The sequence below is a fragment of the Arthrobacter sp. ASL1 genome, from assembly GCF_056680475.1.
Map to the genome: position 1 here is coordinate 57,481 of NZ_JBWXQH010000002.1, position 46,987 is coordinate 104,467.

Here is a 46,987-nt window from a genome sequence, read left to right on the forward strand (position 1 = left end):
GCAGGAAATGCCCGCTGCCCAAGGCTTGAGAGGTCAAAACTGGGTTGACACATACCGGCAAGAGACACATAGGACTGAAGATCTGACCATGCACGACCAGAGAGAAGGAGCACGATCATGATGAACGGCGGCGGTATGGGTGGTATGGGATTGATGTGGGTCTTCGGGCTGCTGGTGCTCGCCGGGGTAATCGTGCTGGTGGTCGTGCTGGTAACGACCCTCTCCGGCAGATCCTCGAACACCGGCGCACCCGATCACGGTCGTGCCCCCGGCGCGGATCCTGGCCGGGGGCGGGAGATCCTCCAGGAGCGCTACGCCCGCGGCGAGTTGAGCGCCGAGGAGTACCGCGAACGGTTGCAGACCCTCGAAGATGACGGCCGGTGAGCCCGCTGACCCGCCGGCAGCTGCTGGCGCTTGGCGCGGCAGGGGCCGGTGCCACCGTCGTCGGCGGGACCGGGCTGTGGTGGACCGCCACCGGCGGCCGCGGGTACACCGGTGGTGAGGACCTGATCGAACCGCAGGTGCTGGCCAGCCGCGAAGGCGTGCTGGAACTGGACCTGACCGCCGCCCAGACACGCATCCAGGTCGGCGGACGGCAGGCATCCGTGAAGGCTTTCAACGGCTCCCTTCCCGGCCCGACTCTGCGCGTGGCACCCGGAGATACAGTGCGGGTTGCGATGACCAACCGTCTGGAGGCGCCGACGAACCTGCACGTGCACGGGATGCACGTTTCCCCGGAAGGCAACGGCGATAACCCGTTCGTGAGTATCGCACCCGGTGGGTCCTTCAACTATGAGTTCGCCTTGCCCGCCGACCATCCGCCGGGCACCTACTGGTACCACCCGCACCGCCACGGCCACGTGGCCGATCAGGTCGCCGCTGGACTCTACGGGGCCATCATCGTTGAGGACACCGAGCCGGTCCCGGTCACCCGGGAGCGGGTCATGGTGGTCTCGGATCTGACCCTGGATGCTTCGGGCAACCTCGCCGAGGTGAGTCAGATGCAACAGATGATGGGCCGGGAAGGTGAGGTCGTGCTGGTCAACGGAGCGGTCCGCCCGCAACTGAACGCCGCGCCCGGGGAGCGGGAACGGTGGCGAATCGTGAACGCCTGCCCCTCCCGGTACCTCCGACTGCGGTTGGAGGGCCAGCAGGTGCGGGTGCTCAGCCGCGACCTCGGCCGCCTGCCGACCCCCGAGGACATCACCGAAGTGGTGCTGGCCCCCGGCAACCGCATCGAGATGCTCGTGGAAACGACCGAGGGCTCCTCCACGCTGGTCGCCGCACCGGTGGACCGCGGCGGCATGGACGCCATGATGGGCGGGACCATGATGGGTGACAACGAGACCGGTAGCGGCGAGCCGGTCGAGCTGCTCACTCTGACAGTGTCCGGAGCACCCGTCCAAAAACCTCCACCTGTGCCTGAAGGACCGGGCCTGCGAGATCTGCGCGGGGAGCCGATCACCGCCCGCCGCACCCTGGACTTCGCCATGGGCATGGGCGGCGGGGCCATGATGGGCAGTGGGGGCGGTGAGGGGGACACCACGATGATGGCCTTCACCATCAACGGCCAGGAGTTCGGCCCCGACCGGGTCGACACCCCCGTGGCGGCCGGGACCGTGGAGGAGTGGACCCTGAAAAACTCCAGTCCCATGGACCACCCCATCCACCTGCACGTATGGCCCATGCAGATCGTCCAGGACGGAAACCGCGACCTCTCCGAACCGAGGTGGCAGGACGTAGTGAACGTCCCGGCCCGCAGCCAGGTAAAAGTCCTCATCGCCTTCGAGGACTTTCCCGGGAAGACCGTCTACCACTGCCACATCCTCGACCACGAGGACCAGGGCATGATGGGCACCGTAGAAGCCCGCTGACCGCGACGTGCGGTGACGACCGTGGCGACACAGTGCTCCGTGCCCTGCGCCGCCAGGCGAAAAAATGAGGGAAGCGCCGAAGAACAAGATCAGCAGGGTCGTCGATCAGAGCGCGGCCTCCAGCAGATAGTGCAGCCGACTTCGGACATTCCGTGCAGCCGACTTCTGAAAATGACAGAATTTGCCGAGATTCCGCGACCGCCGGATTCCCGTAAGACCCGCCCGCAAAACTGCCCGGTGAAGGTGGCTCAAACGCTACAGTCGAAACCATGCCCGGACTGAACATCGGATACGCCCGCGTCTCGACCAGCGAACAGGACCTCACCGCCCAGAAGAACTCCCTAAGCGCCCTCGGCGTCGCGGAAGAGCACATGTACGTCGACCATGGGTTCACCGGTACCAACCGGAGCCGCCCCGGCCTGCGAGAGGCCCTGGCCGCCTGTCGTGCCGGCGACACCCTGGTGGTCAGCAAGCTCGACCGCCTCGCCCGATCGCTGCCCGACGCGCGCGACATCGTCGAGGAGCTCACCGAACGCGAAGTGAAGCTGAGCATCGGCGGCTCCGTTCACGACCCGAATGATCCGGTGGGCCGGCTCCTGTTCAACGTGCTGGCGATGGTCGCCGAATTCGAATCCGACCTCATCAGGGCACGCACGAGGGAAGGCATGGCCGTTGCGAAGGCCAAGGGCCGGCTCCGCGGCAAGAAGCCCAAGCTCTCCCCCACCCAGGAAAAACACCTGGTCTCCGTACACAAGGCGGGGACGCATACGACAGGTGAAATTGCCGAACTGTTCCGGGTCTCCCGTTCCACGGTGTACCGCGCGCTACAACGAGCAGGCGAACCACCTAACACCATCCTCCATTCCAAGGCCCCCCGCCCTCAGACTTGATCACCTGCCGTCGGCTGAGCGAACAATCGACATCACGTTCACCGCGACGGCAGGGCAAGATGCTATACATGGGCAATCTTCAAGCAGCAGGGGCCACGAGTTCTCACATGGATCGGATTGGTAGCTAAGTGAGTGAACAGAAATTCCGTTTATCAATCGACCAGCTGGCCGGCCCACGCCCCGATCTCGTGTACCACTACACCGACGCCGCCGGGTTGCTTGGTATTGTGCATAGCCACCAGCTTTGGGCCTCTTCTGCGCCCGTGTTGAACGATAAGGAAGAACTTCGGTACGGCATTCACGTCATTCAATTGGCGATTGATGAGCTAGAAACCGAACAGGCAATACCACTGAGTAGCTGCCAGCGGTGGAGGGAAATCACCGAATCAGATCTATTCACGAGCGTGGTAGAGGACAGCTTCATTCTGTCCACTAGCAGTGACGACGATCTTCTATCGCAGTGGCGCGGTTACGCTGGTGGTACCGGATTCTCACTAGGGTTGAACAATAGGAATCTATTTCCTCTGCGCAATGAAAATGGTCATCGGAAAACTTCCTTCCCTTCCCTCACGACGCCGGGTTGGCTGCCCGTTGTTTATGAGCCGAGCAAGCAAATCGAGATAGCTAAGAGTGTGCTCAAGCGCTCGAGCAAGACCGATATGGAAGTCCTGTGGGACACCACCGTCAATCAGGTTCCCGCCCTATCTGCAGGCCCCGAGTTCACCGAACACCTTGAACGGGGCATGGACATAATGAGGCTCCAACGCCTCACTGCCTGCCTTAAGCACCCCGCCTTCCAAGACGAACGGGAGGTCAGGTTCGTAATCGTGCGCACGGACTCCCCACAGGTGAGATTCCGCCATTCAGACAATCGAATAATTCCCTATGCCCTCCTCCACGGCGGTCTTGCAGAAGACACCCACGAAAAGTCCGGAACTTTACCCATTGTCAGCGTGAAATGTGGCCCAGGTGTCAGGCCGGAAACTCCGCAAGTTGTTGCAGAGATGCTGAAGAACAACGGATACGATGGCGTGTCCATCTCCTCGTCAAACATCCCCGTGCAGGACTGATGGTAAAACCCTTGATGCACCAGCTGCGACTAGCTTTAGCCAATCCGCGCGAGGAAGTGACATACGGTGCTGGCATTTCCCGGGCACGACTTCTCCTCCCACACAAATGGGTCAAAAAGAAGTGCGCCACAATCGGTCGTTAACGGACATCCCCTTCCTGCGAGCCATGCGACTAGCCGAGAATAAGGAACACAGGGGGCACGGCTCCCAATCGTTGAACGCTTCGCCGACGCCCAGCGCTGCGAAGCGACACCACTCAGGGGGACCGATTGAAAAGTAATTACAGACGCTATGACTTCACGGAAAGCTTCGGCCGGATCCGAGAGATTCTCAACCAGTCCGATCTGAAATATGAGGAGGAGGACAACTTACCAAACCGGGACAGGTTGACCTATGAGAACGGCTTCTACGCAAATTGCGCCTCACTCTTCATAGACATCCGCGGCTCGTCCAAGCTGCCCCAAAAACTCAAGCGTCCGACTCTCGCACGGTTGTACCGCGCATATGTAAGCGAGGTAGTTGCGCTCTTGAACAGTGACGTCGGTTGCCGCGAAGTGAATATCGTGGGCGATGGTGCTTGGGCCGTATATAACACGCCCCTAAAAACTGACCTAGACGACGTCTTCAGTATCGCGGCTCGCTTGAATTCGATGGTTGAGGTTCTGAACTACGAGCTCGGGCGACGGGATATTGATCCCATCCGTGTTGGGATCGGCATGGCTTGGGGGCGGGCATTGATGATCAAGGCCGGATTCAAGGGAAGCGGTCTCGATGAAGTTGTCTACATGGGTGACGTGGTGAATCGAGCCGCGAAATTGGCGGCCTTCGGAAATGACACCTACAACGATCATCCTGTAATGGTCGACGACGTCTTTCAGTCCAACCTGAATGAACACAACAAGGGCCTTGTCACCTGGAACAGTCGTCGTAGTTGTTGGCATGCAAACGTCGTCAACCTAGAGATGGACGCGTGGCTCAAGGAGAGCCGAAAGTGACCGACGAAGTTGCGGAACGCAGCAGGGCCATTCTGTTGGAAACAAGGGAGGAATTGGAACGCGCAGACAATAAAGCTTCCATCCTGCTCGCCGCGACCGGCGTAGTCTTAGGTGCCCTCGTGGCAGCGACGTTGGCTGGCGATTGGTCTCCTCCCGCGAGCCCTGAAGGCGTCCGGTGGCTCTATTGGGCCGGTATCTGGCTGGTCTGCGCAGCAATTTTTCTTTTGGGTTCCGCCGTCTATCCTCGAATACAAGCCAAGGGTTGGCGACCTAATGCCATCTCGTACTACGGCGACGTTGTCGCGGCCGGGGCAAAAAACAAAGTTGAGGAATTGCTCCGTGCACCCTCGGATAACCCGAACAAGCGCGTTATTGACCAATTGATGCAAGTATCAACGATCGTCCAGAAAAAGTACGTCGCCATCCGGCGCGCCATGTTCTGCCTCGGTCTGGGAGCGGCGGCGTGGATTATTTCTGGAATCGTAGCTGTCTCTTCTGGCGCATGCTGCTGTTGATCATCGTCTGGGCGCCCTCACCACCAGATCTCAAAGGGTCGTTTTAGCCAGTCCGCTCACGTACGGCGCTTCTTCTGCAAAGATGTACCACCAAAAGCTGATTGGCAAGTTGGAAAGAACCCTCGCAAAGACAGGGGCACCGCAGTTCTTCCCCGCGAACCGAATCACATCTGCCGAGATCTTCATGTTCGTGTTCCCTGGCTTTGCCGTGCCCGGCAGACGGGGCGTGGGAGAACATTTGCCTAGCGGCTGGTGATGGATCCAATGGCCGCGCGGGCTTTCGAGGCCAGTGCGTCCGGCATGGGTGCGCTGCCGACGGAATCGGCTGCGAGCAGCTGCCCTTCTTCGCTGACTGCATATCCCCCGAAGGCCTTGACCAGTTCCACGGTTTGCGCGTCTGCGTAGGTGGTGCAGTAGATCTGGTAGGAAACCAGCACCAGAGGGTACGCGCCGGCCGCGGTGGTGGTCCGATCCAGTTCGAGGGCCAGATCGGATTCTCCGGCACCGGCCACCGGCTTTGCGGTCTCGACGGCTACCGCCGCCGCCTTGGGGCCTACTTCAACAAACTGGTCGCCGACCTTCAGGCGCGCCTTCCCCGTATCTTCCCCAGTGACCGAATCGTCGACATAGCCGATGGACCCCTCGGTGCGGGTGATGGTGCTCATGACACCCGAGTTGCCTTTCGCGTTTTCCCCACCCACTCCGGAGGGCCACGACCCGTCCGCCTCATCCGGCCAGATCCCGGGTGCCGTCGCGTGGAGGTAGTCGGTGAAGTTCTCCGTGGTGCCCGAGTCGTCCGAGCGGTGGACCGGCGTTATCGCGGTTTCTGGCAGGTCCACGTCCTTGTTCAGGGCGGCGATACGTGGATCGGACCAGGTGGCGATCTTGCCGCGGAAGACCAGTGCCGCCGTTTCGGGGTCAAGATCGATCTGCTTGACGCCGGGAAGGTTGAAGGCCATGGCGATGGGTGAAATGTATGCGGGGATGTTCATGGCCCCTTCCGGCCCGCATGCCTGTCGGGAGGCCTGATTTTCCTCCCGGTCCAGATAGGCATCGGAGCCGGCGAAGTCGAGGCCTCCGGCGAGGAACGCCGTACGTCCTGCCCCGGAGCCTGCCGGGGAGTACTGGACCTGGACCTCGGGGTTCTCCGACATGAAGCTGGACATCCATGTCGCCATGGCCGCGCTTTGGGCCGATGACCCGACCCCGGTGATGGTCCCGGAAAGGTCCGAGGTGTTTTCCTCGGCGGCCCGGCGCTGCTCTTCCCCCAGGGGGTAGTCGGAGCCGCAGGAGGTGAGCAGGAAGGCTGTAGCGGCGCAGATCGCCAGGCCCTTGGTTTTCCTTGCGTGCTTCACGGCGTGTGCCTTTCATGGGCGTCGTCTCGATGATGCGAATCGGCGGGAGTGCTCTGGTTGGCCGGACCGGCGGTCGTCCGGCGGACGGTCAGCTCCTGGGCAGGATCTCGGTGAGCAGGTCTTCGACCCGGTCTCGGATGTCGTCGCGGACCAGGCGCATCCGTTCCATCCCCTCGATCCCGCGTGTGGAGGGTTCGTCAGTTTCCCAGGTCCTCATTTTCGCTCCCGGCACCGGTTCCACGACGGCTTCCGTGCCGAGTGTGATGACCATGTCGACGTCGGCGAGCATGTCCTCGGTGACGGGCTTCGGGTGCTCGTCGCCGATCTCTATGCCCAGCTCCGCCAGGGACTGCACGGACTGGGCGTTGAGCTTGTCCCCGGGGCGGGTGCCTGCGGTATGGACGGTGACCGCGTCCCCTGCGAGGTGGCGCATGAGGGCCCCTGCCATCTGGGACTTGCCCCCGTTCTTCACGCAGACGAACAAGATGCCTGGTTTGTGGGCCATCGTCGGGTTCCTTCTTTCACTCGTGGGCGCGGAGGCGGTGGTGGGCCTCGTGGGAGGGGATGCCTAGAACGGGTAGGTGCTGGGTGGCCAACAGCCGGTGCATCAGGGAACCGGTGGCGAGTTCGTTGACCTTGGCCAACAATCCCAGTCGGCGCGTGCCGATGACGATGCTCGACGCCCCGACGGCGGTGGCGAGGCGGCCCAGGGCCAGTGCCGGGTCCCCGCCGATGACCCGCAGGGACCAGGCCACCCCGTGCCCGGAGGCGGCGGGACCGAACGCGTCCCGAATCCCGGCCGCGGCAAGGGCGGCCTCGTCATCCGGTTCGAGGACCGGATCCAGGGAGGTCGGGGCCACCTCGTTGCCGGCCTTCCATTCGATCAGGTAGCTGGCCGGGTCCACGTAGGCGGCAACCAGGGGCGCGGCCAGGGCTTCGGCCAGCTCCACGGCACGCGCCCAGACCGCTGGGTTCTGGCCGGGGATGGTCCCGACGATGATCGGGGACCGCGCAAACGCCGGGGCCTGTTCGTTCACGTCGTCACCGGCCCGGATCGCCGCAGGCCGATGGCCGGCCGGGGAGCGGGGTTGGCGGGGCGTCCGGTCTTGGTTTTCATGGTGCTAGTCCGCGTTGGAGGAGCGGCCGTGTGCGAGGCCGGTGGGGGTGCCGATGAGCACCGGTTCCGGTGCGGCGCAGCACGATTCCGCAGCCTCGTCCCGGTCGGTGTTTTCGGCCGGGGCGTCGCAGCTGCCGCCGAGGTCGGTGGAGCAGACCCCGGTTTCGGGCAGTTCGAGGTGCACCTGCTCTGCGGCAGTCGTGTCCCCGGCCAGTGCTGCGGTGATGGAGCGGACCTGTTCGTATCCGGTGGCGAGCAGGAAGGTCGGCGCGCGGCCGTAGGACTTCATGCCGGCGATGTAGAAGTCTTTTTCCGGGTGGGCCAGCACCTTGGCCCCGTGGGCCGGGACGGTTCCGCAGGAATGGAACTCCGGGTCGATCAACGGCCCCAGCGCCCGGGGTGCCTCCACGGCGGGGTCCAGTTCCAGGCGGATTTCGCGCAGGATGTCCAGGTCCGGGCGGAATCCGGTGGCAGGGATCAGCAGGTCCACGTCCAGCTTCACCCGCCCATCCGGTGTATCGCCGGTCACCGACAACGCTTCGCGGCCAGCGGCGGCAGCAATGTCGAAGGAGGTGGTGGTGAAGGAGGTGTGCAGGCCGATGTGCCCGTCTTCGACGAGCTTGCGCAGCCGGGTGCCGAGTTGGCCGCGGGCGGGAAGCCCGTCGAGGTCGCCGCCGCCGTAGAGGCGGGTGGCGTCGGGGGTGCGTACGGCCCAGCTGATCCGGGTACCCGGTTCGTTCTTGGCCAGCTGGCCCAGGGAGATCAGGGTGTTCGCCGCCGAGTGCCCGGCCCCGATCACCAGGATGTGCTTGCCCGCGAACCGGTCGCGGTCCCGGCCGGTGACATCGGGCAATGGCCCGGTGATCAGTGCCCGCGCGATGGCCTCGGCCTCGCCCGGGGCCGGAAGCCCGGCCTGGCCGAGCGGGTTGGGTTGCGCCCAGGTCCCGGACGTGTCGATCACCGCACGGACCCGGTGGTCGACCACGGTTCCGTCGGCCGCCCGTACGCGGACCAGGAACGGGCGTCCGTCGCGGTCCCGGGAGTGGGTCTTGTCCATGCCGACCCGGCTGACGGCCGTGACCGTCGTGGAGGTGTGCAGGGCGTTGGAGATGGCCGGGAGCGCGGCGAGGGGTTCGAGGTACTGCTCGATGAGTTCGGCGCCGTAGGGCAGGGCGGACAGTCGGGGTTCGGTCCAGCTGGTGGCCTCGAGCAGCCGCCGGGAGGCGGGGTCGATGTTGTGCCGCCAGGGGGAGAACAGGCGGATGTGTCCCCACTCGCGGATGGCCGCACCGGCTTGTTCCCCTGATTCAAGGATCAGGGGGGTGAGCCCGCGTTCGATGAGGTTGGCCGCTGCGGCCAGGCCCACGGGACCGGCCCCGATGACGGCAACGGGGAGTTTTTCGTTTGTGTCGGTCATGTCCTTGGTGCTCCTTTGCTTGTCCTGCCCGGGGCGCAGTCCCGGGGTTTGTGCGTGTGCGGTGCTCAGGCGTGGGTGGGTTCGGCGACCAGGGCGGTGGCGATGCTGCCGGCGTCCTCGCGGGCGGCGAGGAATCGTTCGGCGTCCAGGGCGGCGGCGCAGCCGGTTCCGGCGGCGGTGATGGCCTGGCGGTAGCGGTGGTCCACGGCGTCCCCGCAGGCGAAGACGCCTGGGATGTTGGTCAGCGTGGTGGGCGCCTGGACGCGGATGTATCCCTCGTCGTCCACCTCGATCTGTCCGGCGACGAGTTCGGTGCGGGGCAGGTGGCCGATGGCCACGAAGATGCCGGTGGCCTCGATGTCCCGGGTGGTACCGGTGGTGGTGTCTTCCACGGTGAGGCCGGTGACCTTGGATTCGCCGTGGATGGCGGTGATCGCGGTGTTGTAGGCGAAGTTGATCTTCGGGTTGTCGTGGGCTCGTTGGGCCATGATCCTGGAGGCACGCAGCTCGCCGCGGCGGACCAGGACCGTGACGGTCTTGGCGAACCGGGTCAGGAACGTTGCCTCCTCCATGGCGGAGTCCCCGCCGCCGACCACGATGATGTCCTGGTCTCGGAAGAAGAACCCGTCGCACGTCGCGCACCAGGAGAGACCGTGCCCGGAGAACTTCTTCTCCTCCGGCAGGCCGAGCTCCTTGTAGGCGGAGCCGGTGGCGAGGATGACGGCCGGGGCCTGGTGGGTCTGGCCCGACCCTGTGGTGACGGTTTTCAGCTCGCCTGACAGGGCGGCGTCGGTGACGTCGTCGAAGATGACCCGGGCGCCGAACTTCTCGGCTTGCTGTTGCAGGCCGTCCATGAGTTCCGGGCCCTGGATGCCGGCGGGGAAGCCGGGGAAGTTCTCGACTTCGGTGGTGTTCATCAGCGCGCCGCCGTTGGTGACGGATCCGGCGATGACCAGTGGGGCCAGGCCGGCCCGTGCGGCATAGATCGCCGCGGTGTAGCCGGCGGGTCCGGATCCGATGATGATGAGTTGCTCGGCCATGATGATGTTCCTTCGCTAGCGGGTGGGCAGCAGTTCTGCGATGAGACCCTGAATGCGGGTCTTGATCTCGTCCCGGATGGGCCGGACGGCCTCGATGCCCTGTCCTGCCGGGTCATCGAGTTCCCAGTCCTCGTAGCGTTTGCCGGGGAAGATGGGGCAGGTGTCACCGCAACCCATGGTGATCACGACATCGGACTCCCGCACGGCGTCCACGGTGAGGACCTTGGGCGTTTCGGCGGACATGTCGATGCCCTCCTCGGCCATGGCCCCCACGGCGGCCGGATTGACCGAGTCCGCCGGCTCGGACCCGGCGGAACGGACCTCGATGGCGCCTGCGGACAGCGCGGTGAGGTAGGCGGCGGCCATCTGGGAGCGTCCGGCGTTGTGGACGCAGACGAACAGGACGGACGGCTTCGTGGTGGTCTCGGTGGTGCTCACTTTTCGTGCTCCTCGGACTAGGACTGCGGGTCGGCGGTTGCGGCGTTGATCAGTGGGTGAAATGGCGTTTGCGCGCCCATAGGGCCACGTAGACCAGCGCCACCAGGACAGGGACCTCGATCAGCGGGCCCACGACCCCGGCCAGGGCCTGCCCCGAGGTGACGCCGAACGTCCCGATGGCCACCGCGATGGCAAGTTCGAAGTTGTTCCCCGACGCGGTGAAGGCCAGCGTGGTGGTCTTCGCGTAGCCCAGGCCCAGAGCGCGGCCGATGAGCATTCCGGCGCCGAAGACGACCACGAAATACACCAGCAGCGGCAACGCGATGCGCACCACGTCGAGCGGCCGGGACGTGATGGTGTTCCCCTGCAGCGCGAACAGCAGCACGATGGTGAACAGCAGGCCATAGAGCGCCCAGGGCCCCAGTTTCGGCAGGAACTTCCCCTCGTACCAGTCCCGGCCCCTGGCCTTCTCCCCCAGTGTGCGGGTGAGGAAGCCGGCCAGCAGCGGGATGCCCAGGAACACGAGCACGGAGACGGTGATCGACCAGAACGAGAAGTCCGCCGCCGTGGTCGGCAGGCCCAGCCAGCCGGGCAGGACCTGGAGGTAGAACCAGCCCAGGGCGCCGAAGGCGATGACCTGGAAGACGGAGTTGATGAAGACCAGCACGGCGGCGGCCTCCCGGTCACCGCACGCCAGGTCGTTCCAGATCATGACCATGGCGATGCAGCGGGCGAGCCCGACGATGATCAGCCCGGTGCGGTATTCGGGCAGGTCGGGGACGAAGATCCAGGCCAGGGCGAACATGAACGCCGGGGCCAGCAGCCAGTTCATCACCAGGGAGGTGATCAGCAGCTTGCGGTCCGCGACCACGCGGCCGGTTTCGTTGTAGCGGACCTTCGCCAGGACCGGATACATCATCACCAGCAGGCCGATGGCGATCGGCAGGGACACCGAGCCGATCTTCACCGTATCCAGGGCGGTATCCAGCCCGGGGATGAACCTGCCCAGCAGCAGGCCTGCGGCCATCGCCGCGATGATCCAAACGGGCAGGAACCGATCCAGGGTGGAGAGCTTGCCGGCGACGGCGGCCTCCCCCGTAGCGGCAGGTGTGGTGGTCTCGGTGTTCACGAGGCTCCTTGAAGATCCAGCATCAAATTGACGATTGTCGATGCAAGAAGTATCCACGCCTATATCGACAAATGTCAATCCATGGCACAATGGGGCCATGGAAACCCTGCTGGCACCCGAAACAAGCACCGGTGCACCGTGTTGCGAGCCAGCCGGTGGCCTGGCACTCAATGCCATAGAGGCCCAAGCCACGGCGCGCATCCTGAAGGCGCTCTCGGATCCAAACCGCCTGCGATTGCTCTCCATCGTCAAGTCAGGCGAGGGCGGCGAGGCGTGCGTCTGCGACCTCACCGAACCACTGGACCTGGGCCAGCCCACGGTCTCCCACCACCTGAAGATCCTGGTCGACGCCGGGTTGCTGAACCGCGAGAAGCGCGGCACCTGGTCCTACTACTCCCTGGTTCCCGGGGCCCTGGAAGCCGCGTCGCAAAGCATCCTCGCCCTGTAGGTGGAACCTCCCGCCAAACCCCAGTCCGCTCGGATCGGCCGGCGGACAACACGGACACCCGTATCCGGTCCGGACTACGGCCCACCTGCGCGGCGGGGCGTCGTCATCGCTGGCCTCGGCCTCGCGCAGATCCTGTCATGGGGCTCAACGTTCTACCTGCTCGCCCCCCTGGCCGCCCCAATAGCCGCCGACACCGGCTGGCCTCACCCCTGGATCGTCGGCGGTGTTTCCGTGGCACTGCTCGTCGCCGCCCTGGGCTCCCCCGCCATCGGTTCCCTGGTATCGCGCAACCATGGCCGAGAGGTCCTGGCGGCAAGCGCCCTGCTGTTGGCCGGCGGCCTCACCACCCTCTCCCTGGCACCCAACCAATGGCTCTACCTCGGCGCGTGGGTCGTCCTCGGAGCCGGCATGAGCGGCGGCCTCTACAGCGGGGCATTCGCGGTCCTGGGCCATGCCTACGGGGCCACGGCCCGCTCCTCCATCACCGCCCTGACGCTTTTCGGCGGCTTCGCCAGCACCGCCTGCTGGCCGTTGACCACCCTGCTGTCCAACGAATTCGGTTGGCGGTGGACCTGCGCGGCATACGCCGCGGCCCATCTGCTGGTCACCTTCCCGCTGTATGTGCTCCTCGCCCCGCACGGCAAAGCCAGCCCCGAACCAGCAGCAGAACACCACCAGGGCCCGCCGGGCGGTTCCCCGCAGCCTGGCCCCCTATGGCTGCCCGTGGCGCTCATTGCCCTCATCACGACGCTTGGCACCTCCGTATCGGCGGTCATGTCGGTGCACGTCTTCACGCTGCTGGCGCCACTGGGAGCCAGCGGCGCCGTCGCCGTTGGCCTGGCCGCCACCATCGGCCCCTCGCAAGTGGGCGCCCGGCTCGTTGAATTCACCCTCGCCCGGCGACGCCATCCGTTGTGGACCATGCTCACGGCGGTCATGGCCATCACGACCGCCCTCGCGCTCCTGGCTACCGGGCTCGGACCACTACTCCTGCCGATGGTCGTGTATGGGGCGGGAATCGGCTTGAACTCCATCGCCAACGGCACCGTTCCCCTGGCCCTCGTCGGGCAGGAAAGCTACGCCCGGATCATGGGACGGATCGCCCTTCCATCGCTGCTGGCCCAAGCCGCAGCCCCCGTCTGGGGTACCTCGTTGATCAGCGGCTGGGGGGAGAAGCCGACGCTCCTGGTCTTGGCTGCGATGGCACTGGCAGCAGTGATCCTGACGCTCTGGCTCATGCTGCTTCACCGAGGCGGCGGCCGGGGCCGCCCAGAAGGCAGGAGTCCGGCCTAACCCCGGGAGCCGGCCCTTGGGCTACGCCTCTCCGGCAGTGCGGCTGTCTATTCGGACGGTTCTTGCCTGGACGGGCAGCGGACCGTGCCATAGGAGCAGAACACACAGCAGTCACCGGCCAGGGGCTGCAGACGCTCGCCGCATTCCGGACAATTCCAGAAGTACTGGCAGGAGTCCACCGACATTTGCGCGGAGGTCTCCCGGCCGCACAACGGGCAGGTCACTACTGATGTCAGCTCAATTCCCATGCCTTCATTCTCCGCCACCGGTCGGCCTGAGGTTCACGGATCTGGGTTTGCATGGGGAGGTTGCATCCAATTCGATAATGCCCACTTCCCTGGCCATCACGTAGCGTCCGCACATGCCGAAAGTCTCCCACGACCCCACACCACCCAACAGGCCCGGCGCCCGATCACCGGCGGGGCCGGGCTGCGGGCTTCACCATTGGATTTCGGAGATGTCGTCCAGCGGTCGGCGCTCCCCCACATCCCGTTCAGTCGTGGTTGGTTCCTCCGCAGTGTGCAGTTCCGTCGGGAAGCGCAGGCCGGTGCGTTCCTCCAGCTCGGCCAGGGCCACCTGGTAGACCCGGAATTCGTCCAGGGCCATCAGCACCCGCAGCTGGTCCAGGTCCTGGGTGAGCAGGAAGGCCCGGACCTTGGGGACCCCATCCTGGCTGTAGGCGAGGACCTTCCAATATTCGCGTGGCAGGCCCACGCCCCGGTACACCTGGTCGTCGTCGCGGAACACGGGTCCTGCCATCACGGAGGCCTTCAGGTCATCGACGTCGACATCCTCGTAGAGCGCGTTCTCCAGCCGGCCCCAAAGCCCTTGCTGGCTCGACTGGTTGAAGTCATCCATCTGCGGGGTGATGTTCGTGTAGTGGAAGGAATCCTCATTGGCCTGCTGTGCTTCCCCGGCCTCGCCCCACACCAGATCCGCTCGACGCGCGAGATGGCCGCGGTCCAGCCGGTTCCCCTCGTACAACTCGTTCCCGGTTTGGGCATCGGCAGGGATTCGGGGGTCGAGGATGAAATCCAGTCCCGACCTGCTGTTCATGCGCAGGGCGGACCCGTCGATGTTCCAGGCAACCCAATAGGCGAACCTGCGGGACACGCTCATGGCGAGGGAGAAGTGCGTGTAGGGCAGGATTGTTCCGCCCTCCCAGACCAGTACATCGCCGCTGATCGCCTCTCCGGCCTCGGGAGTGCCGATCGTAAAGGCCAGAAAGCCTGGGTCGTAGCCTAGGTCCCCGGAGTCATTTGGATTCTTGGCCATGGGATTGGCTCCTCGTTGGGCGTGGAAGGATCGCGTGCTTCTGAGCGTAAGACCGTCGTGGCGCATCGTCGAGACCGGAACGGCGAATCGTTCCGGGTAGCGATCCTGCTGGCAACGAGCGGTGCCGCCTTCCTGCCGTCCCCCCGGCATCGCTGGGCCGGTGAACGAACGCCGATAACAACCCATCCGTCACCCCGCCCCGGGGATGAACCAATCCAACGGGGCTGGTTCTGCCATAGCGTGGTGCCACGCGAAGACGCTCCCGGCATCTCGTGACGGGAGCGTCCCAGGGGCGCTTGAAGGCACCAGCAGTCCCACGACTTGGGGGTGTGCGGGACTGCGTGATCGGACCACGTTCAGGGGTGTGCCCCGATCAGGAAAAAGCCTACCGGAGCTGGCCGTCGCCCCTACCAGCCCAATGAGGTCGGAAGCTGGTTCGCCCAGACGGTACGGAAGGCAGGAGAATGGGCCCATGCCCCGCACCGATGTCGTTCTTCCCGATGGCTACGCGTCAACGCTCGACGCCCTGAAAAGCCGCGTGCGTGATGCCCGCGTCCAAGCCCAGCGAACGGTCAACACGCAGCTGATCGAACTGTACTGGCACATCGGCAGCGAAATCCTCACCCAACAAGATCGACAAGGATGGGGAACCGGAGTCATCCGGCACCTTGCCGAGGACCTGCGGGCCGCGTTCCCGGACATGACGGGGTTCTCCTACCGCAACCTGCAGTACATGCGCTCCTTCGCGGATCGCTGGAACGACGGCCCAATTGTGCAGCAGGCTGCTGCACAATTGCCCTGGGGCCACATCATGGTCCTGATCGACAAGCTCGACACCGCCGACGACCTCACCTGGTACGCCGCGGCGGCAGTGGAACACGGGTGGTCGCGCAACGTGTTGATGAACATGATCATGAACCAGACCCGCGAACGCACCGGGGCCGCACCCTCGAACTTCACCAGGCAACTGGCGGCCCCTGAATCCGAGCTGGCCCAGCAGATGGCCAAGGACCCCTACTCACTCGAATTCCTGGGGCTCACCGGAGAAATCGCCGAACGGGACCTGGAGCAGGCGCTGATGGACCGCATCGTGGAGACCCTGCGTGAGCTCGGCCCCGGCTTCGCCTTCGTGGGCCGGCAGGTCCACTTCGACGTCGGCGGCGATGACTTCTACCTGGACCTACTCTTTTTCCATGTCGAGCAGCTGCGCTACGTCGTCGTGGAGCTGAAGACCGGGAAGTTCCAGCCAGAATATGCGGGGAAGCTGCAGTTCTACGTTGCCCTGGTCGATGACAAGCTGCGCCGCCCGGCGCACTCCCCCACCGTGGGGATCCTGATCTGCGGCAGCCGCAACGAGCACACGGTGAGGTATGCGCTGAACCAGTCCAACGCCGCCATGGCCGTGTCCACCTACACCTACGACGCCCTCCCTGCCGAGGAACAGCAGGCCCTACCTGATGAGGAGGACCTGGCAGCGGCCCTGGATTGGGCGGAGCCGGCCCCCGGGGACCGGGACGCCCCGGCCTGACACCACCCGGACGCACACGAGGCCGGCACAGCCGTGCTGGCCCGTTCGGGGCCCGGCCGGGAAGTTCGCATACTCCCACCCGGCCAGGGGCCAGCTCGCCGGCCTACGCTGGAGGAGCACCCCATGAAGGGGCAAGGGATGACCAGGGCTCCAACCACACGGGTTGGGGCCCTACCCGCCAGGCCAGCCGCCGCGGGGCCTGCCGACCGTGAGGGCCGCGCGCGGCCGCCAAGTCCTATTTCCCGGTCTTCTTTGCCGGCTGGGTGTTCTTGGTATCCCAGTACTTCTCGGCCTGTTCCTCCAGGACAGCGAGCCGCCCCCGGGCTTCGGCCAGGGTTTCGCGGGCTCCACGGGCGTCGGCCCGTTGGGCATCGAGGGCTTCATTCGTTGCCTGTTGGTACTTCTCATGCTTGGCCATCTGCTCGGCCAGCTGCTGTTCGAGCAGGCCGATCCGCTCCTCGGCACTGTTGGCGCGTTCGGCTTCCGCGTCGGCACGCTCGGCCTCGGCGTCCACGAGCTGCCCGGCCTCCACGGCTTCGGCCTGTGCTGCCTCCACGAGTTCGGCGGCGGCCGCCCGGTCCGCCTCGTAGCGCGCGGCGGCGTCCGCGGTCGCTGCCGCCCAAGCGGTGGCGAAAGCGCGTTGGACCACATCGGGGATGGGCACCTCGGGCGGACGGGAATCGTGGCGCCACTGCTCCACACCTTGGCGGGCGGCTTCCATGGAGACGCCGGCGCGCGTGCGGACCGCCGAGACGGTGACCTTCTCCCCCGCGGCGTCCATCTGCGCTGCCGCGTCGGCGGCGCGCTGCACCGGGGTGCCCTGGGTGCCTGGGGCCGGGGTGGAGTCCTGTGGCATGAATTGCTCCTCGATAACCAGTAGTAGTGTGATTACTACTATTATTACTGTTCCGGATACGGATGTCCACACCCTCTGGGCCGCCCCGGCCCGGGGTGGGGTAGGTTGCTGCCATGACCCGTGACCCGGCTCGGCGCGCCGAGTGGCTGCTGATGTACAGACAGGGCCTCGACGCCGGGGACATCGCACGGATCTGCCACACCCTCCCCCATCTCGTCCAGGAGTACCTGCGCGAGCAGGTGCAACGCGATCCGTCGATCTTCGACATGCGGTTGGGCCGTTGCCTGGAACCGTCCCTGCCGGTATACCGGGACGAGGACGCCACCAGGGGGTGGGAGGGCAACAGGCTTTCGCTGGCCCGGTTCATCGACTCCCGCGGGCGGTTTCCCCGCCGTTCGGCCGACACCTCGACCCCGGCGGGGGCTCTGGAGGTCTTCCTGTACCGCTGGGCGCGCGCGCAGCGCGCCGCCTCGGCGGCCGGCGGGTTGACGTCGCGGCAGGAACGCCAGTTGGAGGCCGTGCCCCGCTGGACCGTGCTGGGCCGCGACAAGCTCAACGCCAGGCATTGGGACGATCGGCTGGAGGCGTGTTCGGATTTCATCACCGCACATGGGCGGCTGCCGCGCTACCGGGGCGGCAAGACCGGGCGGGAACGCTCATTGGGTGCCTGGCTGGGACGACAGCACGCTCGAATGCGACGTGGCGCCCTCCCCGCCTCCAGGGCGGAAGATCTGGGGAACCTCCTGTCCTCCGCCACGCTCCGGGCCTAAGGGTGGTGCGGTGCGGCCAGGATGCGGCGCAGTGTTTGGGCGTTCTGCCAGTAGGCGACCGCTGCCGTCGACGACCAGGATTCGGAGCGGCCGTCCATTTCACTGCCCGGGCCGCCGCCCTGGAGGAACTCGGCGTGCTGCGCAGTTCAGCAAATGCCCGAGCGGCACTTAAGCACGGCCGGGCGATCGAAGTAGTCGGAGCAACTCAAGGCAGCCCTGGCCGCAGCCGGCGCCAAACCCGCGGCGTAGCCGGGCCCGGGTCAGAGGTAGCTGCAGATCCGGTCCGGATCGCAGCATGCAGGATCGGCGGCCTCGGCAGCGGCATGGTACCCGGCAACTGTTTCGCGAAGGGCGGTAATTTCCGCGATCTGCCGGTCCAGCTCCATCAGCTGGCGTGCCAGCACGTCACGGACGTGGGTGCACGGGGTAGCGCCGGAATCGCGGATCCGCAGAATGTCCTGGATCTGGGCCAGGGTCAGGCCGGCCACCTGGCTGCGGCGGATGAATTCAAGCCTGCTGACCGTGTCCTGGGCATACTCCCGGTACCCGTTGGCAGAGCGTTCAGCCTGGGGAAGAAGGCCCCGGTCCTCATAGAACCTGATCGTCTTCGTGGTCATTCCGACCGCCGCAGCGGCTTCACCGATTCGCATCGCGCATCCTTCACGTCCTAGCCAAACCCCTTACAACTATCCAGTGTACTGGAATGTTGTGGAGTCGGGATTCTTCCCGGCACCCGCACCCGGTCCGCCCGCGAACCTTGGTGGGGGTCACGAGCCCAGGAATTTGACCTTCCCCCCTAGTGGAAGGTCGAAGATGGGTGACAGGATCTCGCGGTCCGGGTTTTTCCTGGTGAGTCCGCCAGGGCCGGGCGGGAGCGGGACAAGGAAGGAATGATCATGTCAACGAACACGAAGGGCCGCGAACGCCCCGGAACGGTGTTCACGCTCGGTGTTCTGCTGTCCACGCTCGGTGTTGCGGCGGTCGGCCTGCTCTGCTGCGGTGTGCCGTTTCTGGTGGTAGCAGGCGGTGCCCTCGGAGCGGCCGGGACAGTGACGGGCAGCCCATGGATGATCGCCGCTGCCGCGGCGGTTGTCGCGGGTGTTTTGATCATCCGGGCTTCGCGCCGGCGCAGCGCCCGGAGCGCCAAGCCGGGACGTGATTGCTGCGGCCCGGCGGAAGCTGACCGTGAATCGTTCAGGATGCACCAGGAAGGCCCGGACAGGGTGCCCAGTGCTCCGGAACAACAACATGTCACCCCCGGCATTGTTCTGGCCGGCCGCGACGTGCGGTGCTGCCCATGACCGGGGCGTTGGGTCTGGCCTTTTTGACCGGGATGCTCGCCACCGTGAATCCGTGCGGGTTCGCGATGCTGCCCACCTACCTGGCCTACTTCATCGGGTCCGGACCCGGGGGCGGACGGAAACGGCCGCTGCTGGCCGGGCTGCGTGCCGGTGTGGCCTTGAGCGCCGGATTCGCCGCGGTCTTTGTCACAGCGGGGCTCCTGTTCGCCGTGGGGCTGCGGTCCCTGGCCTCGGCACTGCCCTGGGCCGCTGCGGTGATCGGAGCGGTGATTGTGATCGCCGGCCTTGGAATGCTGGCCGGCTGGCAACTGCCGGGCACCGCTCTGAAGCTGAACCGGTTTGTGCGGAAGGGCGGCGGGAACGGGACGGGGTTGAAGGCGGTCTTTGGCTACGGCGCGGCATATGCGGTGGCAGCGCTCTCCTGCAGCCTGGCCCTTTTGCTCGCCGTCGTCGCCCAGGCCGTGTCCACGGGAAGCCTGGGCGGGCTGCTGGCAGTCTTTGGCGCCTACGCCCTGGGCTCATCCGTGGTGCTGATCCTTCTCTCCCTTGGCGCAGCGGTCGCCCGCGACGCCCTGGTGCACCATGTCCGCCGACTGTTGCCCTATGTCAACCGCCTGGGCGGGGCGGCGCTTGCCCTGGCCGGGATTTACCTGCTGCTCTACTGGGTGCCGGCCCTGACCGGCGGCCAGGCCGGCGGCATCCTGGGCTCGGGAATAACCGAGGCGAGCGTGGCAGTATCCGCCTTCGTCACGGAAGCCTGGCCCCTGCTCACGGCCGCGGCCGTGGTGGCCGCACTCACCGCCGTCGCTGTTTCCCTCCGGCGCCGCAGCCAGGCGAAAACGCTCGACCGCGCCGCACCCAAGGACCCGGCGGAAACAGGGAACGGCACCGAGGCATGCTGCAGTCCCGGCCCTGGGATCTCCGAACCGACGCCCGACCGACAGCAGCAAGGAAAGCCATGACAACGACAAAAAACCGCAGGCGCATCTTCACCATCACCGCAATCATCGCGGCCGTGGCCCTCGTCCTGATCCTCGCCTCCACGGCACTGACCCGCGGCGGTGAAGCCGACTCTTCAGCCGGTGCGGTCAGCGGAAACAATGTGGCCACGATAGAGGTCACCTCGGTGGACGGTGAAGCGGTCACCGTGCCCTCGAAGCGTCCAACGGTGCTGTATTTCATGGCGAGCTGGTGCTACACGTGCATCCCGCAGGCAAAAGCGATGAAAGAACTCGAACAGGAATATGCCGGAAAGGCCGATTTCGTTGCCGTCGACGTGACCCCGGAAAACACCAAAATCGAAGTGGATGAGTTCCGTAAACGGGCTGACAATCCCGGCCACCCGTACGTGGTCGACACAACCGGCCAGCTCACCAAAAAGTACGGCATCACCGCCCTGGATACCACCGTGGTCGTAGCGTCCGACGGTAAAGTCCTTGACCGCGCCAATGCGATGCCAATGAAAGCCGAAGTCCTCAGGGCATTTCTTGACAAAACACTCCCATAACCACGGCGTGCCGGGCCACCCTGCCGTCCCACAGCACCAGGAAGACTTTCATGGCACCCCACCGCCCCTTGGCCGCCCTCCTTCAGGCAGCGGCGGGCAGAGAACGACAAGTAACTCCACCGTCACCGCCGGCAGGCAGCGGCCTTCATGATGCCGCCGGCCAGTCCAGCACTGAAGCCGCAGCCCACGATTCCGGGATGGACGAGGGGCGCGCACTGCCCGCCTCCGGCGGGACGGGAACTGCCTGCCCGAATGTCCGGCAGGACTGGGGCAAGCATGTCTGGATGGTTTTCGTCACCGTCGTCATCCTCTCAGCCCTGGCGTTCTTCGTCCTTGACCGGGTGTCCGGCGCTCCGGTAACCGTGTCCGACTCCGGTCCGGATGCAGGCTTCGCCCGGGACATGCAGGCACACCACGCCCAGGCCGTGGAGATGGCCCTGCTGATCCGGGACACGTCCGCGAACCCGGAGCTCCGGGCCATCGCCTATGACATCATCACGACCCAGCAGCACCAGAACGGCCAGATGTTCGCCTGGCTGCAGAACTGGGGATTGTCGATCTGATGATCCGCCACCACCAGGGCGGCGTCGCCATGGCAACAGCCGCCGCAAAACTGGCCGAGACCTCCCTGGTCCGTGATTTCGCGGCCAGGGTCGTGGATGCCCAGACCGCGGAAATCACCGCCCTCCAAGAGCTGCGCGGCAGACTCTGACCATCCCACCACAGAAAGCGAGACCCCCTATGCCGTCACCCCGGAAAAGCCCCGAGGAACGGAAGGCTATCGTGCAGGCCGTCCAGGCAAAACAGCGCGCCGCCGACAAACGCAAGGCCTGGATGATCTATGGCACCGGCGGCGCTGTCATCGCCTCGATCATCGCTGCCATGTCGTTCGTCCTCGTCGGTGAGGTACAGCAGCGCGAGCGGGCCACGGCTGAAGCGGCCCGTCCCGTGGAGGGCGAGAAGGACTTCCCCGGCCAGTCCCAAAACCACACCCGCGAACCCGTCAGCTACCCGCTGAACCCGCCCACCGGGGGTGACCACGCGCCGGTGTGGACGAACTGCGGAACGTACACCACCCCGGTGGAACCGACCCAGGCTGTGCACTCCCTCGAACACGGCGCCGTCTGGCTCACCTACCGCACGGACCTCCCCAAGGACCGGCTCGCCGAACTGACCTCACTGGCCGGCAGTCAGGACTACCTCCTGCTCAGCCCCGTCACCGACCAGGCCTCGCCCGTCACAATCACTGCCTGGGGCAAACAGCTCAGCGTGGACAACAGCAACGACAAACGCCTGGCCCAGTTCATCAACAAGTACAGCCAAGGCCCCCAGACCCCCGAACCCGGAGCCCCCTGCACCGGCGGCGTCCCAGGCTAAGCCCGCCACACCACACCAACACGGGCTGGCATTGCCCTCAGTTCCGTTATCTCCGGCGGGCGCGGGGCTTATCCCCAGCCGGACCCCGCGCGTCCGGTCAAGGAGCCCGAATACCAGGGCCGGGGCATCCACGCGCGGCAGGCAGAAGAATTCCACCGGCCCCCTCCGGCCCGGTCAGGGCCGCGGACCTGGTCCCCGATGGGGCCAGTTCCGCAATAGGAGGGAAACGCTCCCCGACGTTCCTGACCCGAGAGGGCCCCATCCTGCCCCGGCGGCGCAGCAGCACATACAAGGGCGACCAGCTCACGCGAGCCCATAATGCATGAACATCGAGGCCTGCTCCAGGGCATTTCCCTCTCCAGGACGATTCCGGCCGCGCCGAAGATTTTCTTCGCCGCCGGCTCCTACGGGGGCCCCTGCCGGGCCGCGTTTTCCCGGGCCCGGTACTGTTCGGATTCCAGTTCGTAAAGTTTCATGCTGACCGGTTCCATGGCTTTGGTCCCGCCAGCGCCGGCGACCCAGGCGATGGCCAGGTCTTCGAGTGCTTCAGTGACTTTCATGATGGTCCCTCCCGCAGCTGCACTCGCCTGGTCCGCACGCCCTGGGACAGCAGCGCGCCGGGGCTCCGGCGGCAGTCAGATGTCGAGTTTGTCCAGGGCCGCCAGGTACGCCTCGTTGTACGTCGGGTATTGGGCGACCTGGTCCCGGAGCGTGTCGATGGGGATCTGTGCCCGGATGGCCAGGGAGGCCTGGTGGATCCATTCCCCGGCCATTGGGGCCACCGCCCAGGCACCGATCAGGACCTTGCGGTCGGTATCGGCCAGCAGGCCCAGATGCCCGCGCGGATCCCGTTCGTAGGTCCACGGGCGCGTAATGGCCGCGGCGACATCAAGCTCCGCCGCTGCGGTGCTCAGGCCCTGCCGTTCAGCCTGATCCCGGGTGAGGCCCGCGGCGGCAATTTCCGGGTCGGCGAACACGACCCGCGGAATACCCTCGTAGAAGGCCTTCCGGCGGTTGCCCAGGATCGCGTCGGCCGCGATCCTGCCCTGGTATTTCGCGACATGAGTGAAGGGCATGATCCCGGTAACGTCCCCGATGGCCCACACGTTTTCGCCGGCCCGGCAGTGTTCATCAACCTGCACCTGTCCGCTGTCGCCCAGGACCACACCTGCCTGTTCGAACCCCAGGTCCCGGGTCCGCGGGGCACGGCCGGTGGCGAAAACGACGACGTCGGCGGCCACCTCGGTGCCGTCATCTAGTTCAAGGACGCTCTGGCCGCCTTCCCTGCGGCCCCGGCGGGCGTTCACTCCCAGCCGGATCTCGATCCCGGATTCGGGCAAGTACTCATATGCGAGTTCCCCGGTCCGGGGTTCTTCCCGTCCCAGGAGCCTGTCTCCGCGGTGGATGAGGGTGACCTTGACTCCGAAGCGGGCCAGGAACGTGGCCGTCTCAATCCCGACGGCGCTGCCACCAATGACCACGGCGCGCCCGGGCAGGGTTGTGGCCGTATAGGTTTCCCGGTTTGTCCACGCAGTGATCTGATCCAAGCCCTCCAAGGGCGGAAGGACCGGGTCGGATCCGGTGGCAATGATGACGTGTTCGGCAGTCAGTTCGCGGTCTCCGGCACGGATCCGTCCCGGGCCGGCGATCCGGGCCTCCTCTTTAACCACGACGGCCCCGTGGCGTGTGTATCCGTCGATCTGGTCCTTGTCATCCAGATGCCTGATCATGTAGTCGCGGTAGTCACTGGCTTCCGCCCAGTCCAGCTCAGCCCTTCCAACCCCGGCTGCCCTCTGCACTTCCGTGCGCGCCTCCGGTGGCCTGAGCACGGTTTTGGACGGCACGCACGCCCAGTAGGCACATTCCCCGCCAATCAGTTCCCGCTCGATGACCGCGACCTTCTTCCCGGCCTTCAGCAGCCGACCGGCCGCGACTTCTCCGCCTGGCCCCATGCCCAGTACCGCAACATCGAAATGATTATCCATTCGCTTTACCCTTCAGTCGTCATCGGTCTTTCAGGCCTTATTCAAGCTTCCGATCGTGTGGGCACGCGTTCCAGTCCTACCGCGCTCAACCGGCGCAAACGCCACGTTCCCGGGCAGCCGGTCAGCGCCTGCTCCATCAGGGCAGCGGCGGTCAGAGGACGTCCATGGGAGTGTCATACGCGGGCGGAAGACCTCTTGCAAAGGCTGCGCAGGGGGCCATGAACAGGGTAGGGGCGCACCGGAGCGGGCCGGTGGTGGAGTCAGCAACTGCAGCTTTGTGCCCCGTTGCCTGGCTCCTCCCGGTTCTGCGTGGTGATCCCGGCGAGCATTTTTTCTGCCATTGAGGAGGCGAGCCGGTATGCCTCCTGCACGGGGACGACCGTGCCGTCCGGGTGGTTTTCGAGCCAAGTCCCGGCTTCTTCGGGTGAGGCAAAGAAGTGGACCTGGTTGCAGAAGGAGGACCGCACAGAGCTCATGTCCTCAGGATTGACCAGTGAAACCACCGCCGTTGCCGGTTCAACGCTGGTGACACCGGAGCTGTCAACGCGCACCCGAACCGGTGTCCCTGTTGATTTGTACGCGGATTCGATCCGTGCGGGGGCGCCCAGGAGGGTGGGGAAAATCAGGGTGTCAAGGGCGCACCAGGTGTAGAGCTGTTCGCCGTCGACTTCGAAGCGGTGCTGGGTGGGACGCTGGGTCAGTCCCTGCCCGACGATGCGCCCTGAACCGTCGTATTCCGTGTCGGCCATGACCTCCAGCGCGGCGCGGATTTCCTCAGCGGGGCGGCCGGTCGCGGCGCCGAGGTCAGCGATGTCGACAGGGTCGCCCTGGGCGAGGAGTTTCATCAGTGGCAGCCACAGCCAGGGCTGCATGCCGGTCTCGGCTGTGGCGAGGCGTTCAGTAACCTGGCTAACGTCGTTCGTCATGGTTGTTCCTTCGGTTGGTGAGGCTTGAGGGCAGGGGTCAGGAGGCGCAGCAGGAGAGCTTGGAGACGTCTGTTTTGAAGGACTGGGCGGCGATTTTGATGCCTTCGGCCATGGTCAGGTAAGGGCTCCACAGGTTCGCGACCTGGTCCACGGTCATGCCGGCCTCAAGGATGTACACCCCGGCCGCTGCCAGGTCCCCGGCTTCCTTGCCGACCGCCGTGATGCCCACGATCCGGCCGGTGCTGTTGTCGGCGACGATCTTGATGAAGCCGCGGGTGTCCCGGTTCACGAGGGCGCGGGGCACGTATTCCAAGGGCAGGACCCGGCATTCGCACCGAATGCCCGACTCGTTGGCTTCCTTGTCGGTCATCCCGACGGCGGCCAGGGCCGGGCTGGTGAACGTCACCCGGGGCAGGTGCCGGTAGTCGACCTCGCGGCCAGCGTTATTGAAGGCGTTCTCCACCGCCAGGGTTCCGTGGGCGGACGCGACGTAGACGAATTCCCGGTGCCCGGTCACATCCCCGGCGGCCCAGATCCTGGGATTGGAGCTGGAAAGTGTGTTCTGCACCAGGATCTCACCCCGATCACCGGTTTTGACCCCGACCGCGTCCAAGTTAAGCCCGTCCGTGACGGCACGGCGCCCGGTCGCGACCAGCAGCTTCGATGCACGGAATTCCTCCTTGCCTCCTGCAACGGTGGCTGTCACGACAGTCTCCGACGTCTCCGAATCTGTTTGCACCGAGTTCACGGTCACGCGCCGGACCACGCGGATACCCTCGTCGGCGAAGACGCTCATCAGGGCACGGGACGCTTCGGGTTCCTCAGCAGAGGCCAAGCGGGAACGGACGAGCACTGTCACTTTTGAACCCAGGCGGGCGAAGAGCTGCGCCTGCTCCAGGGCCACGTAACCACCGCCAAAAACAAGCATGGATTCCGGCACTTCGTCCAGTTCCATCGCCGAAGTCGAGGTCAGATAACCCGCCTCCTGCAAGCCCTCTACCGGCGGCGCCCAGGGCGCGGAACCGGTGGCGACCAGATAGTGCTCGGCGCGCACTTCACTGCGGGCACCGTCCGGGCCAGTGACTTCCAGGACCGGTTCCTGCGGTGTGCCGGCGAACATGGCATTGCCCTGGCGCAGATCCCATCCATAGTCAGCGGCCAGATCCACGTACTTATCCGAGCGCATCGTCTCCACCAGGGACCGTTTTCCGTTGACCAACGCAGGCATATCAACAGGAGCGGCGGAGGTGCTGATGCCGGGGAACCGGCCGGACGCATCCAGAGCCACATGCCTGGCTTCGGCCGCCGCCAGCAGTGCCTTCGACGGCACACATCCGGTGTTTACACAGGTCCCGCCAACGGTAGAGCGTTCAATCATCACAACACGCTTACCCAGGTTGGTGGCCCGGATGGCTGCGGCGAACGCGCCGCCGCCGGAGCCGATGACGGCCAGATCATAATCAAAACCTGCTGCTTCAGTCATGGGACCTTCCAAAAAAATCGTACAAAAACGTGGCCAGTAAGAGCACTGCGTGCCGCAAGGGTGAAGAGGCGCTGCCCCTGACCCGGTCATTCCCCATTCTGCACCTTGACCTATGGGGGAAGGTCAAGAGGGTGGCTTGGTGGCCGAGGCGGCCGGTCGGATGCATCCCAAGCCAGGTCAGCTACGGCTGGCAATGCCCGCCTCGGGTGAGCCCAGATCCCGCACGGCGTCCGCTCGCGCCGGAAGCCTGTCCTCACCCGGCTCGGGCCGACGCGGACGGAAACCGTTTCACTGCAGCGATCGATCTTTTCGGCCATGATCCCCGGCCAGCTCTCCAGTTCCTCAACCACGGCGTCAACCGCGCAGCAGCCTCCGCCAACAGGTGCGGCATTACGCAGGCCGGGCAGGGCTATGAGAACCGTCCCCACAGAAGGATCCGGTGCTGCAAGCGCCGGACCGGGTGAAGAAGGACTAGCGGACATGATTTCAAGGGACATCGGTACCTGCAGGAATTGGGCTGGGAAGAATGCGACGCGCCGGCCCCTCGCCGGGACACCGGCGTTATCCACAAATGCAGGCTGCTCTATCCCAATTCTCGATCTTTCCCTGGACTGGGATGTTAAGTGGTTGTGTTGTGCCCCGACCATCCGCTCCGGCAGGAAGCAAACGGTGCGTCTCAGTGAGGCCGCAGCGGCGACGGGCATGACGACCAAGACCTTGCGGTTCTACGGCACATGGCAAAGCCTTAGCGTCGGATATTTCACTTTTTCACAGGCCGCCCCAGGTTCGCCTCGGCGGCAGCCCCCGCTCGGCACTGGTGACCTGGGAGCTGGTACACGAACCCTCCACAGGCCGCTGGAGCGCCCGGGACGGCACCTTGGGCCAGGCATCGGCCTAGAATCCCCCGTCGGGCCTTCATGGAGTCCGGACCAATTGAGCGAGCCAGAAAGAAAGTTTTCTTTCTTTCTTCCTTTGCCTTCCATTTCATGACCAGTCAGAGTCGACGTCAGGAAAGCCAGACCAACACGCTACCGCGGTCTCCAATGAATTCAATGTTGCCAACAGCACGAGATCCCTACCAGAGGACAATAACCTCTAGGTGTAGTTTGCAGACCCAGAAAGAAAGAATGAAAGCTTTCTTTCTTCTACTCGCGGGTAGAACCCCAGTGGGCTTTGACGGCCTGCTCAACGGCCTCGTAAATCTTGATTCCGTGAGTAGAGCGTGCCTGATGGAGCATCTCGATAACTCGTGGGTCCAACCTGGCATTGAAGGGCTCTCGAACTATCTTTGGTGGTGCGGCAGGCGCCACAGCATCAGTCGCGACGGGCCTCGGCGAATCGATGGGGTCTATGTTCTCATCGGGTGCTGCCTTTGGCCGGCGACGGCCTCTTTCCGGACGGTCGGGGAGTTCCTGGCTCATTTGATGACCTGCTTCGCTATCTCGGTGTACGCATCGACTACGGGGGTTCCCTTGCGAAAATTTCCATACCAATCACCGGATAGCCTGACATCCTGGACGATGGTGCGTTCGGGTATGAGTGGGGTAAGAAGAAGCCCTGTTTCCCGGAGTTCGTCGATGGCGGAAACTACTGCTCTGGGCATGACTGTGTCCTTAACGCCACCAACGACAATTCCTGCTTCGTGGAGTTGAGCGGGGGCACCTAATCTTTTGCGGTTTTCTAGGAACTTATGGACCGTCATCTGCGCCCCTTCGAATCCATCTATGCCGTCAATGCTGGCCTTTGCCGCATAAACAACGGTGTCGGATGCGTTCAGTGCCGATTGGGTGAGGGGGCCACCTTGTCTATTCGGGCAATCGATCACGACTACGTCTGCAGTGCAGCCGATCAGGGATGTACGAAGGCGAACTTCGAGGTGATCCGCATTGTCCTTTTCCCTATTGGACACAGACCGGGCCGACGGAAGTATTCGTAGGGATGTGTGCCAACTACTTTGCACTGCGAGGTCCTCGGCCCAGCCTTCTGGATCGGAATCGGCCAGAATGGCGCCCACGTGGAGACCTTCGCCGGACGGTTCAGCGCCTGTCCATTTTGTGGCGGCCGCGCGGGGATCTAAGTCGATCAAAAGAGCCGACAAGCCCTGGCTGGCCGCGAGCATCGCGAGGGATACCGCGGTCGTCGTCTTCGAGACTCCGCCGGATTCGCTATAGACCATGATGGTTTGCATGTGTTCATCCTATACCTAAAAGAAAGATTGAAAGAAAGAAAGATAGGCCAGTAGCGTTAATCAGCTACCGTTTCCATCCGGTCCAAGGATCGTCCTGATCGACTGCAATGCACGAAGTTTCGCGGGCGAATCCTGTCCGATTCGCATCGCCCGGTTTTCGAGTGCCCTCTTGGCCTCTTGCGCGGCTTTGGCTGCTGCTGCGCGTCGTTCGGCGGCTTTGTTGGATTGTTGTTGGTCGCGGGACCGTAGTGGCTCGCCGGTGGTGGTGCGCCAGGCGTTGAGTCGGTAGCGGAGCCAGCCGCGGAGTCGTGCGGCGTTGGCCTCGGCGGGTACTCCGGTGTGGGGCCAGGGATGGCCGTTGGGTTGGTGGTCCAGTGCGTGGTGGAGGTCTGCGACTGTCCAACCGCAGACCAGGAAATCCCTGATGGTAGCGCGGATGTCTTTGTTACTCATGGGGCGGAGGAGGAATACGCGTCGGCGCAGTTCCGAGGCGGCGGCGAGGCGTTGTTTCTTCGATGCTGTCGTCTTGTGGGCCGGCCAGAGTAGTTCTGGACGATATGGCGTTGGGGGAGTGGGGGCGGCGTAGCCGTCAGAAGTTTGTTTAGGCGGCGTAGCCGCACCGACAAGGTTTTTTTCGTGCGCGCGTGTATGGGTTTTCTTTAAGTTCTTAAGGTGAGAACCGCCTAGGGCGGGAGGGGTGCCATTTTCATCCACACCGGACGTGGTGGGCGTTGGGATAAGGGTGAGGGGTGAGGGGGTGCAGAGGACGTAGACGGCGGCTTCGTTTGTGCGTTCGCCGTCTTCGTTCAGGGAGGCGTAGGCGGCGGTGCGGCCGCTGGCGACGATGCCGATCAAGCCCCAGGTTCTGAGGGTGGCCAGGGCACGGGCGATGGTGCGCCGGCTTCTGCCGGTTTCCTGGCAGAGGTGGTCCCAGCCGGGGCGCGTGGTCATGGACTGGTAGTCGGCGCGGTTGATCAGGACGACGAGCACTGTGCGGAGGGTGTGTTGGCGGGCTGCGTAGCAGCGGGCATACTCGGGGTGCGCGAGGAGTGCGTGTTGTACATGGGTGCCGTGGGCGGCGCGTACGGCACCGTGGGGAACGGCTTTGAGCACGACGTCGCGGTCGGTCTCGCGGAGACGGGAGACACGCCGATGGTGGGGTGCTGGATCTAGTGGTTGGGCAGAAAAAGAGTGTAAGCTGGCAAGCACAAGCAGCCTTCAGGGTGTGTTTGTGGGAGCTATCCACTTCCATCCCGCCAAGAATGTTCAGTGGATAGCTTGGAAACTTGATTGAAGGCCCGCCTAGTGCGGGCCTTCTTCAGTTAATTGTTATGAGGCGTGCTTCAGCGGCAGCTCCTCTTGGTATTTGATGGCTCCAAGGTCAATGGTGGTCAGGTGCTCGTGCAGAAGGTCAGCAACGTACTGACTCACGCTGACACCGAGTGCATCTGTGACTTCGTCTAGCTTGACCGCGTCGTCGATCGGTAATCGCGCACCAATCAGGTGACGTTCACCTTTACTTTTGCGTTGCCTTACCGGCTTACCTGGAAGTGCCATGCCCTTAGTCTCACTTAACTGTTACAGCAGATACGGGAAGCTTTAGGCGTGTCGTGCGTCATTCCCCGTTTAAGTACTTCGCATAATTTTCCAACGCGCGGTCCCGCTCCTGCTTGTTGAGCTGGTACACCACGCGTTGCCCGTGTCGATTGTCGGCACCGTCCGACTCGACCAGGCCTTGGTCCTCGAGGTCTCTCAGATGCCTGAAAATCGTCTGGTATGTCGCATCCAAGTCTCTGGCTATTTGCCCTGACGTAGCTCCGCTGGTGCTTCGTGCCAGATATCTGATGATTTCAGCGCGCACCCTATTCATTCCGAAGGCCTTCATGGCATCGTCGGCCCATTCGGCGGGGCTGGCGGAGGTTTTCGCATCGCGGGGCATCCCTTCATTTTGCCGCATCCGAGAAAGTGCATGTCCAGAGACTAACACTTAATGTTAGTCTTGTCCTATCGAGATCCACGCTCACTGACGTCAGACACGCCTGTCAAATTTTGACAACACAAGATCTGCTGGTTTCCGAAACAATGGACTGGTTTGCCAACGAATGTATTTATGTCTGCTGCGGCTGGTAACTCATAGATCAATATCAAGGAGAGGATGAGTGGAAATTTCAAAGACCGGAAGCCTGGCCGTTGCTGCAGCAGTACTCTTCCTAGCCCCTGTACTGATTGTGGTTCTCCTATTCCTCGGCGCGGACGACGCTGCTTCGGATACAGGTAGCTGCGCTGCAGATGCCGACAAACCAACGACCGTCCCGGCCAGAACCAAGCAGGTTGCCGGGTTCTCCGTGGATCAGCTGGAAAACGCCGCGCAGATCATGGGTGCCGCCTCGGACCTGAAACTGCCCATCGCCGCGCAGATCCTCGGCGTACAGACAGCCATCGGAGAATCAGCGCTGAAGATCGTCGACCACGGCGACACCGCCGGGCCTGACTCCCGGGGGTTGTTCCAGCAGCGGTCTAACGGCGTCTGGGGCTCCTACCAGGACCGCATGGACCCGCACACCAGCGCCACCAACTTCTTCAAGGCCCTGCAGCGCATTAACGGCTGGCAGGACCTGGAACCGACCGAGGCGATCCACCGGGTGCAGGGCAACGCGGACCCCAACCACTACACCCCGTTCCGTTCCCCTGCAGCGGCAATCGTGAAGGCCCTGACATCCGGGGATCTGGGGGACATCGACGCCAACGGGACATGCCCCGACACCGCTGCGGCGGTCATCGGGGAGCTGGGATCCGGAGAGTGGACCAGCCCGCTGCCCGGGGCCACGATCGCCAGCGGCTTCGGCGGGCGAGCATGCCCGGCCGGAGCCTCCTGCAACGTGAACACCACCAACCACAGGGGCGTGGACCTCGCCGGGGGGCCCGGCACCGACGTGCTGGCCCCCACGGACATGTTGATCACCGTGGCCGAGCAAGGCCAGGGCTGGAAGGCCGACTACGGCACCTACGTAATCGCCAAGCAGACCGACAAGCCCGGCCTGGTCTTCGAGTTCCACCACATGGTCCACGGCTCGCTGAAGGTCAAAGCCGGGGACACCGTGGCCGCCGGGACCCCGCTGGGGACCGTGGGCACCACGGGCAACTCCACCGGCGTGCACCTGCACTTCCAAGTCGCAAGCCCCGGCACCCCGGCGGACAAGCCGACTTTCAAGCACGTCATCGACCCCACCCCGATCCTCAAAGCCAAGGGAGTCCTCTAATGCCCACCAACCACCAGGCCAGCGTGGTCCTGCGAACCGTCGGGGCCACCGCCTGCGTCCTCGTCCTGTCGGGGTGCTCGCTGTTCGGCGCCAAGGATGAGGCCGCCGCACCGTCCCCAGTCACCGTGGCATCCACCCCGGCATCCGGCAGCCCGGCAGCCAACGAAGAACCGCAGGTCGTCGCGGTCAAAGCCATGGCCTTGTTCGCCCGCCCCGAGGTCCCCGAGAGGCGTTGGTTCACGGACCTGCTGCCGTACCTGACCGACGAGTACGCGGACGAGGCCCAATACACCGACCCCGCCCGGGTCCCATTCGATGACATCGGCTCGGCCCCCACGGCCAGCCAAGACGAACACAACCCCCAGGTGGTGACCGTGCGGTTCAAGACCAACGACGGGCCATGGCAGGTCGTCGTGGTCCAGGACAAGGCCGGCGCACCGTGGCTGGTCCAGGCCATCGAGCCCGCCGGCCCGGCCCCTGGATACACCCCATGACCGAACCCCGAACCGATCCCGACACGATGAAAGAGAGTCCCCTGATGGCCATTGACCAGTCCCTGATCCAAACCAAACCGGTTCTCAGCGCGATCATCAACACCGACAACACCGGCGTGCTGACCATCGACGGGCAGGAGGAGAACTTCACCGCCGCCGAGCCCGGGCAGCTGCGCACCCAGCTGATGACCCGGCTGTTCGAGGTCGCCGGGGAACACGGCCGGCCCGTGCGCGTGTCCACGATGGACGGGAACGGGCTGACCGGACTGCTCATCTCACCCGATCGCCAAGTCGAACCCGAAGCCGAAGCCGGGGACAGCACACCGGCACCCACCCGCCAGCCGGAACCGGCTCCGGAGCCGGTGATCGAGGCCGTTCCCGCAGCAGTGCAGACCGCCCAACCCGCTGCGGCGGGCGACGCAGCACAAGCGCCGGTTGAGGCAGGGCCGGCGACCCGGCGGGCGTTGCGTGATGCCGAATCTTTCCTGAGCACCCAGGCCGCCGTGCAGCCGGCCACCACCGGTTTCCGCGGCTGGCTGGCATCGGTGGGGATCCGGGTGGCCCCCTCGGCCGCCGAGATCTCCGAACGCGCCGACATAGCCGCCGTGTCCCAGCACTGGGCCGGAACACGGACGATCATGGTCGCCAACCGCAAAGGCGGGGCGAACAAGACACCGACCGTGAAGAACATTGCCGCCACGTTCGCCCGCCACGGCGGTGGGGGAGTGCTCGCCTACGACGGCAACCCCGAGGTCGGAACCTTGGGCTGGCGCACCGAACAAGGCGGCCACGGATCCACCGTGCTCGACGTGCTCGAGAACGCGGAGACGCTGCTTTCCACCGAGGCCGTTTCCGGGCACATGGCCCGCTACGTCCACCACCAGCCGGCCGACAAGTTCGACGTCCTGCGCTCGGACGACAGCCTGGTTGGAACCCACGTGATGACCGGCGAGGACGTCGAGGTCATCCACCGGGTGGCCGCGAAGTACTACCGGCTGGTCGTCATGGACTCGGGCAACGTTGACCGTGGCTCGGACTGGTCCGCGATGATCGGGCTGACCAACCAGCTCGTGGTTCCCACCACCACCATGGAAGACCGTGCAGAGGCAGCCCTGCTGCTGCTCAAGGCCCTGCACGAGCGCGACGAACACGCCGCCCAGCTGGCCGAAAACGCGGTGGTCATCGTCTCAGAATGGCAGCCCGGAGAGGCCGCGGTGGCCGAGCGCATTGCCGAGGGCTTCCGCCCCTATGTCCGCGAGGTCGTCACCGTGCCGTTCGACCCTGCCTTGAAGTCTGGGCGCATCGTCCACGACGCCCTCACCAAGGCCTCCCGTCGGGCGTGGCTGCGGGCCACGGCAGCGGTGGCGCGGGGACTGTGAACACCATGAACCAGAACCGCGAAACCAGCCAGGACGCCGAAGTGCGTCCTGCCCAGCCGGTGAACGCGTGGCTGGAAGCAGCACGCTCCATCCCCACACTGGCACCAGTCGCAACCACCCCGGACACCACGACGGAAAACCAGGAGAGCACCGCAACAGGGCGGGACCGCCCGGTGTTCGTCGGCGCACACGGTGGGGCCGGGGCAACCGCCTGGGCGGGCATCCTCGGCGGCACTGACGCCGGACACATCAACGCCTGGCACACCGACCGGGAGACCGGCGCAGCGGTGCTGGTCCTGCGGGCCAGCCTCGACGGGGTGACTGCGGCGAAGAACGCCCTGGCCACCCATGGTGCCGAGACGTTCACCGCCGCCCTCGTCGTCGCCGCCGGCCCGGGCCGGTCGCCTCGTCGGATCAACGACGAACTCAAGATCCTCGCCGGCGCACTGCCGGTGGCCCGTACCCCTTGGGTGCCGGAGCTGCTACTCAAACGCGCAGTGAACACCGCGCCCACTGATCTTCCTGCGAAGGAACTAACCAAACTCACCACGACGCTGGCCAACCACGGCGTCCACACCGAAAGGGAAACCAAATGAACAACATCACCACCCATGCAGCCCACGCCGCGAACATCATGGCCGAACCCAAGCCGTTGCCCCCCGAGGTGACCAACTCCATCGACACGGTCGTGTTCTGGGTCCAGGGCATCGGTGGCGGCATCGCCGTCATCGGCCTGCTGTTCGTGGCCATCGGCGGCTTCTTCTCCCACCGCCACGGCCAGGGTGCCGAGTTCATCGGCAAGGTCGGCTGGTGGATCGCCGGTGCCGTGCTCTTCGGCCTGGCCGGAGTGATCGCCCCGATCTTCCTCGGACTCTAGGCAAAGGCAGGTAACCGCCATGACGGCAAACATGAACGAGCAGGGCACCTCCCCGCGCAGGAAAACGATCACCTTGTGGGCCTCGATCATCATCCTGGTCCTCATTGTCGGCATGGCTGTTCTGATCTTCGCCAACCCGGCCAAGGATGATCCCAAGGCACCGGCTGCCGGGGGATCTTCCCCGGCAGCGACCCCGGCGGCCAAGGAGGGATGCGATGTCCCGGAAGGGGATACCTCCGCAACCCCGGACATGCCCAAGGACCTGCGCTGGGAAGCCCGCGACGGGTGGACCTGGCCGGTATCGGACACCTACGGCCCCACCCAGAAAAAGGACGGATACGGGGTCTGCTTCGCCCGCTCACCCCTCGGCGCCGCACTGATGGGGTTCACACTAATGGCAGAAGGAAATACCCAAGACGCAACGCAGGCCGTCGAACTGTATGTCGTGGACTCGCCCGGAAAGGAGGTCCAGCTAAAAGCAGTCAGGGAGGATGAATCCTCCTCGGATCCGCAATCCTTTTCGGGATTCATTGTTGATTCCTACACGCAGGATGAAGCCCAGATCACTCTGGTGGTAGCTAACCCCAAAAGCCCTACAGGGTATGTAGGTGTTCCAGAGACATTCCACTGGGTCGATGGCGACTGGAAACTCAAGCCGCTCGACAACGGTGAGTTATACGTGGGACAACCCGTAACGCCAGCCAAGGGCGACTTCGTTCCATGGGGTGATAAGAGTGCCTGAAGCAGACACCTGTGATAACCCGATGAAGGCAGCTCTGTGCATCGGGGACAACATACTCAATGGAGCCGTGGGCGCAGTCTCGGATTCGGCCTTGGGCAACCTGGCAGAAGCCATGTTGGGCGGCTGGGACAGCCTCACCAAGGGCTTTCTGACCTCCTGGCTCGATGTAGGCCTGCTGGTGGATCTGGATGCCGGATCGGTTTCCTGGCTCACCGCCCAACTGCAGGTCATCAGCATCCTGCTGGCAACCGTCGGCCTCATGGTCGCCGCGATCTGGACCATGATCCACCACCGGGGCGAGAAGGCCGCGAAGGTCATAAAATCCATGTTCACCGTCGTGCTGGTTTCAACTGCCGGCGTAGGACTGATGCAAGTGATCCTGGTCGGCGGCGACGCGTTCTCCACATGGATCCTCGACAGTGCAGGGGTCACAGTCGATGGGCGCGGGTCGCTGCCCGTGGCGGCCCTGGTGGCCTCATCACCGGGACTGGCAATTCTTGCCGGGATCTTCGGCATCATTGCGACCATCATCCAGTGGGGCATCATGCTGGTCCGCTCGGCCCTGCTGCCACTGCTCGTGGGAGTGTGGCCGGTTGCGGCCGCTGCCTCGATGATCGGCGGGGCCGAACAGGCGTTCTCCAAGATCACGACCTGGATCATCGCCTTCACCATCTACAAGCCCGTGGCCGCGATCGTCTACGCCTACGCATGGAAAACAAAGTCCGGTGAGGACGGCATCGGCGGGGTCATCAACGGCCTGATTCTCATCGTCTTGGCTGTGGTCGCCCTGCCAGCGATCATGCGCCTGGTGTCCCCGGGAACGTCCGCCATGGGCGGTTCCGGTGGCGGGGGCATGGCCCTGGCTGGCGGTGCCGCACTCGTCGGGGCCGGTGTCGCGGCCGGCACCGCCATTCTCTCCGGTGGAGGCAGTGCCGCCGCAGGTGGGGCGGCGAAAACCGCCGGAACGGCCAAGTCCACCCAGGCCGCCTCGACAACCGGAACTTCCACCGCCAAGGGCACCGGGAACTCCGGGCCACCCTCCACGGGTAATTCCGGCACGGGCGACTCCGGGGGAGGATCCCCGGCTGGTGGCAGCGGCTCCGGTGGAACAGGTTCCGGGACCGTAGGCGGCGAGTCCACTGCCGGGGGAACCGGCGCGGAAACCACTAGTGCCGATGGGGCCGGTGCTGCCGGTTCCACCGGATCCGGCACAGTTGGTGGCGATGCTGCTGCCGGGGGTACCGGCTCGGAGACCGTGGGTGCCGATGGCGGGGCAAGTGGTGCTGGGGGCACCGCTGCCGGGACCGTGGAGGCCGACAGCTCCGCCCCGGGCACCAGCGTAGGTTCCAGCGGGTCAACCAGTGCCGATTCCGGAACCCCGGAATCGGCTGGCCCGTCCGGTACTGCCGGCGGGACCAGCGCACCGGAAGCCACCCCCGCCCAACCGAATACCAACAAGTCACCGTCCAAGGCCAAGGAAGCCGGTAGTGCGGCCGCCCGGTCGATGGGACAGGCGATAGCCGACGGGACCAAGGATGCTGATGGAAAGGACGTGATCGGCGAATGAGCAACAACACCGCACATGAGAGGGTCGCGCAAGACAAGTTCGGGAACTGGCTGCGGCCCACCGCGCCGGGGTTGTTCGGCATGAGCCTGGCCGCCCTGGTGGTTTCCGGTACCGGGGCGGTGCTGGTGCTGCTGGCCCTAGTCCAACAGGCCTACGCCCTGGCCGGTTTCACCCTGCTGGCCACGTTCCTCATCGTGGTCTTGGGGCTGGTCCGTTTCGGTGGGACCACGGTCGCCACGAAGGTCACCGACCGGATCTCCCTAGCAGGGCGGAACCGGCGCGGCGAGTCGTTCTACGTCACCGGCCCGTTCTCCACCCTTCCCCGCGAGGCCACCCAGCGCCTGCCCGGCGCCCTGACCGACGTCGACACCCTGTCCGGGGTGGACGGGTTGAACCGGGACTACACGCTGCTGCACCACAAGCGGGCCGGCAAGATCGCGGCCGTGTTCGGCTGCACCCCCGACGGGGCCGCGATGCAGGAACAATCAGTGGTCAACAACCAGGTCGCCCACTTCGGTTCCTGGATCTCCTCCCTCAGCGTGGACCCCGGCCTGTCCGGGGCCACCATCGTGGTGGACTCGGCCTCCGAGTCCTCCGCCGGCACCTGCCAGGCAGTGCGCGAAGACGTCGCGCCAAACGCCCCGGCGTTCGCCAAACACGTCCTGGATGAAGCGGTCGGCACCCTGCCCGCACGCTCGTCCGTTCTGAATGTTTACTCGACGCTGGTGTGGGACGCGAAAGAGCTCGGGGCCACGGAGAAGGACATCACCCCGGCCGTGGCCGAGGTCGCCGCCCGGCTGCCCCAGCAGTCCCAGATGCTCGCACGCGCCGGAGCCGGGGCACCACGGCCCTTGGTGGAGGCCGAGCTGGCCGAAATCGCACAGCTGGCCTACCAGCCGGCCCGCGACCAGGAAATGGCCCTCGACGCCCTCTCCGGGCTCGGCATGAACCGCTCCTGGGACCAGGCAGGCCCGGAATTCCTCGACGACTCACGCGGCCGGGTCATCTTCCACGACGGGGTGGCCTCCATGACACTGATGATGACCGTTCCCCCGGAATCACACATCACCGCCCGCTCCTTCGACCAGCTCTTCGGACCCAACGGAAAGTTCCTGCGCAAGCGCGTGGCGATCATGTACCGGCCCGTGGACCCGGGCACCGCAGCGCGGACGGTCAACCGGCTGGTCACCACCGCGGATTGGAAGATGAGCACCCGCAAGGGCCGCGCCACCTCCTTCGACCTGAAGAACAAGGCGGTCGCCGAGCAGACCGAGCAGGAACTCGCCCAAGGCGCCCGCCTATCCCTGTTCTCGCTCATGGTGACGGTGACGTTCGAGGCCAACGAGTCCGCTCACCGGGATGCGCTGAACCAGATCAAATCGCTGATGGGGCAGCTGCTGATGCCCTACCGCTTCGTCGAGCACGCCGGCTCCGCCGCCTTCCACACCACGCTGCCGTTCGGAGTGCTGCCCTGGACCTACAGCACCACCCCGCTCTGGCTTGAAGGAGTCCTGTGATGAAGCACCTCAAGACACTCCGTGGCCTGACCGGCTTCGGGGGCGGACGGTGGGGGAAGATCCCGCAGCCGCCGCAGTGGTACTCGACCTCCGCGCAGCTGCCCGGGGTCTACCCGTTCGCCGCCGGCACCTCCCGCCCGAACATCGGCACCCCGCTGGGTAGGGACATGCACGTGGGCACCGCCGTGTGCGGGGATCCGCAGACCTGGTACCGGGCGGGCCTGATTTCCTCGCCCTCGATGATGCTCTTCGGCCTCAACGGCAACGGCAAGTCCACCCTGTCCCAGCGCCTCATGTACTCCATGGCCGCCCGGGGCATAGCCCCGGCGGTGTTCGACCCGATCAAGAACGAGCACGGCGAGGCCGTGGCCGCCATGGGCGGCAACGTCGTGCGCGTCGGACCCGAGAGCACCGACCGGATCAACCTGCTCGACCTCGGCGCACTCGGCGACGCCGCCGCCAAGATCGGCGGCCAGCTCGGGGAGGAGATGCGCCTGCAGGCCATCGGCAAGGCCGTGGACCTCGTCTCCCTCGTCGTACAGATCAGCCGAGGCACGCCCCTGAGCGACAGCGAGGACGCCGCCCTGGCCGAACTGGTCCGCTCGGTCATCAACCGCAACGAGACACCCTGGATGGGGGACCTGCTCACCGCATTCATGGACCCACCCCCCGAAGTCCTCTCCGCCACCGTCTGCAAGGACGCCGAGCAGTTCAGCACCGAATACCGCCAGCTGCACCTCTCGCTGCGGGCGGTGATGTCCGGGCAAATGGGGTCCCTGGTTGGCGGGCGCAAGAGCGTGCGCCTGGAAGTGGGCAACCCGGGCGGGTTCTGCTTCGACACCTCCTCGATCCCGGAATCGAACACCAAGCTGCTCTCGGCCGCGATGTTGGCGACCTGGACCATCGGGTTCTCCTCCATCGACGCCCACTACGAGCTCTCCCGCCACGACCCGTCCATTGGGTGGGGCGGGTACTTCGCGATGCAGGACGAGTTCTGGTATCCGATGCGAGCCTGCGAGGGCATCATCGACCGGGTGGACCGCATCGGGCGCACCAACCGTGGCAAGGGCGTCTCGGAACTGAAGATCACCCACTCGCCCAAGGACTTCCTCGCCCTGCCCAACCCAAAGGACCAGGCCACCGCCAAGGGCTTCACCGAACGCTCCGGCGTCCTGGGAGCCATGGCCCTGACCCGGGAGGACCTGCACGACCTCAACGAGGTCGTGCCCCTGAACGAGCGCGAGATCGACACCGTGGCCGGTTTCAACGCGCCCCCGTCGTGGAAGCAGGAACGTGCGGCCGACGGCCGGCCGCTACCCCCACCCGGGGCGGGGAAGTTCCTGCTGAAGATCCCCGGCCGCGTCGGGATCGCCGTGCAGATGACCCTGACCGCGACCGAGCGGGCCAAGCACATCACCGACGAACGCAGCGTGATGCCCACGCAGCTGAAAGGACAGGTGGCCTGAGAATGAGCGCACCGAACCGCAAGGGCACCACCGGCACCACCGGCCAGGTCGCGGCCCCCTTCGCGTTGGTCGGCATCGTCCTGCTGGTCTTTGGCGGTGGCTGGGTGGCCCTGCAGCTGGGCAACCGGCTTGCCGGGAAACCGGCACCACCGACCGGATTGTCGGACCTGATCCGTGGATTGCTCGACGGCAGCGTGGCTTGGCCACGCCAGTCCACGATGGTGGCCATAGCTCTGATCGTGGTCCTGGCCGCAGTGGCGATAGCCGTTGCCGTGTTGGTTTCCCGGTCCAAGTCCGGGGGCAAGCGCCCGCGCGTGGACAAGGCCGCCCAGTACATGGGCAAGGGCCGCGACATCGCCGCCTACAGCCACAAGGGAGCCACCAAAAAGGCCAGGAGCCTCGGGGTGGTGGGAAACCCCGGCGTGTTCGTGGGCAACGTGGTGGCCGGCGGCCAGGCGTTCTACCAGTCATGGGAAGACCTCTCCCTGGACATCTGGGGACCCCGCGTGGGCAAGACCGCCTCGAGGGTGATCCCCGCCATCCTGAACGCACCGGGGGCCGTGGTCTCGACCTCGAACAAACGCGACGTCGTGGACGCCACCCGGGGACCACGCTCCGCGGCGGCGAAGGTGTGGGTGTTCGATCCGCAGAAGATCGCCCAGGAGGAACCGACTTGGTGGTGGAACCCGCTGTCCTACGTCACCGATGAGGAAAAGGCCGCGAAACTCACCCACCACTTCGCCGTCGCCTCCCGTGGCAGCGGGGCGAAGACGGATGCGTATTTCGAGCCGAAGGCCGAGGACCTGATCGCCTCCCTGTTCCTCGCCGCCGCCCTCGGCAATCTGCCGATCACGGACGCGTACTTGTGGATCACGAGCCAGGACTGCACGGATGCCATCCAGATCCTCAACGAGCACGATTACGAGCTGCAGGCCGCCGGCCTGCAATCGACCATGAACCTGGCCGACAAGCAGAAGGACGGGATCTTCGGCACCGCCGAGAAGATGGTCCAGTGCCTCAAGTCCCGCAACACCCTGCGTTGGATCGCACCCACCCCCGGGGCCAGCGTGGACACCGACCGGCGCGAGCACTTCGACCCCACCGCCTTCGCCACCTCGATGGAGACCCTGTATGTGCTCTCCATGGAAGGCGTCGGCACGGCGGCACCGCTGACCACCGCCCTGACGGTGGCCGTGGCCGAGGCCATGGAGGAACGCGGGGCCCGCATGGGCGGCCGGCTGACCGTGCCTGCGGTCTTTGCCCTGGATGAGCTGGCCAACGTCGTGCGCTGGGCGGCCCTGCCGGATCTGTTCAGCCATTATGGGTCCCGCGGGATCATCGTCATGGCCATCCTGCAGTCCTGGTCCCAGGGCGTGGAGCTGTGGGGCGAGCCGGGGATGCGGAAGATCTGGTCGGCATCCAACGTCGTCGTCTACGGGGGCGGTGTGAAGGAAGACGGGTTCCTGCGCACCCTCTCGGATTTGATCGGGGACTACTCCTACAACAGCGTCTCCCACTCCAACGGCCGGGGCGGTTCCAGCAGCTCCCGCCAGGAAGGCAAGGAGCGCATTCTGGACGTCTCGGACCTGACGGAGATGGAACGCGGCCGCGCCGTGGTCTTCGCCTCCGGCGCCCGGGCCACCCTGGTGAAGACCCGGCCGTGGTGGAAGACCGAACACAAGGACGCGGTCAACGCGTCGATCAGCCGGTACGCACCATCGAGTGCCCCGGCAGCGGAACGCGACGCCGGCACCTCCGCGCCCGAACGTCCGAGTGATCCCACGGCGGCGGAGAACCCGTGGGTCACCGCAGGCAAGGATGCCCGGTAATGGACGAGCTGAACATGTTCACCGACGAAAACACCGCCGACGTGAAAGACGAGACAACCCCGGCCGGGGCTGCGCTATCAACTGCCGAGGCCCGGGTCAAGGATGCCCACGTGGCCTTGGAACAGGCCGAAGGGGCCTTGGCAGCTGCACGGGAGAAGTCCGAACAGGAACTCTCCGGCTGGTTGCGTGCCGCTGCCACAGAGGCCCTGACGCAAAGCGAGCGGGCACGCGATCGCGCGGTCGAAGAAGTCGAATCAGCGTCCGACGCCCTGGCAGCAGCCCGGGAGCAGGCCGCAGGCAAAACGGCAGGCGAAGGATCTTCGTCCCGGGCCGCCGGCCCGGCAGCAGAGGACGAACCACAGGCGTTCTACGACACTGCCGAGGAGTTCCTGCATGAACAGCTGCTCCCGCTCTACAACCGCATCCTGGACACGAAGAACGGCAAATGGTGCCGGCAATGGTTCCTCCACCCCGAGGCCGTAAGCCGGATGGACGCCTTGTGGCGGGCATGGGAGCATCTGCGACTGGACCCGACCACGGGAATGAGCGTGTGGTGGAAGGACCACGCCGACATCCACATGGCCGTCCTGCTCAGCCAAAAGGGACCATTCCATGCCTGCAGTCCCACCCGGCACAACGCCCCGGAACCTTTCCCCTGCGACATCGCACCGGAGGGATGGTTTCTCAAGGCCTCCGACACGCCGGACCCATATTGGGCTGGCCCGTCAGTAGCAGGGGCAGGGTGAGCCGCATGCCCGATAGGCTGGCAGCACCGATAGAAGGGGAAAACTCATGGCCAGCACCAGCTTTCAAGTTGTCAGCATCACTCGCAGGAATGGACCGGAAGGCGCTAGTTACATCGAGGAAACAGGGGTGGAAGTCTCTGCAGATATGACCGTGCAGGAGCTCGTCGACAAAACCCTGACCGACCCGGCATCCTCGTGGACCCCCGATGCGTCAGACCCCACGGCGCGAACGGATCGCCATCTCGTCATCCGCGGTATGCGTGCACCGCACGAACTGTGGTGACAGGAGAAATCTGACATTTCCAGCCAGCAGCATGAGAGAGGGGACGAGTCCTAGCGCGATGGACCGTCGTTGGCTTTCTCGCGGCCCACGCTGGCCCCGGTATTGGCCTTGCGGGCCTTGGGAGCCTTCGACGGCGCTTTGGCCGCCGTGTTTGGGTGTGTGGCCTGCCCTCGTGCGGCTGCCATTCTGCCCTTGATGTCCGCCTCGCTGGCCTTGCCCTTCAGGGAGGACTCGAACCCGTCGTAGTGCTCCTTGGAGCCGTAGGCCGGCGCGGCTGGTTCGGCTTCCGACGCAGAGGACGTGCCGGGTTGCTCGGCCATGACCTTGTCCTCGATGTCCTTGCCCATCGGGGCAAGACGGGCGAAAAATTCCTTCTCCGCGTTCTCGTAGCGGCCTTGCAGCCCGGTGTTGCCCTGGGCTTCAAAGCCACCTTCGGCCAGGGTCTTGGCCTCGTGCCAGTCACGGGCAGCGGCGACGAAGGCCGCGTCGGCGAAGTGCGAATCCTCGACGCCTGAGTAGTTCTGCCCGATTTCCTGGCGCAGCTCCTCGATGCTCGGCCCCTGCACCCCGTCCTTTTCGATCAGGTGCATCCGCTCGGCCACCGCACGTTCAGCGTCCGGGGCCGCGTCGGTGCCGGCCGTGTCCTTGGCCTGGCGCAAAGCGGTGACCAGGTCCTCGTTGGCGAGGTAGTCCTGGGGCACCTGGTGGCGTTCGATCTGCTCGTGCAGCTCGGAGGCGCGCTTCTTGATTTCCTCTGCCTGTGCCGCAGCCACCAGCGCCATGGCCTCTGCATGTTCCTTGGCGACCCGCTCGCGCTGCTTGATGTCATTGAAGACAGGGATCATGCCCTGCAGATAGTCCCCGTCGCCTTGGACGTCAGACGTGTCGATCCCGTACCGCGCCTTGACCTCGGCGGTGATCTTCTCCGACGCGGCCAAGGCTTCGGGGGCATGGTCCTTCCATGCCTCGGCCATCAGGTGGGCGTGGGTGATCTGCTCGGGCTTGGCACTCTTCCACCATTCGTCCTGGCTGGCCGGGACCACCACGGCCCGCATCGCCGCACGGTCTGCCGCCATGGTCCGCTGCGCTTCGATGTTCTGCTGCTCGCTGCGCTCTTGTGCCTTGCGCATGAACTGCTGACGGGCCCGGGCCAGTTGTTCGCCCAGCTGCGCGGCTGCCGTCATGGACTGCCGCAGCAGCCCCTCGACAACGTCTTCAACGCCTTCTTCACTCACGGGATCTTCACACTCCTAGTTGCGGTTGGTGGTGCTCGTTTTAGCGTCCGTAGTCCTGGTCCTTGTCCTGCCCAGGCATCGTTGGCTGGCGGGTCTTTGCCGGTTCCGTCTTGGTCGGCACGACGCTTCCGCGCCTGGTTTCGGCCAGGGCCTCGTTGATCGGTATTGGCGACCCCCGGCGCATCAACCTGATCGATTCAGGCAGGTCCTTATCCGCGACCTGCGCCGGAGCCTGCTGGCCCGCAGGCTGGAGCTGTTCAGGGCGCGGCATTTGCTGTGCGAAGGAGTTCAGGTCCGTGGTCAGCACCCGACGCAGGTTCCGCGCCTCCCGGTACCGCCTGGAATCATTCTGCATTTCAAAGATGGCCTTCGACGTGCGCATGAGCTGGATCAGCAGGGCCGACTGCGCTGCGCTCTTGCTCTTGGATCCTGCTGCCAACAGCAGCATCGTGGATCCGGCCAACGAGGGCAGCTGCACGGGCTTTCCGTGCTGGCGGTAGTCCCGCAGCTGGGCCGTCTTGGACAGTTCGGCAGCCGTGTTGGCCAACGGGCCGGCACCGTTTTCCACCTGGTTGGACCACGCTGCGAACACACCAGAGGTTTTCCCGCGCAGCCTTGGCCCACGTCGCGTGATCTCCCAAGGGGATGGCCTGCAGACGGTCGGCCAGTTCCTTGGCCTTCCTGGTGTTCTCCTCCCACATGCCGGCTGTGGTCAGTCGTGGCTTCGAGGGCTTGGCTTGGCGCTTGTTCCGTGCGGCCGCGTTCCACTCGGCAACGGCGTCCAGGGAGTCCTGCGCGGTGTCTGGCCATTGGGTGCGCAGCTGGCCCAGCCCGAGGTCGCGTGCCAGCTTCCCACCGCCGAACCAGATAGGGCGCTCGCCCCAGCGTGGACGCTCGGCAACGGAATAGCCGATCACCACGTCGATGGTGTTCTTCGCGTACCTCGGACGCATCAGCAAACCGGCGTTGCGGCCCTCACGCACGAAGTCCGCCTCGGTGCTGGCGGCGGTCGACGCGGCACGCACCTTGCGTTCCAGTGAGGTGCGGTGCATCTCGCGTTCCTGGCGCTTCGCGGTCTGTGGTTCGGCGCGGTCGTAACCGCGGCTCGCGTGGACGGTATTCAGCTCCTCGAGCCCGTGTTCCTTCTCCAGCTCGCGGCAGATCTTCTGCGACCGGGGCTGGTCCATGTGCACGGATGCCTTGGTCCCGTCTTCACGGACCAAGGACACTGCAATATGGATGTGCTGATTGCCCTTCTTGCTCGTCCCGTGGTTGACCGCCGCCCACCGGCAGGCGGCCTTCCCGCTGGCCTCGGTGAAGCCCATGCGCTCAACGAACTCGTTGGCGATATCCCCCCACTCCTGGTCGGTCACCTCGCGCTCACCAGCGGAGACGCTCAACGAGCAGTGCCACACGTCGGCCTTGACCAGCTGCGGCTTGCCCGACGCGCCCTTGGGCGCGTTCCTGCGCGGATCGCGGCGCATGACCTCAACGCCCAGACTCTTGCGCGGCTGGTCCAGGAACGCGGCGATCTCGTTGGCGTCGTCCTGGCCCAGGATCCCGTCGTCGTACCAGGCCATGATCGCGGCGCTACCGGCCACCAGATGCGGGTCCGCGTGGACGTTGGAAGTCTTCGCCGGATCAACGGAAACGAGGTAGGAAACCAGACCCTGCATCCGGGTTCCCCGGGTGATGTTGGGGATCACGATGCAAGCCTGTCCACGACATCGTTGATGTGGAAGGCCAGCTTGCGCACGTAGGCCAAGGCCGATGCCGCATCAGCGGGGAACTCATCCCCGGCATTGGCATGGCGGGCGAGCTGGTTCACGTTGTTCGAGACATTCGCCAGCAACCGGTGCACACCGAACAACTCCACGATGACCTGCTTGCGCTCGGTCGGCGTCTCCGAAGCCCCACCGGCAAGTGCCGACTCGACCAACAGGCGCGGGATCGTCACCCCCTGCGCCTCGGCCAGCTGCAACAGCTGCGCCTCCTCCTCCGGCGTCACCTTCACCTTGTGGAAGTGCTGCCGACCACCCTCGACGTTGGCACGACGACGACGGGAAAACATGCGACCACCCGGCCCCTGTTCACTCATTGCCGTCCCGCCTTTCAGCCCAGCACAGCGACCCCGAACCTCGGGGACCACACTCCCAGTGTGCCGGACCGGCCGCGCAGCGTCCAGCCCGACAAGCCACTTAGGGAACCTAAGTGTATAGCTTGCTCCCCTCTTCCTTCGTGACGCCCCTTTCTCGCCTCGTGCGGCCTGCCGGGTTAGGGTGAAGGCATGAACGACATCGAAGCGACCAAAGACAAGGCGCGCCAGCTGCTGGACTCGCGCATCGACTCCGTCACCGAACTCGTCAAGGCACGCCAACGAGTCACCGAACTGGAAACCCAGTTGGCCAACGCGAAAAAGGAAGACAAGAAGGCCTACGTCCGTGCCACCAAGGACGGGTGGAGCATCGAGGAGCTCAAGAAGCTTGGACTCGACCAACAGGCGGTCCCACGGAGGCGGCTAAACCCGAAGGCGACGTCAACTAACGCCCAATAAGCCGAGCACGAACTAGAACTCCAGAACTGACCTTGGCCTAAGGAAGTTGAGACAACATGGAAACCAATTCCCCGGACGAACCTGCCAGCTATGCGCCCCAGAAGAAGCCCTTCTATTCGCGGTTTAGCTTGGACACGTTCGGATCCAAAGTAGCCGACTTCTGGGCGCATGGCCTTCCAGATGACCCCGCCGTCTTCCTCGCGCGGGTCAGGCAGACGATCAGCATTGGTGCTGATTCCGTCTTCCCGTTTTCTTGGGATG

General features: G+C 65.1%; 51 protein-coding genes and 1 pseudogene. 29 read left to right on the forward strand and 23 right to left on the reverse strand.

The annotated features are described in order from the left end of the window. Positions 1–117 precede the first annotated feature (117 nt). The 6 genes from AC1MEQ_RS18955 (at position 118) to AC1MEQ_RS18980 (ending at position 5,344) form a co-directional block, all read left to right on the forward strand. Positions 118–384, forward strand: coding sequence for an SHOCT domain-containing protein (locus tag AC1MEQ_RS18955; RefSeq protein WP_091971640.1), 267 nt, complete (start codon positions 118–120; stop codon positions 382–384). Then, on the forward strand, positions 381–1,874 hold the full coding sequence (locus AC1MEQ_RS18960; RefSeq protein WP_129701454.1) for a multicopper oxidase family protein: 1,494 nt from the start codon (positions 381–383) through the stop codon (positions 1,872–1,874). Before AC1MEQ_RS18955 ends, AC1MEQ_RS18960 begins: the two co-directional genes overlap by 4 nt. 269 nt (positions 1,875–2,143) lie before the next feature. After that, a complete protein-coding gene (locus tag AC1MEQ_RS18965; protein ID WP_479796273.1) occupies positions 2,144–2,764 on the forward strand; it encodes a recombinase family protein in 621 nt (206 codons plus the stop codon). A 128-nt stretch (positions 2,765–2,892) separates the two neighbouring features. Further along, positions 2,893–3,834, forward strand: a complete 942-nt coding sequence (locus AC1MEQ_RS18970) for a DUF2971 domain-containing protein (RefSeq protein ID WP_417234752.1) — start codon at positions 2,893–2,895, stop codon at positions 3,832–3,834. 269 nt (positions 3,835–4,103) lie between these two features. Then, positions 4,104–4,829, forward strand: a complete 726-nt coding sequence (locus AC1MEQ_RS18975; protein ID WP_479796275.1) for an adenylate/guanylate cyclase domain-containing protein — start codon at positions 4,104–4,106, stop codon at positions 4,827–4,829. Beyond that, positions 4,826–5,344: a Pycsar system effector family protein gene (locus tag AC1MEQ_RS18980; protein WP_417234750.1), complete on the forward strand. Its 519-nt coding sequence runs from the start codon at positions 4,826–4,828 to the stop codon at positions 5,342–5,344. Before AC1MEQ_RS18975 ends, AC1MEQ_RS18980 begins: the two co-directional genes overlap by 4 nt. A gap of 242 nt (positions 5,345–5,586) precedes the next feature. On the opposite strand, the gene pstS is transcribed toward AC1MEQ_RS18980, so the two are convergent. The 7 genes from pstS to arsB all read right to left on the reverse strand — a co-directional run bounded on the left by pstS (position 5,587) and on the right by arsB (position 11,840). After that, a complete protein-coding gene (gene pstS, locus AC1MEQ_RS18985; RefSeq protein ID WP_479796277.1) occupies positions 5,587–6,699 on the reverse strand; it encodes a phosphate ABC transporter substrate-binding protein PstS in 1,113 nt (370 codons plus the stop codon). A gap of 88 nt (positions 6,700–6,787) precedes the next feature. Further along, positions 6,788–7,204: an arsenate-mycothiol transferase ArsC gene (locus AC1MEQ_RS18990; RefSeq protein WP_417234748.1), complete on the reverse strand. Its 417-nt coding sequence runs from the start codon at positions 7,202–7,204 to the stop codon at positions 6,788–6,790. Positions 7,205–7,220: 16 nt separating this feature from the next. Further along, entirely contained in the window at positions 7,221–7,736 is a 516-nt protein-coding gene (locus AC1MEQ_RS18995) for a universal stress protein (protein WP_417234747.1), read from the reverse strand. A gap of 84 nt (positions 7,737–7,820) precedes the next feature. Continuing rightward, positions 7,821–9,233: an NAD(P)-binding protein gene (locus tag AC1MEQ_RS19000; protein ID WP_417234746.1), complete on the reverse strand. Its 1,413-nt coding sequence runs from the start codon at positions 9,231–9,233 to the stop codon at positions 7,821–7,823. A gap of 65 nt (positions 9,234–9,298) precedes the next feature. Beyond that, positions 9,299–10,273, reverse strand: a complete 975-nt coding sequence (gene trxB / locus AC1MEQ_RS19005) for a thioredoxin-disulfide reductase (RefSeq protein ID WP_417234745.1) — start codon at positions 10,271–10,273, stop codon at positions 9,299–9,301. A 15-nt stretch (positions 10,274–10,288) separates the two neighbouring features. After that, on the reverse strand, positions 10,289–10,711 hold the full coding sequence (locus AC1MEQ_RS19010) for an arsenate reductase ArsC (protein WP_479796279.1): 423 nt from the start codon (positions 10,709–10,711) through the stop codon (positions 10,289–10,291). Positions 10,712–10,760: 49 nt separating this feature from the next. Further along, on the reverse strand, positions 10,761–11,840 hold the full coding sequence (gene arsB, locus AC1MEQ_RS19015; protein WP_417234743.1) for an ACR3 family arsenite efflux transporter: 1,080 nt from the start codon (positions 11,838–11,840) through the stop codon (positions 10,761–10,763). 97 nt (positions 11,841–11,937) lie between these two features. Between arsB and AC1MEQ_RS19020 the strand changes: the two genes are divergently transcribed. After that, on the forward strand, positions 11,938–12,288 hold the full coding sequence (locus tag AC1MEQ_RS19020) for an ArsR/SmtB family transcription factor (protein WP_417234742.1): 351 nt from the start codon (positions 11,938–11,940) through the stop codon (positions 12,286–12,288). Next, positions 12,289–13,581 carry an MFS transporter gene (locus tag AC1MEQ_RS19025; protein WP_479796281.1) on the forward strand — a complete coding sequence of 431 codons (1,293 nt, stop codon included), beginning with the start codon at positions 12,289–12,291 and terminating at the stop codon, positions 13,579–13,581. Between the two features lie 47 nt (positions 13,582–13,628). Here AC1MEQ_RS19025 and AC1MEQ_RS19030 read toward each other — a convergent pair whose 3' ends face one another. Beyond that, positions 13,629–13,829 (reverse strand): GDCCVxC domain-containing (seleno)protein, encoded by a 201-nt coding sequence (locus AC1MEQ_RS19030; RefSeq protein ID WP_479796283.1) that lies wholly within the window; start codon positions 13,827–13,829, stop codon positions 13,629–13,631. A 190-nt stretch (positions 13,830–14,019) separates the two neighbouring features. Next, positions 14,020–14,856 carry a DNA/RNA non-specific endonuclease gene (locus AC1MEQ_RS19035; protein WP_479796284.1) on the reverse strand — a complete coding sequence of 279 codons (837 nt, stop codon included), beginning with the start codon at positions 14,854–14,856 and terminating at the stop codon, positions 14,020–14,022. 472 nt (positions 14,857–15,328) lie between these two features. On the opposite strand from AC1MEQ_RS19035, the gene AC1MEQ_RS19040 reads away from it, so the two are divergent. Beyond that, on the forward strand, positions 15,329–16,384 hold the full coding sequence (locus AC1MEQ_RS19040) for a PDDEXK nuclease domain-containing protein (RefSeq protein WP_479796286.1): 1,056 nt from the start codon (positions 15,329–15,331) through the stop codon (positions 16,382–16,384). Between the two features lie 235 nt (positions 16,385–16,619). Here AC1MEQ_RS19040 and AC1MEQ_RS19045 read toward each other — a convergent pair whose 3' ends face one another. After that, positions 16,620–17,240, reverse strand: coding sequence for a DNA-binding protein (locus AC1MEQ_RS19045; protein ID WP_479796288.1), 621 nt, complete (start codon positions 17,238–17,240; stop codon positions 16,620–16,622). A 113-nt stretch (positions 17,241–17,353) separates the two neighbouring features. On the opposite strand from AC1MEQ_RS19045, the gene AC1MEQ_RS19050 reads away from it, so the two are divergent. After that, complete coding sequence (locus AC1MEQ_RS19050) at positions 17,354–18,010, forward strand: helicase associated domain-containing protein (RefSeq protein WP_479796290.1); 657 nt, start codon at positions 17,354–17,356, stop codon at positions 18,008–18,010. 260 nt (positions 18,011–18,270) lie between these two features. Here the strand turns inward: AC1MEQ_RS19050 and AC1MEQ_RS19055 are convergent, their stop codons facing one another. After that, positions 18,271–18,660 (reverse strand): heavy metal-responsive transcriptional regulator, encoded by a 390-nt coding sequence (locus AC1MEQ_RS19055; protein WP_479796292.1) that lies wholly within the window; start codon positions 18,658–18,660, stop codon positions 18,271–18,273. A 246-nt stretch (positions 18,661–18,906) separates the two neighbouring features. Here AC1MEQ_RS19055 and AC1MEQ_RS19060 point away from each other — a divergent pair, with 246 nt between their 5' ends. From AC1MEQ_RS19060 to AC1MEQ_RS19080, 5 genes and pseudogenes are all read left to right on the forward strand, one after another. Then, the gene (locus AC1MEQ_RS19060) at positions 18,907–19,311 is read left to right on the forward strand and encodes a hypothetical protein (RefSeq protein ID WP_479796295.1); all 405 of its coding nucleotides are present in this window, start codon (positions 18,907–18,909) and stop codon (positions 19,309–19,311) included. Further along, complete coding sequence (locus tag AC1MEQ_RS19065; protein WP_479796297.1) at positions 19,308–20,273, forward strand: cytochrome c biogenesis CcdA family protein; 966 nt, start codon at positions 19,308–19,310, stop codon at positions 20,271–20,273. Before AC1MEQ_RS19060 ends, AC1MEQ_RS19065 begins: the two co-directional genes overlap by 4 nt. Continuing rightward, complete coding sequence (locus AC1MEQ_RS19070) at positions 20,270–20,818, forward strand: TlpA family protein disulfide reductase (protein ID WP_479796299.1); 549 nt, start codon at positions 20,270–20,272, stop codon at positions 20,816–20,818. The genes AC1MEQ_RS19065 and AC1MEQ_RS19070 overlap by 4 nt, the downstream gene beginning before the upstream one ends. A gap of 431 nt (positions 20,819–21,249) precedes the next feature. Next, a pseudogene (locus AC1MEQ_RS19075) lies at positions 21,250–21,530 on the forward strand (DUF305 domain-containing protein). A gap of 71 nt (positions 21,531–21,601) precedes the next feature. Continuing rightward, a complete protein-coding gene (locus AC1MEQ_RS19080; protein ID WP_479796300.1) occupies positions 21,602–22,195 on the forward strand; it encodes a DUF3105 domain-containing protein in 594 nt (197 codons plus the stop codon). 404 nt (positions 22,196–22,599) lie between these two features. Here AC1MEQ_RS19080 and AC1MEQ_RS19085 read toward each other — a convergent pair whose 3' ends face one another. From AC1MEQ_RS19085 to AC1MEQ_RS19120, 8 genes are all read right to left on the reverse strand, one after another. Then, positions 22,600–22,755, reverse strand: a complete 156-nt coding sequence (locus AC1MEQ_RS19085; protein ID WP_479796302.1) for a hypothetical protein — start codon at positions 22,753–22,755, stop codon at positions 22,600–22,602. A gap of 75 nt (positions 22,756–22,830) precedes the next feature. Continuing rightward, entirely contained in the window at positions 22,831–24,180 is a 1,350-nt protein-coding gene (locus AC1MEQ_RS19090) for a dihydrolipoyl dehydrogenase family protein (RefSeq protein ID WP_479796304.1), read from the reverse strand. 260 nt (positions 24,181–24,440) lie between these two features. After that, positions 24,441–25,106: an organomercurial lyase MerB gene (gene merB / locus AC1MEQ_RS19095; RefSeq protein WP_479796306.1), complete on the reverse strand. Its 666-nt coding sequence runs from the start codon at positions 25,104–25,106 to the stop codon at positions 24,441–24,443. A 37-nt stretch (positions 25,107–25,143) separates the two neighbouring features. Continuing rightward, a complete protein-coding gene (gene merA, locus AC1MEQ_RS19100) occupies positions 25,144–26,589 on the reverse strand; it encodes a mercury(II) reductase (protein ID WP_479796308.1) in 1,446 nt (481 codons plus the stop codon). A 1,417-nt stretch (positions 26,590–28,006) separates the two neighbouring features. Beyond that, positions 28,007–28,777, reverse strand: a complete 771-nt coding sequence (locus AC1MEQ_RS19105; RefSeq protein WP_479796310.1) for a ParA family protein — start codon at positions 28,775–28,777, stop codon at positions 28,007–28,009. A gap of 60 nt (positions 28,778–28,837) precedes the next feature. Then, positions 28,838–29,767 (reverse strand): hypothetical protein, encoded by a 930-nt coding sequence (locus tag AC1MEQ_RS19110; protein ID WP_479796311.1) that lies wholly within the window; start codon positions 29,765–29,767, stop codon positions 28,838–28,840. Between the two features lie 339 nt (positions 29,768–30,106). Next, a complete protein-coding gene (locus tag AC1MEQ_RS19115; protein WP_479796313.1) occupies positions 30,107–30,334 on the reverse strand; it encodes a hypothetical protein in 228 nt (75 codons plus the stop codon). 58 nt (positions 30,335–30,392) lie between these two features. Continuing rightward, a complete protein-coding gene (locus AC1MEQ_RS19120; protein WP_479796315.1) occupies positions 30,393–30,716 on the reverse strand; it encodes a helix-turn-helix domain-containing protein in 324 nt (107 codons plus the stop codon). A gap of 220 nt (positions 30,717–30,936) precedes the next feature. Here AC1MEQ_RS19120 and AC1MEQ_RS19125 point away from each other — a divergent pair, with 220 nt between their 5' ends. The 12 genes from AC1MEQ_RS19125 (at position 30,937) to AC1MEQ_RS19180 (ending at position 42,937) form a co-directional block, all read left to right on the forward strand. Further along, positions 30,937–32,037 carry a M23 family metallopeptidase gene (locus AC1MEQ_RS19125; protein WP_479796317.1) on the forward strand — a complete coding sequence of 367 codons (1,101 nt, stop codon included), beginning with the start codon at positions 30,937–30,939 and terminating at the stop codon, positions 32,035–32,037. Further along, positions 32,037–32,531 carry a hypothetical protein gene (locus AC1MEQ_RS19130; protein WP_479796319.1) on the forward strand — a complete coding sequence of 165 codons (495 nt, stop codon included), beginning with the start codon at positions 32,037–32,039 and terminating at the stop codon, positions 32,529–32,531. Before AC1MEQ_RS19125 ends, AC1MEQ_RS19130 begins: the two co-directional genes overlap by 1 nt. Then, a complete protein-coding gene (locus AC1MEQ_RS19135) occupies positions 32,528–33,910 on the forward strand; it encodes a MinD/ParA family ATP-binding protein (protein ID WP_479796321.1) in 1,383 nt (460 codons plus the stop codon). Before AC1MEQ_RS19130 ends, AC1MEQ_RS19135 begins: the two co-directional genes overlap by 4 nt. 5 nt (positions 33,911–33,915) lie before the next feature. After that, positions 33,916–34,506, forward strand: a complete 591-nt coding sequence (locus AC1MEQ_RS19140; RefSeq protein WP_479796323.1) for a hypothetical protein — start codon at positions 33,916–33,918, stop codon at positions 34,504–34,506. Continuing rightward, the gene (locus AC1MEQ_RS19145) at positions 34,503–34,787 is read left to right on the forward strand and encodes a TrbC/VirB2 family protein (RefSeq protein WP_479796324.1); all 285 of its coding nucleotides are present in this window, start codon (positions 34,503–34,505) and stop codon (positions 34,785–34,787) included. Before AC1MEQ_RS19140 ends, AC1MEQ_RS19145 begins: the two co-directional genes overlap by 4 nt. 19 nt (positions 34,788–34,806) lie before the next feature. Continuing rightward, entirely contained in the window at positions 34,807–35,529 is a 723-nt protein-coding gene (locus tag AC1MEQ_RS19150; protein ID WP_479796326.1) for a DUF8175 domain-containg protein, read from the forward strand. A gap of 67 nt (positions 35,530–35,596) precedes the next feature. After that, positions 35,597–37,096: a hypothetical protein gene (locus AC1MEQ_RS19155; RefSeq protein WP_479796327.1), complete on the forward strand. Its 1,500-nt coding sequence runs from the start codon at positions 35,597–35,599 to the stop codon at positions 37,094–37,096. After that, a complete protein-coding gene (locus AC1MEQ_RS19160; RefSeq protein WP_479796329.1) occupies positions 37,093–38,613 on the forward strand; it encodes an SCO6880 family protein in 1,521 nt (506 codons plus the stop codon). The genes AC1MEQ_RS19155 and AC1MEQ_RS19160 overlap by 4 nt, the downstream gene beginning before the upstream one ends. Next, the gene (locus AC1MEQ_RS19165; protein WP_479796331.1) at positions 38,613–40,079 is read left to right on the forward strand and encodes an ATP-binding protein; all 1,467 of its coding nucleotides are present in this window, start codon (positions 38,613–38,615) and stop codon (positions 40,077–40,079) included. Before AC1MEQ_RS19160 ends, AC1MEQ_RS19165 begins: the two co-directional genes overlap by 1 nt. A 2-nt stretch (positions 40,080–40,081) precedes the next feature. Continuing rightward, the gene (locus AC1MEQ_RS19170) at positions 40,082–41,908 is read left to right on the forward strand and encodes a type IV secretory system conjugative DNA transfer family protein (protein WP_479796333.1); all 1,827 of its coding nucleotides are present in this window, start codon (positions 40,082–40,084) and stop codon (positions 41,906–41,908) included. Then, positions 41,908–42,654, forward strand: a complete 747-nt coding sequence (locus AC1MEQ_RS19175; protein WP_479796335.1) for a DUF4913 domain-containing protein — start codon at positions 41,908–41,910, stop codon at positions 42,652–42,654. The genes AC1MEQ_RS19170 and AC1MEQ_RS19175 overlap by 1 nt, the downstream gene beginning before the upstream one ends. A gap of 46 nt (positions 42,655–42,700) precedes the next feature. Further along, positions 42,701–42,937: a hypothetical protein gene (locus tag AC1MEQ_RS19180; RefSeq protein WP_479796336.1), complete on the forward strand. Its 237-nt coding sequence runs from the start codon at positions 42,701–42,703 to the stop codon at positions 42,935–42,937. Between the two features lie 50 nt (positions 42,938–42,987). On the opposite strand, the gene AC1MEQ_RS19185 is transcribed toward AC1MEQ_RS19180, so the two are convergent. The 4 genes from AC1MEQ_RS19185 to AC1MEQ_RS19200 are packed head-to-tail and all read right to left on the reverse strand — an operon-like array spanning position 42,988 to position 46,270. After that, on the reverse strand, positions 42,988–44,172 hold the full coding sequence (locus tag AC1MEQ_RS19185) for a hypothetical protein (protein WP_479796338.1): 1,185 nt from the start codon (positions 44,170–44,172) through the stop codon (positions 42,988–42,990). A gap of 40 nt (positions 44,173–44,212) precedes the next feature. After that, on the reverse strand, positions 44,213–44,527 hold the full coding sequence (locus AC1MEQ_RS19190; RefSeq protein ID WP_479796340.1) for a hypothetical protein: 315 nt from the start codon (positions 44,525–44,527) through the stop codon (positions 44,213–44,215). A gap of 1 nt (position 44,528) precedes the next feature. Then, complete coding sequence (locus tag AC1MEQ_RS19195; protein ID WP_479796342.1) at positions 44,529–45,878, reverse strand: relaxase/mobilization nuclease domain-containing protein; 1,350 nt, start codon at positions 45,876–45,878, stop codon at positions 44,529–44,531. After that, entirely contained in the window at positions 45,875–46,270 is a 396-nt protein-coding gene (locus AC1MEQ_RS19200) for a MobC family plasmid mobilization relaxosome protein (RefSeq protein ID WP_479796344.1), read from the reverse strand. Before AC1MEQ_RS19200 ends, AC1MEQ_RS19195 begins: the two co-directional genes overlap by 4 nt. A 189-nt stretch (positions 46,271–46,459) precedes the next feature. On the opposite strand from AC1MEQ_RS19200, the gene AC1MEQ_RS19205 reads away from it, so the two are divergent. Further along, positions 46,460–46,726 carry a hypothetical protein gene (locus tag AC1MEQ_RS19205; RefSeq protein WP_479796346.1) on the forward strand — a complete coding sequence of 89 codons (267 nt, stop codon included), beginning with the start codon at positions 46,460–46,462 and terminating at the stop codon, positions 46,724–46,726. 56 nt (positions 46,727–46,782) lie between these two features. After that, positions 46,783–46,987: hypothetical protein (locus AC1MEQ_RS19210; protein ID WP_479796347.1), on the forward strand; the 205-nt coding region annotated here is incomplete at its 3' end.

What these genes read in the sequence shown, in the direction of transcription:
- AC1MEQ_RS19170 (WP_479796333.1), top strand. Translation starts at nt 40,082, where the DNA reads ATGAGCGCACCGAACCGCAAGGGCACCACCGGCACCACCGGCCAGGTC.
- AC1MEQ_RS19130 (WP_479796319.1), top strand. Translation starts at nt 32,037, where the DNA reads ATGCCCACCAACCACCAGGCCAGCGTGGTCCTGCGAACCGTCGGGGCC.
- AC1MEQ_RS19085 (WP_479796302.1), bottom strand. Translation starts at nt 22,755, where the DNA reads ATGAAAGTCACTGAAGCACTCGAAGACCTGGCCATCGCCTGGGTCGCC.
- AC1MEQ_RS19050 (WP_479796290.1), top strand. Translation starts at nt 17,354, where the DNA reads ATGACCCGTGACCCGGCTCGGCGCGCCGAGTGGCTGCTGATGTACAGA.
- AC1MEQ_RS19040 (WP_479796286.1), top strand. Translation starts at nt 15,329, where the DNA reads ATGCCCCGCACCGATGTCGTTCTTCCCGATGGCTACGCGTCAACGCTC.
- merA (WP_479796308.1), bottom strand. Translation starts at nt 26,589, where the DNA reads ATGACTGAAGCAGCAGGTTTTGATTATGATCTGGCCGTCATCGGCTCC.
- AC1MEQ_RS19140 (WP_479796323.1), top strand. Translation starts at nt 33,916, where the DNA reads ATGAACCAGAACCGCGAAACCAGCCAGGACGCCGAAGTGCGTCCTGCC.
- merB (WP_479796306.1), bottom strand. Translation starts at nt 25,106, where the DNA reads ATGACGAACGACGTTAGCCAGGTTACTGAACGCCTCGCCACAGCCGAG.
- AC1MEQ_RS19150 (WP_479796326.1), top strand. Translation starts at nt 34,807, where the DNA reads ATGACGGCAAACATGAACGAGCAGGGCACCTCCCCGCGCAGGAAAACG.
- AC1MEQ_RS19120 (WP_479796315.1), bottom strand. Translation starts at nt 30,716, where the DNA reads ATGCCCCGCGATGCGAAAACCTCCGCCAGCCCCGCCGAATGGGCCGAC.
- AC1MEQ_RS18965 (WP_479796273.1), top strand. Translation starts at nt 2,144, where the DNA reads ATGCCCGGACTGAACATCGGATACGCCCGCGTCTCGACCAGCGAACAG.
- AC1MEQ_RS19090 (WP_479796304.1), bottom strand. Translation starts at nt 24,180, where the DNA reads ATGGATAATCATTTCGATGTTGCGGTACTGGGCATGGGGCCAGGCGGA.
- AC1MEQ_RS19165 (WP_479796331.1), top strand. Translation starts at nt 38,613, where the DNA reads ATGAAGCACCTCAAGACACTCCGTGGCCTGACCGGCTTCGGGGGCGGA.
- AC1MEQ_RS19030 (WP_479796283.1), bottom strand. Translation starts at nt 13,829, where the DNA reads ATGGGAATTGAGCTGACATCAGTAGTGACCTGCCCGTTGTGCGGCCGG.
- AC1MEQ_RS19190 (WP_479796340.1), bottom strand. Translation starts at nt 44,527, where the DNA reads ATGCAGAATGATTCCAGGCGGTACCGGGAGGCGCGGAACCTGCGTCGG.
- AC1MEQ_RS19115 (WP_479796313.1), bottom strand. Translation starts at nt 30,334, where the DNA reads ATGGCACTTCCAGGTAAGCCGGTAAGGCAACGCAAAAGTAAAGGTGAA.
- AC1MEQ_RS18990 (WP_417234748.1), bottom strand. Translation starts at nt 7,204, where the DNA reads ATGGCCCACAAACCAGGCATCTTGTTCGTCTGCGTGAAGAACGGGGGC.
- AC1MEQ_RS19145 (WP_479796324.1), top strand. Translation starts at nt 34,503, where the DNA reads ATGAACAACATCACCACCCATGCAGCCCACGCCGCGAACATCATGGCC.
- AC1MEQ_RS19000 (WP_417234746.1), bottom strand. Translation starts at nt 9,233, where the DNA reads ATGACCGACACAAACGAAAAACTCCCCGTTGCCGTCATCGGGGCCGGT.
- AC1MEQ_RS19020 (WP_417234742.1), top strand. Translation starts at nt 11,938, where the DNA reads ATGGAAACCCTGCTGGCACCCGAAACAAGCACCGGTGCACCGTGTTGC.
- AC1MEQ_RS19035 (WP_479796284.1), bottom strand. Translation starts at nt 14,856, where the DNA reads ATGGCCAAGAATCCAAATGACTCCGGGGACCTAGGCTACGACCCAGGC.
- AC1MEQ_RS19105 (WP_479796310.1), bottom strand. Translation starts at nt 28,777, where the DNA reads ATGCAAACCATCATGGTCTATAGCGAATCCGGCGGAGTCTCGAAGACG.
- AC1MEQ_RS19200 (WP_479796344.1), bottom strand. Translation starts at nt 46,270, where the DNA reads ATGAGTGAACAGGGGCCGGGTGGTCGCATGTTTTCCCGTCGTCGTCGT.
- trxB (WP_417234745.1), bottom strand. Translation starts at nt 10,273, where the DNA reads ATGGCCGAGCAACTCATCATCATCGGATCCGGACCCGCCGGCTACACC.
- AC1MEQ_RS19205 (WP_479796346.1), top strand. Translation starts at nt 46,460, where the DNA reads ATGAACGACATCGAAGCGACCAAAGACAAGGCGCGCCAGCTGCTGGAC.
- AC1MEQ_RS19135 (WP_479796321.1), top strand. Translation starts at nt 32,528, where the DNA reads ATGACCGAACCCCGAACCGATCCCGACACGATGAAAGAGAGTCCCCTG.
- AC1MEQ_RS19070 (WP_479796299.1), top strand. Translation starts at nt 20,270, where the DNA reads ATGACAACGACAAAAAACCGCAGGCGCATCTTCACCATCACCGCAATC.
- AC1MEQ_RS19065 (WP_479796297.1), top strand. Translation starts at nt 19,308, where the DNA reads ATGACCGGGGCGTTGGGTCTGGCCTTTTTGACCGGGATGCTCGCCACC.
- AC1MEQ_RS19175 (WP_479796335.1), top strand. Translation starts at nt 41,908, where the DNA reads ATGGACGAGCTGAACATGTTCACCGACGAAAACACCGCCGACGTGAAA.
- AC1MEQ_RS19160 (WP_479796329.1), top strand. Translation starts at nt 37,093, where the DNA reads ATGAGCAACAACACCGCACATGAGAGGGTCGCGCAAGACAAGTTCGGG.
- AC1MEQ_RS19060 (WP_479796295.1), top strand. Translation starts at nt 18,907, where the DNA reads ATGTCAACGAACACGAAGGGCCGCGAACGCCCCGGAACGGTGTTCACG.
- AC1MEQ_RS19055 (WP_479796292.1), bottom strand. Translation starts at nt 18,660, where the DNA reads ATGCGAATCGGTGAAGCCGCTGCGGCGGTCGGAATGACCACGAAGACG.
- AC1MEQ_RS18955 (WP_091971640.1), top strand. Translation starts at nt 118, where the DNA reads ATGATGAACGGCGGCGGTATGGGTGGTATGGGATTGATGTGGGTCTTC.
- AC1MEQ_RS19045 (WP_479796288.1), bottom strand. Translation starts at nt 17,240, where the DNA reads ATGCCACAGGACTCCACCCCGGCCCCAGGCACCCAGGGCACCCCGGTG.
- AC1MEQ_RS19180 (WP_479796336.1), top strand. Translation starts at nt 42,701, where the DNA reads ATGGCCAGCACCAGCTTTCAAGTTGTCAGCATCACTCGCAGGAATGGA.